Below are 57,671 nucleotides of genomic sequence, written 5' to 3' on the forward strand. Positions count from 1 at the left end.
GAGGTCTCCACGTTCTGATTGGTGGTGAGCGTAAGATGTGGATAGGAGAGGGGACGGGGCGGGGGCGGGGGTGGGGCGTGTCGCTTCGCGAGGGCTGCATGTGTCGACCTCCTGAAGGGTTCGCCACGAAGACGCGCGGCCCTTTTCACCTGTGACAGCCGCCTCGGGCCCTCGCCGTCGGCGCACAAGTGCCTGGAATCACAGGCGACGAAAATATCCATGCGACTTTTCGAGCCCTCGGGCCCTTCTCCGCATGACCACGATTTCGCGAAGTGAGGGGAGTTCTCCGCGGGGGCTCCGGGTCCGCGTTGTCCTTCTGGCCATGAGCCTCGCGCTGCTTCCCGGCTGCCTCGGCGAGGCCTACATGGTTGCCCGAGCCATCAAGCGCAGCGGCAACGGGCCATTCTACAATCAAATCCAGGGCATGCTCGACGAGGGCGAGGGTGCCCGGAGGTACCCGGGCCGCATCCCCCGCGACCTGGCTTTGTTCACCGAGGGCGACGAGCGCTTCAAGGGTGAGGCCCGTCCGTACGCCACCGCCGGAGGGCCCCTGTTGAGGTTCGACAGCGCCCCGGAAGGCCGCATCTGCTTCCGCAAGCTCCAGTCCGAGGATGTCTTCGACTTCGGCCCCGAGGAGCTGGCCCGGGTCGACAGGCTCAACCGCGCCTACGACTTCGCGGTGGAGGCGCACGACTCGCTCGACGAGCCCGCGCTTCGCGAGCGTGAGGTCTGGCCCACCGGTTCGAGCGCCCGTCAGCTCGACTCCATCGAGGTTCTCGACGTGGAGCGGGGCACGCGCGACAACCCGGGCCGCGCGCGGACGAAGCGCTACGTGCTCACAGAGCTGCGGCTCTGCGGCCCCAGGCCTCCGGCGGTGGAGACCGGACGGATGCTCACCGTCTCCGTGCGCCCGCACGAGGGCGTGGAACTCAGCACCGACCCGTACGTGTTGTTCTGGGTGCTGACCGACGACCAGGGCCAGGGCGAGGTCCGCGGACCGAAGCAGGTCGCGAGCAACGACGGCCACTGAGTTCCGCTCGGGCCCGGGGATGCGCCAGCGCATGAGAAAGTGAGGTGGCCCCCGGGTCTCCCCTCCGACTTGCTCCGCGCGTTAGCGTGTGTCCTGTTCCCATGAACTCCACCGCCTCCGTTACCGGCTTCCTGCGCGTCTACGCGCTCCCAGCTCTCTGGCTCTTCGCCCTCCCGGTGTTCGGGCTGTGGTTCGCCGGCCACGCCATCGGCCGCTTCGACCGTGACGTGCTCGCCAGCGTCGAAGCCGGCATCGCCCGCGACAGCGAGCTCGACGCCTCGCGCCGGCAGGAGCTGCTGGAGTTCTTCCGCGCCGTCCCGGCTTCCGCGGCCTGCCTCTCCGAGGGCGAGGAGCTGGCCGGCTTCAGGGAGAATCTCGGCGAGGCCTGCTCGGACATGCGGCAGTTCGACGGGATGCGCCTCGTCGCGCTCGCGTCCATCGTGCTGGGCATCGTCTCCGCGCTGATTGCCCTCGCGTGCGCCCTGGCGGCGTTCATCTCGCGGCCCTTCCAGTACGGCAGCTTCGTGGTGGGGTGGAACGTGCTCCGCGTCACCGGCGCGCTGCAGGCGCTCGCGCAGGGCGGGCTCGCCGTGTGGCTGTCCTACTGGATGACGGCGCTGTGGTTCGAGCGCTACTACCCGAAGCTCATCGGCATCGTCGGCCTGCTGGCGGCCGTGGCCCTCTTCATCGTGGTGGCGGCCATCTTCCGCCGCGTGCCCATGGACTTCGAGGTGGAGGCGGAGGTGCTGGAGCCCGAGAAGGCGCCCGAGCTCTGGGCCCACGTGCGCGGGCTGTGTGAGCGGCTGAAGACGCCGCCGCCGGACCACATCCTCGTCGGCATCGACACCAACTTCTTCGTCACCGAGCACGACGTGCGCGTCGGGGACCGCACCCTCTCGGGCCGCACGCTCTTCGTGAGCCTGTCCCTGCTGCGTCTGCTGGAGCGCTCCGAGGCGGACGCGGTGCTGGCGCACGAGATGGGACACCTGCTCGGTGGAGACACCGGCCATGGCAAGCGGCTGGCGCCCATGCTGGCGCGCTTCGGGAATTACCTCGGGGCCCTGCACGAGGGCGGCCTCACCCGGCCCATCTTCCACTTCATGCTCGCCTACCGCGGGCTCTTCGAGCTGTCGCTCGGACGCAGCCGGCGCGCGAGCGAGCTCGCCGCGGACCGGCTCGCCGCCAGCATCACCTCGGGGCGCGACATCGCCCGCTCGCTGGTGAAGGTGGGCGCGTACGCCAGCTTCCGTGGCCGCGTGGAGGAGGCCCTCTTCTCCCAGAGCCAGCAGCACGCCTCCGTGGCCATCGCGCAGCGGGTGGCCATGGGCTTCACGGATTACGCCCGCTCCGAGACCTTGCACGGCGACCTGTACGGCACGACGACGCCGCACCCGTTCGACTCGCACCCGCCGCTCGGCGCGCGCCTGGAGAACGTGGGCGAGAAGCTCGGGCCGGATGACGTGGTGCACATGCTCCTGGAACCCACGCGGGACTCGTGGGTGAGCGCCATCCTGGAGGCGGACGCCATCGAGGCGCGGATGTGGGGCGACTACGAGTCCCGCTTCGCCCAGGCGCATGACGTGGCGCTCGCCTACCGCTACGTCCCGTCCAACGACGCCGAGCGCGAGCACGTGGAGAAGTACTTCCCGCCCCTCACCTTCGAGGGGAAGGAGGACGGGCCGGTGGTCGAGCTGACCTACGCCCAGGTGAACAGCACGGAGTGGGAGGCGCCGGTGAGCCTGGAGGACGTGAAGACCGCGTCCCGGGAGGAGCGCATGTTCAAGAAGTACCTGGACCTGAAGGTCCAGGGCGGTGGCCTCTTCAATGGCACCCGCTCCATCTGCCTGAACAAGGTCAAGGACCCGGACGCGCTGCTCGACGCCTTCGCCCGCTACCTCGGCCGGCACCGGGCAATGGAGCAGCACCGGAAGGAGACGCAGGAGGCGGCGTAGCCCTCACGGCGCGGCGCGGGCCCGCCAGATGAGCTCGCCGCCCGGGCGGACCGGGCCGCCGTCGAAGGACCCCTGGAGCGCCTCCACCTGGAAGCCGGACCGGTGCAGGAGGTGCTCGAACTCCGAGCGGAAGATGAAGCGGCTGGTGATTCGCCGGTACATCCGGCCCACCACCCGCCCGGAGGGCTCCAGCTCGTCGTACACGAGACAGCGGGTGAAGCACTGGCTCACGGGGTCTCCCGTCACGCTGGCCCACTCGACGAGTTGATTGCCCGTCACCGGATGCGAGACGACGACCCCCGTCTGCTTCAGCAGCCCCCGGGACGGGCCGTCATTGCCGACCAGCTCGGCCAGCAGCCGTGACGGCTCGAAGAAGTTGAGCACCAGCCGCCCGCCCGGCAGCAGGTGCCGGCGGATGTTGGCGAGCGCCGCGAGCTGCTCCTCCACGGTGAGCAGGTGGAGGAAGGTGCGGAAGGGCACGGTGATGAGCGCGAAGCGCGCGTCGAGCGAGAACGACACCATGTCGCCCTCGCGCAGGTCGACGCGCTCCCGCACCGGCGGAGGCAGGGCCTGGACCCGCTCCCGGGCCCGGGCAAGCATCGCCGCCGAGCGGTCCAGCCCCGTGACGCGCGCGCCGGCCTCCACCGCCGGAATCAGGAGCCGCCCGGTGCCACAGCCCAGCTCCAGGCAGGGGCCGTCCGCGCGCCGGGATTCCTCCACGTAGAAGGCGACGTCCTCCCGGTAGTTCGAGCAAACGACATCATAGAGGGCTGCATCGTCGGTGTAGTCGAAGCTCACGGGGCACCTGGCGCGCTCACGCGCCGAATGTGACAGGAATGCGGTCCGGGCACCGCTGGGTGGCCTGGGGCTTGTGGACGACGTCACCGCTCAGGCGCAGGCGCGGTGAGTTCTCCCTGAGACTGGACAGGGCCAGCCGCACCACCGCCTTGGCCAGCAGTCCGCCCACGCAGGCGTGGATGCCCCAGCCGAAGGCCAGGTGGGAGTTGGGCTGCCGGTCCAGGACGAGCGACTCCGGCTGGGAGAACGCCTCCGGGTCCCGGTTGGCCGAGCCCAGCAGCAGCACCAGCGCCTGTCCCCGCGCGATGCGGACGCCGCCAAGCTCCACGTCCTCGGTGCACACGCGGCCGGTGGCCTGCACCGGGCCGTCATACCGGAACAGCTCCTCCACCGCCGTCTCCAGGAGCGCCGGGTCTCCCAGCCGGGACAGCTCCACGCCGTGGCGCAGCAGGGAGATGATGGCGCTGCCCACCGCGCTGTATACGGAGGTGTAGCCGGCGTGGAACACGACGCGCATGCTGTTCATCAGCACGGCCCGCGGAATCCCGGCGGCGGACTCGGAGCGCGCCAGGGCCCCGAGCATCCCCACTGTCGGAGGGGGCTCGAACCAGCTCGCAATCATCGCGCTCAGGCCCGCCCTGGCGGCGGCGCCGGGGGCCGCTCGCTCCGGCGCGAGGCCCGCGTCCATGCCGCGGATGATGGCGTCCGACATCTCCCCGAAGGTGGCGGGGTCCGGCGCGGGGACACCGAGGAAATCACAGACGGCATGGAGCGCGAGCGGCGCCGCGAAGCGCGTCATCAGCTCGCCCCCGCCCTCCGCGCGAAGCCCGGCGAGCAGGTGATTGGCGTGCAGGTAGGCCCCGCGCTCCACCGCCGCCATGTCCTGCGCGCGGTAGGCGCTCACGAGCAGGCCGCGCAGCGCGCCGTGCTCGGGCGGGTCCATGGATTGGATGCTCACGCCGTGCTCGGGCACCGCCGTGCCAATCCTTCGCCAGTCGGCGGCGAAGCGGCGTGAATCCTTCAGCACCTGGAGACACTCCGCGTGCCGGGTGAGCAGCCAGGAGTTGAGCCGCTCATGCCACATCACCGGCGCCGCCGCCCGCATCCGGGCATAGACGGGGTAGGGGTCTCGCAGCGTCTCGGGGTGCAGGGGCTCGAACTCGACGACGGTGGGCACGGAGGCTCCTCGCGGGACGTCCAGGCGACATGTCAGACATTGGCTGGAGGGAACCGGGTCCGGCAAAGGCGCCGGACCCAAGTCCTTGCAACGTTGCGATATCAGTGCAGGTAGTTCATTGCCGTCTCTCCTTTCCTCGTGCTCACTCTCGGAGCGCACGGACAAGGAAACAAAAGACAAACATCCCTTCAATACGTGATACCCACATTTCTTATCAGGCCATTTCTTCCGGCCCCACTGCGCGCCAATCTCTGGCGCCGTGCCAAAATTCCATCGCCGTTGCCGCCACGGCGTCCGCACCTGTCATTGAGTGTCTGGAACCGGGCGGTCGTGGGCGTCGCGGCCCGGGGAGACACCGCGCCCTCCGGCCCCCGAGGCCGCCTCGCACGGACGGCCAACAAATACGCTTCCGCCTGGGACGCCTGTATCCTCGGTGCATTTTTCCACGGACCCCAGGGCTTCCCCGTGAAGGAGCGCTCCACTTGAACGCCGTCACCTCTTCCCAGCCGAAGGAGATCACCCTGCGCGGGGTCGTCCTCGGTGTCCTCATCACGCTGGTGTTCACCGCGGCGCAGGTCTACCTGGGCCTGAAGGTCGGCCTCACCTTCGCGACCTCCATCCCCGCGGCGGTCATCTCGATGGCGCTCCTGAGCGCCTTCAAGAACGCCACCATCCAGGAGAACAACATCGTCCAGACGCTGGCCTCGGCGGCGGGCACGCTGGCCTCCGTCATCTTCGTCCTGCCCGGCCTGTTGATGACCGGCTGGTGGAAGGACGTGCCGTTCTGGCCGACGTTCGGCGCGTGCGCCATCGGCGGCGTGCTCGGAGTGATGTACACCGTGCCGCTGCGGCGCGCGCTGGTCTCCACCTCCGACCTTCCGTATCCCGAGGGCGTGGCCGCCGCCGAGGTGCTCAAGGTCGGCACCTCCTCGCGCTCCGGCGCCACCGAGGGCAAGGCCGGCCTGATGTCCGTCGTCTGGGGCAGCATCGCCTCGGCCCTGTTCGCGGCGGCGGCCGCCGCCCGGCTGATGGCGGGGGAGGTGGCCGGGTACTTCAGGGTGGGCAGCGGCGCCACCGGCATCGGTGCCGCCAGCTCGCTGGCGCTCATCGGCGCGGGGCACCTGATGGGCGCCACGGTCGGCATCGCCATGCTGGCGGGCCTCGTGATTGCGTGGGGCATCCTGGTTCCGCTCCTCACCACCATGAACCCGATGCCGGAGGCCGACGCGTCGGGGCACGCGCTGCGCATCTGGAGCACGCAGGTGCGAATGCTCGGCGCCGGCGCCATCGGCGCGGCGGCCATCGTGACCCTGGCGGGGCTGGCCAGGCCGGTCATCGGTGGCCTGCGGTCCGCGCTGGAGGCGGCGCGGCGCGCCAAGGCCCAGGGGCAGGTGCTCGAGCGCACGGAGCAGGACCTGCCCATCACCACGGTGGGGTTGGTGACGCTCGTCTCGCTCGTCCCGGCGGGCTGGCTCCTGGCGAACTTCCTCCAGGGCACCGTGCTGGCGGACCTGAGCGCGCCGCTGGTCGCCGTGGGCATCGGCTACGTCCTGCTGGCGGGCATCTGCGCCGCCGCCGTCTGCGGCTACATGGCCGGCCTCATCGGGTCGTCGAACTCGCCCGTCTCGGGCATCGCCATCCTGACCATCCTGGGCGCCGCGCTGAGCGTCGGCGTCGTCGGCCGGCAGGTGACGGGGCCGGAGGTGGCTCCCGCGCTGGTGGCGTTCGCGCTGTTCGTCACCACGGTGGTGCTGGCCGTGGCGGTCATCGGCAACGACAACCTGCAGGACCTCAAGACGGGCCAACTGGTGGACGCGACGCCCTGGAAGCAGCAGGTGGCGCTGCTCATCGGCGTGGTCGCCGGCTCCGCGGTCGTCCCGCCCGTGCTGGCGCTGCTGAACCGGGCCTACGGCTTCGCGGGCGCGCCCAACGCCAATGCCATCTCGGCGCAGCCGCTGGCCGCGCCGCAGGCGACCCTCATCTCGACCCTGGCCAAGGGCGTGATTGGTGGAGACCTGCGGTGGGACCTCGTGCTCTGGGGCGCCGCGCTCGGCCTGGCGCTGGTCGTCATCAACTTCGTGGTGAAGAAGGTCAGCAAGGAGCGCTACAGCCTGCCGCCCCTGGGCGTGGGGCTCGCCATCTACCTGCCCAGCGCCGTCACGGCGCCGGTGGTCGTGGGCGCGCTGGCGGGCTGGGCCTTCGAGCGCGCCGTGAGCAAGCACGCCTGGGGCGAGCCCGCCAAGCGCCTCGCCGTGCTCGTCATGTCCGGCTTCATCGTGGGTGAGAGCCTGTTCAACGTCGCGCTGGCCGGGTTGATTGTCTCGACGGGGAAGGGCGAGCCGCTGGCCCTGCCCATCGAGCTGGGCGAGCTGCCCGCGATGCTCATCGCCCTGGTGCTCGGCATCCTCGCGGTGGGCGGCCTGTATCGCTGGGTGGCGCGAACGGCGCTCCGCATCTCGACCTGACCGCCGGGGTGTAACAATCCAGCCGCACCGGGCATCGCACACCGCGCCGTCCGGCGCGTGTATAAGCGCACAGGCCCTCGAAACCGGAGTCCCTGTGATGCTGTTACATCGCAATGTCTGGAGTCGCCTCCTGGTGTTGGTGGGAGGCGCGCTCCTGCTGTCCTGCGCGAAGGAGGACCCCGCCACGTCCGGTGGCGACGCCGTGGCCTCCATCCGCGCCACCCTGGCCGTGGCCCCCGGCTGGACCGGGACGGCCCCCATGGCCAGCGCGCGCGCGCGACATGCCGCCGTGCTCCTCGGCTCCGGCAAGCTGCTGGTCATCGGCGGCGTCAACAGCGCGGGCTCCATCGCCACCGCGGAACTCCATGACCCGGCCACCAATACCTGGACCTCCGCGGGAGCGAGCGGCATCCAGGGCACCGTCACGCATGCCGTGCTGCTCCCGGATGGCCGGGTGCTCGCGTTGGTGGACGGCTCCGCGACGGGGCGCGTCCATGACCCCGTTACGGGGGCCTGGACGGACACGGGCGCCATGTCGGGCCCACGCGGCATCCCCAGCGTCACCCTCCTGGAGTCCGGGCGGGTGCTGGTCGCCGGTGGCGCGAGCTCGGGGAGCTGGCTCGCCACCGCCGAGCTCTACGACCCCGCCACCAACACCTTCACCCCCACCGGGTCGATGACAGGGGCCCGGGGCTCGCACTCGGCCACCCGGCTCCGGGACGGACGGGTGCTCGCGGTGAGCGGATTCAGCGGCAGCGGAGAGGTGGCCGGCGCTGACCTCTATAACCCGGCGACCGGCACCTGGAGCGCCGCCGCGCCGCCCCTCGTCCCGCGGCACTACTCCACCAGCACGCTGCTCCCCGATGGCCGCGTGCTGGTGGCCGGTGGCTTCACCGACAGCGGCGTCACCGCCCATGCGGAGCTGTACGACCCGGCGGCCAACACGTGGACCGCCACGGGCGGCCTGGCCTTCGCGCGCTTTGGCCACGCGGCCACGCTGCTGCCCGACGGCCGGGTGCTGGTCACCGGTGGCTCCCTCGCGAACCAGGCGCCGCAGCAGGTCTCGGAAGTCTATGACCCCGCCACCGGGCTCTGGTCGCCCGCGGGGACGATGCTCTCCGGCCGGGACAACCACACCGCGACGCTGCTGCCCTCCGGCAAGGTGCTGGCGGTGGGCGGCGCCAACCAGGGCACGAATTCCTTCTCCGCGACGACGGAGCTGTATGACCCGGGCGTCAATGCGTGGGCCCCGGCGGGGACATTCAGTGACGCGCCGACGGAGGCCGTGGTGGCCCTGCTGCCCACGGGCCGGGTGCTCGTCGCCGGAGGCCGCAACGGCGGCGGCGTGGCGCTCGCATCCGCGCGGCTCTACGACGTGCCGGCCAACACCTGGACGCCCGCGGCATCCCTCTCCGCGCCCCGCGAGCGCGCCACCGCGACGGTGCTGCGCTCGGGCGTGGTGCTCGTCATCGGCGGCCAGAGCGGTGGTGCCTCGGTGGCCACGACCGAGCGCTACGACGCGACCACCAACACCTGGAGCCCGGCCGCGTCACTCGCCGGGGCCCGGCACCAGCACAGCGCCACGCTCCTGGCGGATGGCCGGGTCCTCGTCGTGGGCGGGCAGCGCGACGCCACGGTGCTCGGGACGGTGGAGCTCCATGACGCCGTGGCCAACACGTGGACTCCCGTGGCCGGCCTCGCCACGCCCCGGTCCGGGCATGCCGCCGTGCTGCTGCCCGACGGCCGGGTGCTCGTCGCCGGAGGCCGCGACGGCGGTGGCGCGGCACTCGCATCGGGCGAGGTGTACGACCCGGCCAGCAACACCTGGGCCCCGGCCGCCAGCCTGGCCCAGGGCCGCGAGGGCCTCACGCTGACGCTGCTGCCCTCCGGGCGCGCCCTGGCCGCCGGCGGACTCTCGGGCGCCGCGGGGCTCGCGTCCACGGAGCTCTACGACGCCAGCACCAACACGTGGACCGCCGGGCCCGCGCTCTCCCAGGCCCACGGGTACCACACCGCGACGCTCGCGCCCTCGGGCAAGGTCCTGGTCGCGGGAGGCCTGAGCGCGCCGGCCACCCCCGCCACCACGGCGGAGGTCTATGACACCAGCATCAATGACTGGACGGTGGTGAGTGCCCCGTCCGTGAGCGGGGGCATCGTCGCGGCGGCCCTGCCTTCGGGCGAGGTGCTCCTCGCGGGAGGCACCGCGGCGACGAGCGCCGAGCGGTACGAGGACACTGGCTCACAGCCCGCGTGGCGTCCGGTGGTGAGCCAGCCGGAGGTCCTCACGCAGACCTGTCCGGTGACCCTCCAGGGTCAGCGCTTCCGGGGCATCTCGGGCGGCAGCGGCGGCAACGCGGCGGACTCTCCCACGGACTTCCCCCTGGTGCGGCTGCGGAGCGCGGAGGGTGGGCGGCTCTGGACACTGCCGGCCACCGCCATGTCCGCCACGAACGCCACGGTGACCGTCCCGGCCGACGTCCCGCCCGGGCCGTATGCGCTGTCCGTCTTCGCCAACGCCATTCCCGGCGGGCGCATGGTGACGGTGGTCCCCAACACCGCGCCCACGGCGCAGGCCCAGACCCTCGTCACGACGACCGGGGCTCCCGTGGCCGTCACCCTCGCCGCGACCGACCCGGATGCGGGGCAGACGCTGACCTGGACGATTGTCACCCCGCCCCAGCACGGCACGCTGAGCGGCACGCCGCCGAACCTCACGTACACACCGAACCCGGGCTACACGGGCGCAGACAGCTTCACCTTCCAGGTCCGCGACTGCGGTCAGGACAGCAACGTCGCCACCGTGGACGTCGACGTCTCGGACGCGCCGGCGCCCGTCATCACCTGCCCCGCGAATACCGTGATTGAGGCCACGGGTCCCAACGGCGCCCCGGGCAGCTGGCCGCCCGCCACGGCCACCGGCACGCAGCCGCCCCCCACCATCACCTATTCACCGCCCGAGGGGACCACGCTCCCCCTGGGAACCACCACCATCACCGCCACCGCGACGGATGCCTCGGGTGTCTCGGTGTCGTGCACGTTCGACGTCACGGTCCGGGACACCACGGCCCCGACGGTGACGTGCCCGGCGGACATCGAGGTGGCCTCGCAGAGTGCCTCGGGGACGACCGTGACGTACGACCTCCCCCCGGCCACGGACGCGGTCTCCTCGCCGACGGTGACGGCCTCGCCCCCCTCGGGCAGCACCTTCCCTCCCGGCACCACGCGCGTCACCGTCACCGCCACGGACGCGGCGGGCAACTCCGCGCAGTGCACCTTCAACGTCTCCGCGCGGGCGAGGGTGGTGTCCATCGCCGGAGGCGGCTGCCAGAGCACGGGGGAGGGAACGGCCTCGGCGCTGGCGCTCCTGCTGGCGATGGCCTCGTGGGCCGGGGTGCGCCGCCGCTCTCGTACCCGCGTCCAGTCCGGGGCGCTGGTCGCGCTCCTGGCCGTGTTGCTCGCTCCCGCCGCCCGGGCCCAGGGCACCGGGGCCATCATCCCCATCGACCTGGAGCGCCTGCGCTTCGTTCCCGGAGCGACGGACTCGATGCTGGTGGACACCGGCCACGTGCTCAACGAGGGCGGCTACCGGCTGTCCCTGATGGCCGGCTACGAGCGCGGCATCCTGCTCCTGGAGGGCAGTGATGGCGTGGAGCGCGACATCATCGACTACCGCTTCGCGGGCTGGCTCGCCGGTGCGTGGTCTCCCGTGGACCGCCTGGAGTTGTCCGCGCGGCTGCCCGTCATCATCACCCAGGGCGGGGACGGGGCGGACCAACTGGTCGGGGTGGCGGAGCCGAAGTCCTTCGGGCTCGGCACGCCGGAAGTGGGCGTGCGCTACGCGCTGCTGCGCCGCGAGGACGGAGCGCCGGTGTTCCTCGGCCTGGGCCTGGACGTGGGACTGCCCGGCGGCACGGCGAGCGCGTTCGGCCGCATGGACAGCTGGGCGGGATTCCAGGTCGCGCCGCGGGTGGCCGTGGGCCGCGAGGTGGGCCCGGTGTTCCTGGGCGCCAACGCGGGCGTGAGGATTCGCGCGAAGGAGGTGGAGCCCGGCCGGGACTTCGGCACCGAGCTGGAGCAGGGGCTGGTGGTGGCCACGCGCGGCGAGGGGCTGCGCGGCGAAATCGCGCTGCAGGCGGCCGAGTCGCTCGTGGAGCCGGACGTGGCGCTGGAGCTGCTCGGCGGCCTGCGACTGCCGGTGGGGAAGGGCTTCGAGGCCTTCGCGCTGGCGGGACATGGCTTCACGGACATTCCGGGCACGCCCTCGCTCCGCATCAACGCGGGCATCGCCTGGGCGCACAATCCTCCCTCTCGCGAGCGCGAGGACCCGTGCGAGGCGGGCCGGAGCCACACCCCGTCCGAGTGCCCGGAGCTGGATGACGACGGGGACTCGGTGCCCAACGGAGAGGACCGCTGCCCGACCGAGGCCGGTGCGGTGGAGAACGGCGGCTGCCCGGACCGCGACTCGGACGGGGACGGCGTGGTGGACCGCCAGGACGCGTGCCCCAACGAGCGGGGCTCGGAGCGCCACAAGGGCTGCCCCGCGCCCGACAAGGACGGTGACGGCGTGCCGGACGAAGAGGACGCCTGCCCTGATGAGGCTGGCACCGCGGAGAATCGTGGCTGCCCAGTCAAGGAGGAGAAGCCCGCCGAGCCGCCTCCGGCCGAGCCGAAGCGCGAGGAGCCGCCCCCGGCGGCGGAGCCGTCCCCGGTTCCGACGGACCACCACGTCCTCTTCCCGTTGGGGCAGTACTCGCTCGAGGAGTCGGAGAAGCGGCAGCTGGACGTCATCGCGAACTACCTGAAGGCCCACCCGGAGCTCTCGGTTCGCGTCGAGGGCCACACGGACAGCACGGGGCCGGAGGAGCTCAACCGCACGCTGAGCCAGCAGCGCGCGGACATGGTGCGCCAGTACCTCATCGAGCGGGGCGTCCCGGGCTCCCGGATGGTCGCGAAGGGCTACGGGCCCGACCGGCCCGTCCGGGGGAACAGCACCCCCGAGGAGCAGCGTGAGAACCGCCGCGTCGAGTTCATCACGAAGCCCTCGAAGCGCTGAGCCCCAGGGGAGGGAGGGCGCCGCACGCCGGCTCCTCCCTCCCGTGTTGGCCTTCGCTTGACTCTCCCCCAGGGGGAGACCGCCACCCTCCGCGCATGTCACCCAGACACATGTCGCGGAGGAAGCTCATGGTGGTCGCACTTGGAGCACTCGTCCTATTGGTAGGCGCGGCGGCGGGCGCGTGGTGGTGGATGGGACGCGCGCTCTTCCAGCCGGGCACCGTGGAGCAGGTGCTGGCCGCGCGGGGCGAGACGCTGGAGGTCCCCCCGGGACAGCGGGCGGATGCCCCGTCCTGGCAGGTGGCACCGGACGTGCGGCTCCACCATGTGGCCGTGGGGGAGGGGAGGGACGTCGTCGTCGTGCACGGCGGTCCGGGCCTGCCCCCAGCGGAGCCCTGGCGCGCGGCGGTCCTCACGGGCGACACCCTGCGCTGGCACTTCTACGACCAGCGAGGCTGCGGTGCCTCCTCGCGGCCCTTCACCCACGCTCCGTCCGGTGGCACGTGGCAGGCCATGCAGGCGGTGGAGGCCCAGTTGGGACTCGCCGCGCAGCTCGCGGACCTCGAGCGCATCCGGCGCCTGCTCGGGAAGGAGCGCCTCACGCTGGTGGGACACTCCTTCGGCGCCCTGGTGGCCGCGCTGTACGCCGCGGAGTGGCCGGAGCGGGTGGAGGCCCTCGTGCTGGTGGCGCCCGCCCCACTGGTGACGATGCCCGCGGGCGACGGCGACCTCTTCACCCAGGTGCGGGCACGGCTGGACGCCGAAGGCCAGCGCGCCCTGGAGGCCTGGATGAAGCACACCTTCGACTTCCCGGCGCGCCTGAAGGACGACGAGGCCCGCCTCGCCGAGCACTTCGCGGGCTTCGGGTCGCTGTACGCCCAGGCCGCGCGGCGGGAGCGCCCCGAGGCGCGGCTGCCCGGCTCCGGTGCCGCCGGAGGCTTTCTCTCCCTGGGGCTCTACCTGAGCCTGGGACGCCATCACGACTGGAGCGACTGGCTGCGCCGGGTGCGCGCGCCCACGCTCGTCATCCACGGAGCCGAGGACCTGCAGCCGCGCTCCGCCACCGCGCGCGTGGTAGAAGCCCTGCCCCACGCGCGGCTGGTGGAACTGGAGGGCAGCGGGCACTTCCCCTTCGAGGAACAGCCCGAGGCCTTCGCGGCCGCGCTGCGCGCCTTTCTCACGGAGATGAAGCGGTGAGTGGACTGCTGTATGCCATTGGCGAGGTGTCGCGCATCACCGGCCTGAGCGTGAAGGCGCTGCGCCTCTACCAGGAGAAGGGCCTGCTGGAGCCGTCGCGCGTGGACCCGTCCACCCACTACCGGTACTACACCGAGCGCGACATCACCCTGGCCCACACCCTGCGAGCGCTGCGCGACCTGGGGCTGTCGCTGGAGGAGATTCGCGGAGTGCTCGCGGAACTGGACCAGGGCGCCTCGCTCACGGAGCAACTGGCGCGCGTGCGGGCCCGGCTCGCCGAGGAGGCCGCCAGCGCACAGCGCTCCGTGCTGGCGCTGGACACGCTGCTGCGGAACCAGGCCCAGGCGGAGGCGTACCTGCGCGCGCCACCCCCGCTCCTGGAGCGCTGGCTCCCAGCGGTCCGCGTCGCCCTGCACCGCGCCCGGGGACGGTATTCGGACGCGTCGGTGGTCTTCCCCCGGCTGCTGGCCACATGTGGCCCCCACATCGCGGGTGCTCCCTTCTGCCTCCTGCACGAGGCGGAGTACCGCGAGGACGACGCGGACCTCTCCTGGTGCGTGCCCCTGGCCCCGGGGGCCACTCCGGAGGGCGTCCATGTCGAGGAGCTGCCCGAGGTGCAGGTGGCCACGCTCGTCCACTCCGGCCCCCCGGATTCGGTGGGCCCCTCCTGGGCCCGCCTCTTCGCCCACCTCCATGCGAAGGAGCGCACCCCGTCCGTGCCCCTGCGCGAGACGTACCTGCGCGTGGGCACGACGGGCGGCGGCTCGTTGTTGACCGAGCTCGCGCTGCCCTGGGAGTAGAGTTACAGCCTCGGTGGCAATCGCAGTCGGATATCGCAACGGCTCGTGGCCTGGAGCCCGGGTGGTATCCTGCGTGCCCATGGACCCGCGAATCGCGCTCGGCCTCGTGCTGATGCTGGTGTCGCCGGCGTGGAGCCAGTCGGCCTCTGCCCAGGACTTCGAAGGCCGCCTGTCAGCCGCGACGCGTGCGTACGAAGACCTCGAATACGAGCAGGCGCTCGAACAGCTCGCGGACGCCAACGTCATGGCGCGCGACGACGGAGACCGGGCCCGGGTGGCCATCTACCGGGGCCTCGTGCTCGCGGACCTGGGGCGGCGCCAGGAGGCCTTGTCGGCCTTCCGGGCGGGCCTCACGCTGCGGCCCGACGCGAGCCTCCCGGCGAAGGTGTCCCCCAAGGTCTCGAGCGACTTCGAGGAGATGCGCCGCCAGGTGCAGCGCGAGCAGGCCCGCGGTTCCCGTCCGCCAGCGGATGCGCCGCGCTCGATGCCCGACGCGAGGCTCGCGCGGACTCCGCCTCCAGGCGCGCAAGGGGAGGTGCGCTCCACGCGCTCCACGCCGGTGCTCCCGCTCGCGTTGCTGGGCACGGGCGCGGTGCTCGGCGGCGTGGGCGGCTATTTCGGCCTGAAGTCCCGGAGCAACGTGAGCGCCGCGCGCGACGCCGCCTTCCACAGTGACCGGAAGGCACATCTGGACAGCGCGCGGGGACAGGCGCTCGCGGCCAACGTCCTGCTGGGCGCGGCCGTCACCGCCGCCGCGAGCGCGGCCATCACCTGGTTCCTGTCGGAGAAGGACGCGTCGCCGCGGGCGGAGGTGTCTCCATGAAGCGCGTCGTGGCCCTGGGACTCGGGGTGCTCTGCATCACCTGCACCGTGCCGGACATCGAGGAACTCGAAGCGGAGCGCCCGAGCGGCTGCGACGCGGCCCATCCCTGCCAGGTGCGCGTGCGGCTGGCCTACGAGGGCTTCCGTCCGGGCTGCGTCACGCTGCGGCTCGCGGACGCGGAGGCCTCGTCGAGGACGCTGGAGCTGCCGGTGGAGCCCGTGGTGCTGGACGGCCAGGGCACCCGCGAGGTGGGCTTCATCCGCGGGGCGGGGTGGAGCGACACCGTGGTGGTGACGGCCTCCGCCCGCGAGCGCTCGTGCGCCGGCCAGGAGGTGGCCACCGCGACGGCCCGCGTGGACGTCCCCGCCGAAGGGACGGCGGAGGTCTCCCTGGCCCTGCGCGCGAGCGACGAGGACGGGGATGGAACCGTGAGCACCGCCTCGGGAGGAACGGACTGTGACGACGGCTCCGCCTCCATCGCGCCTGGCCTGGAGGAGCGCTGCGACTTCCTCGACAACAACTGCGACGCCCGCGTGGACCCCGCGCCCCTCTGCGAAGGCATCGAGTGGCGGACGACGCCCCGCCTCGACGGGGTGAGCTTCCGGGACGTGGCGCCCCACGCGAGGGGCCGGGCCTGGTTCGTGAGCGACACGGGCAACGTGCTCGCTCACGTCAGCTGGCAGGCCGACGGCGGCGTCGACCTGCGTCAATTCACGGACTGCGAGGACCTCTGGTCCACGGCCTGGGCGCGGCCGAGCGACGGGCGTGTCTTCGTCGGCTCCTGGATGGGAGGGCTCGCCACGCGCTCGCTTGCCGCCGGAGAGCCCTGCACGCGGACGCCCTTCGATGGAGGAGGCGCGGCCATCCAGGACATCGTGGGGTTCGAGGGGGACGGAGGCACGACGCTCTACGCGGTGAGCGAGGCCGGCGACATCCTCCGCTGGGACTACCCGGCGGACCCGGTCCGCGTGGCCCATGTGGACGCGGACCTCCGCTCCATCCACGGCCGAGACCCGCGGACGCTCATCGCCGTGGGCGGCAGGGGAGGCGACACGCCGGTGGCCTACCGCGCCAACCCGGATGGCGGCGCGTGGCTGGAGGAGCGGCTGCCGCCCTCCCTGCCGGGACAGCTCGCCCTGCAGTCCGTGCACGTGGTGAGCCCGGGACTGGCCTACGCCTCGGGTGACCAGGGGCTGTTCCTGGAGCGCGCGGGAGGCGCCTGGACCTTGAAGCCCGCGTATCCCATCTATGTGGACGGCGGCGTCGCCCCCGACATCCTCGACGTGGTGTCCTTCGGGAGCGGCTCCGCCATCGCGCGCCTCGACACGGATGACCTCGTCCGCTTCGACGGAACGCGCTGGACGGACTTCCGCTTCGGCACGCAGGGGTACACGAGCCTCGAGGCGCTGTCGTCGGACGAGTTCTGGAGCGTGGCCCAGGACGGCACCGGCTTCTACTGGGCGCCGTAGGCGATACGAGCAGCCTCCGAGAGGAGCGGTGATGTCCCGAAGGCCCCCGAAGGACTCCGAAGCACTGGAGCGCCGCCTGGAGCGGTTGAGCGCGGCGCTCGGCCCGCCGCCTCCGCGTCCCGTGGCCCCGCCCCCACCTCCGCCAAGCGCGCCGGTCATGCCCAAGGCAGGCGTGGCGCTGGGCGTCGCCTTGGTCGCGGTGGGCATCGCCACCGGCCAACCGGTGGTGGCCGTCATCGGAGCGCTGCTCATCCTCTTCGGCGCGGCGCTGCGCATCGGTGCCGTGAGGGAAATCCTGGGCGCCAGCCTGCCCGCGGAGCTCGCGCCGAAGGACCCGACGCGTCCGCATATCGGCATGGGCGCGGAGGTGGCCGGGGACGCGGTCATCGAGCCAGGCGCGACGGTGGAGATGGGCGCCACGGTGCGCGCGGGCGCGGTGGTGAAGTCGGGCGCGGTGGTGCGCATGGGCGCCACGGTGGGGCCGCGGGTGGTGCTCGAAGCGGGCGCTGTCGTCGGCTGGGGCGCGGATGTCCACGAGGGCGCCACGGTGGGGCAGGGGGCCGTGGTGGGCGCGGGCGCCACCGTCCACTCGGGCGCCCACGTGCCGGCGGGGACGCGGATGATGCCGGGGAGCACCGGGTCCTCGGGCATGGGCGCGCGGGCGGAGGCGAAGCCCACGCAGGCGGCCCCGGTGCGGGACCCGCGCGAGGCGCGCCTGCTCGCCGCGTGCGAGCGCGTCGAGGCCGAGCTGCGCCAGGCGCCCGAGCAGGTGCGCGAGTTCCTCGGCGTCTCCTCCGAGACGGCGAGCGGGCTGCGCCAGACGTGCCTGGGGCTGCTCCAGCGGGAGCGCCTGCTGCGCCAGGAGTGCGCCCCCGAGAGCCTCGCGTTCCTCGACAAGGAGAAGGCGGAGCTGGAGCAGCGCATCGCCCGGGCCACGGACCCGTCGGTGCGCCAGTCGCTCACCCAGGCGGTGGCCGCCATCGACGACCAGCGCCGCCAGCGCGGGTTGATGCACGAGAAGGCCGAGCGCCTCGACGCGGAGCTGACCCGGCTGATGTGGACGCTCGACGGGATGGGAGCGCAGCTGGTGCGGCTGCGCACCGCCGGAGCGGAGGCCGCGACAGCGCCGGACGCGGAGGCACTCCGCTCGGTGCAGCAGCTCCACGACGAAATCGACGCCATCGCCGAGGCGCTCGAGCACGTCTCGCGCGGAGACCTGCAACCCATCAGCGATATCGATGGGACGGACGCCACGCCCTCCGAAACCCGCTCCCGCGAGCGGACCTAGTCCTGGAGTCCTGCTACAGCTTCATGCACCTGGGCCGGGCCATGAGCCGGTCGACATAGGCCTCGATGGCGGGCCGGTCGCTGCGCACGTTCAGCAGGCGCATGTAGATGAAGATGGAGCCAATCATGATGTCGGCGGCGGTGAACCAGTCGCCGAAGAGCCAGGGCCCCTGGCCCAGCTCGCGCTCGATGGCGTTCAGCGTGGCCGGAAGTTCCGTCCAGCCCCGCTGGGGCTGCGTCGGCACGTTCAGCCGCACGTCGCCCATGGAGGGCTCGAGCTGCGACGTCGAGTACACCACCAGCGACAGGTAGCGCCCGCGCTCCGGCGCGCCGATGCGCGGCGCGAGGTTGGCTTCAGGGAACTTGTCGCCGAGGTACAGGCAGATGGCCGCGTTCTCGAACACCCGGGTCTCGCCATCCACCAGCGCCGGCAGCTTGCCCGCGGGATTGATGGCGAGGAACTCCGGTGTCTTGTGCTCGCGCTTCTGCAGGTCGATGGGCACCAGCTCGTACTGCGCGCCGCACTCGTCGAGCATCCACTTCGCGATGACCGCGCGACTTCGGGGATTGAAGTAGAGCTTCATCGTCCGGGCACCTCGGGCAGGAGGAGACTGCGCACGGACCTTCTGTAGCAAAACGTCAGCGGCTCGGTCATCGAGTGGTCCTGCGCGCACGGGGAGTCCTGGCACCGCAAGGCGCGGCTGGATTCACATGGCGCCAGGGAAAGTATGATGGACGCTTCCACTGAAGGGAGCCTGTCATGAAGAAGCGTCTTGGAAGTCTCGCCGCCGCGCTGTTCCTCCTGCTGCCGATGACGGCCGCCGCCGAGACGACGTGGGTCGTCGACGCGAGCGTGCCCGTGGTGGGGGCGGGCGGTGGCTACGTCTTCCGTGAGTTCAGGGTGACCACCGGGGTGTGGCCGGTCGCGGCGGGGCACACCGCGGGCGTGGTCTACACCTGGGACAACTGGCAGACCACCCAGTGGGGCACGCTCACGTGGCAGTACAACGCGGCCAACGCGTACGGCAGCCAGGACGAGGTCTGGAAGGGCAGCTTCCTGATTCCTCCGCATGTCTCCTGGTCCTCCGTCCAGTACGCCATCTACGTGGACGACGCGGCCGGCAACCGCACGTGGAACAACAACAACGGGCAGAACTTCGTCGTCGTCCCCGGAGGCGCGTGACGCACACGGGGCCCCCGGAACACCCACATCCTGGAGCCAGGAGCCCCTGCCTCCAGGCAGGGGAGCTTCCGGAGGGCCCCTCCCGTTCGTGGAGGAGGGCCGCTAGACTGCTGTCCGACTCCCGACAGAAGGGGCCATGGCGCGCAAGCACACCGTGAAGGCCGGCGAGCACCTCATGCGCATCGCCCGGAAGTACGGCCTGCCGGACTGGAAGGCCATCTACGACGCTCCCGAGAACGCCGAGTTCCGGAAGCGGCGTCCCAACCCCTTCATCCTCCTGCCCGGGGACGAGCTGCACATCCCCGAGGTGAAGCCCAACGAGGTGAAGGTCTCCGCCGGCCGGCAGCACAGCTTCACGCTGAAGCGCGCCCAGACGGTGCTGAAGCTCCAGCTCCGCGACGAGGACCCCGACGCGAAGCCCCTCGCCAACGCGCGCTTCCTCCTGGAAATCGAGGGAGAGGAGCCGAAGGAGTCCCGCACCGACGGCGAGGGCTGGCTGCGGGTGCCCGTTCCCATCGACGCCGAGGAGGCCACGCTCACGGTGTGGCTCACCGAGCAGGAGTCGGTGGAGTGGACGCTGGAGCTCAGCCACCTGACGCCGCTGGATGACGACGCCGGCGCGCACGCCCGCCTCAGCAACCTGGGCTACGACTGCGGCGAGCCCGGCGCCGAAGCTGACTCCGCCACCGAGCACGTGCTGCGCGCCTTCCAGCACACGTGCGGCATCGAGGAGCCCGAGCCCCTGGGCCCCCAGACTCGCGACCGCCTGGAGCGCGAGCACGGCTGCTGACCCCTTCCGCCTCCCCAAGCGCCCATGACGACCGCGACTCCCCAGAAGGACTCCAAGCCGAAGTTGAAGGCCCGCGTCGCCGTCAACAGCGCCAACACGCTCATCGTCCGCGACGTGCCCAACATCATCGTGCTGGTGGGTGGCACGGTGGACCCCGGCAACACCAGCCCGACGGCGCGCTCGGCCAGCTACCACAATCCGAAGGTGCCCCTGAAGGACAGCGACTCCAACCACTACTGGGAGGAGAACACCCGCTTCCTGGAGGACATCGAGGCGCTGCGCAAGGAATACACCAACCTCCACGTCTTCACGGCGCACGGGTGGAGCGGCGACAACAACCCGACCAACCGCACCATCGCCGGCACCTACCTCGCGGACCGGCTGTGCGGTGGCGATGGCCAGACGCCCTACTACGGCGCCTTCCTGAACCGCGAGGTGTCCTTCCACCTCATTGGCCACTCGCATGGAGGCAACGTCATCAACGCCTTCACCGAGCGCGCGGCCACGTCCAAGACGTGGCCGAAGAAGTGGAAGATTCGCAGCATCACCTATCTGTCCACGCCCTTCTTCACCCGGCTGCACCAGGTGAACACCGGCGCCTTCCACGACGACTGCCGCATCATCAACGTCTTCTGCAAGTACGACCTCACCCAGCGCGTCGTCGCGGACTTCTCGCTGATGCCGCTGACGGAAGTGATTGGGATGGGGGAGGACCCGAAGAAGCCGGACCCCACGCTGGTGACCCCCAAGATGCTCATGGAGTCGGTGGCGGCCATCCGCTTCGACTTCGACAAGCTGAAGGAAGCGGTCCTGTCCGCGCGGCCCGTGGACAAGGACGATGACTGGTTCGGCGTGGACCTCCACCTGCTGATGAACAAGACGAAGGCGGAGCGCGTCTATGACGAAGCGCTGACCGCGCTCGCCCAGCTCGGCAAGGTGTTCGTCCAGGTGAAGACCCTCCTGCGCCAGCTCAACGTGAAGCGGAAGCTCCATGTGCCGGTGGAGCTCAAGGGCAAGATGACGGCGGAGCACCAGCTCCTGAGTGACGGCCTGCTGAAGCGCTTCCTCGTCGAAATCCAGCGCGTGGAGAGCGGCATCGTCCCCACCCAGAAGGCCCTGCAGGCGCGCCGCAAGGCCGGCGAATACCCCGTCACCGGCCTCTACGATGACCTGCAGATCGCCGTCTTCCTGAAGCCGCTCGTCCGCCTCGTCGGCGTGGACCGCAAGACGCTGGACGGCCCGCTGTGGTCGCTCATCGGGGCCCTGCTGGCGGAGCAGATGAACGAGTTCGACAACACGTCGAACTCACCCGCCGCGCAGCTCGCGAAGACGAAGTTCGCCTCGCGCATCGTCCACGTGGATGTCACCCGCGAGGACGAGTACCACCAGAAGCACAAGGAGAAGGAGTACGACCGCTTCCTGGCGATGCTGGAGGCCATCGAGAAGCACTTCGCCGCCACGCGCGACCCCCGCGACCTGCGGAACCTGCTCTTCACGCTGCTCGCCCAGGTCGAGCCGCTGCGCCAGATGGTGAAGAAGTGGAGCACGGCCGCGGACTGGGCCGAGGACCTGGCGCGGCTGGCCGGAAAGGTGAAGTCCCCGGGCCTCAAGCTGACCATCGACCTGGTCAAGTCCCTGGAGAGCTACTCCGTCATCTTCTCCGAGCGCGACGCCGGAGGGCTCCAGGTGGACGTGCCCAAGCGAGAGCCGCCGTACGGCAGCCTGGACTACCTGATGCGCGTGTCGCACTCGGTGAGCCGGCAGGACCTGTACGACAACCCGAAGAACGACGTGAAGACGCCGCTGAAGGCCCAGTTCGACACCCGCAAGCGCCGCGGCGGCTGAGGCCCGAGCTACTTCCGGGCGGGGCGGCACTCGCCCACGGAGCCGGTGGCGCACTGGCGCCCGTCCTCCCAGGTGGCGCCGGAGAGGTTGGCGCCCTCCAGCTTCACCCCGGCGAGGTTGGCGTTCTTCAGCTCCGCGTCGCGCAGGTCCGCGTCGCGCAGGTCCGCGCCCGCCAGGTCGCAGCGCTCCAGCACCGCTCCGCGCAGCTTCGCCCCGCGCAGGTCCACGCCGGACAGCAGCGCCCCGCCCACGGGCACGGAGTAGGCATGCGAGCGCTCGCTGCGGCGGTGGGGCCCACCCGGGCCGGAGAAGGACTCTTCCTCCAGGTTGATGCCCCGGAGGATGGCGCCCTCGAAGTGGGCGGACTCCACGGCGCGCGCGCTCCGGAGGTCCACGCCCTCCAGATTGGCGCCCTGGAGCTGGGCCTGCTCCAGGAACGTCTCGTCCAGCTTCGCGCCCCGGAGGTCCGCGCCCCGAAGGTCCGCGAGCGTGAGGTCCACGCCGGAGAGGTCGGCGCCCTTCAAGCGGGCGCGGCCGAGCTTCGCACCTTCCAGCCGGGCCCCCGCGAGCCGCGCGCCCTCCAGGTCCGCGCCCTCCAGTGAGAGGCCGCGCAGGTCGCAGCCCGCGCACTCGCGGGTCTCCTGGAGGCGCCGGGCCCGCTTCTCCTCCTCGCTCTGGCATCCGGCGAGCGCGAGGCCCACGAGGCTGGAGAGGAGCACGGCGCGAAGACGGAGGGCAGGGGAGAGGCGCATCCTCCGCGCAGTGTACCGCGGACGGCGCCGCGCGGCCTCGTCAGCCCGATTGAAGGCGGTCCCCCGGACGCTCGCCCGGGGCAGGGTGCGAGAACGCGCTGCCTGCCGCCGAAGAGCGCACGCCATGTCATGGCAGGAATTGGCTCACTCCTTCCCGCCGAACTGGTCCGTCAAAGCTTTCCATCCCGAACAGACACAGTCCGTTTCGCGGCCGTGTGCCATGTCAGGGTTGCCGGTAGAACCCTGTCGCTACGTATGCCTTGGACATCCCTGGCCGGCGGGATGGCAGCAAGAGGGGGTACCCCAGTGATACGCAGATCGATTCAGAAGACCGTGGGCAGTCTGGCGGTGTGTTGGTTCGCGGGAACCGGCTGCTCGGACGCGCCGGATGACGTGCCCGCGAGCCAGGAAGAGAGCGGCCTGTCCCGGAGCGGGCTCACCGTGGGTACGGCGGAGCTGGTGCACGACGTCCGCCCGCCTTGGGTGAATCCGCCCGATATCGGCTCGGAGCCGGGCGGCTTCTTCCAGGCCGGCAACCGTTTCTTCTTCACGGCGTCGGACCTCCTCCACGGCCGGGAGCTGTGGGTGAGCGATGGGACGCAGGCGGGCACCCGGCTGGTGCGGGACATCAACCTGGGAGCGTATGCCTCCGACCCGGCACAGTTCACCGTGATGGACGGCATCCTCTACTTCACGGCACATGACGGCAGGTCTCGACGGCTCTGGCGGAGCGACGGGACGCCCGAGGGCACCCGGCTCGTGTCGGAAGGAGGGCCGGTCACGGAACCCGAGACACCGCACGTCGTCTTCAATGGCGCGCTCTACTTCTCCGGCGGAGAGAGCCTGGAGGTGGGGCTGTGGAAGACGGACGGGACGGCCGCGGGCACCGTGCTGGTGAAGGACCTCGCTCCGAGCGGCTACTCGAACGTATGGGGGCTCCGGAACGTGAACGGCACGCTCTACTTCCTGGGCTACGAGGAAGCGCACGGCACGGAGCTGTGGAAGAGCGATGGCACGGAAGCCGGCACCGTGATGGTGGTGGACCTCACCCCCGGCGCCGAAAGCTCCTCCATTGATAGCCAGAGCGTGGTGGAGCTGGAGGGGACCCTCTTCTTCACGATGTGGACGCAGAGCACCGAAGCCCAGCTCTGGAAGACGGATGGGACGGCCGCGGGGACCGTGAAGGTGAAGAGCGGCATTCCCGGAGGCCCGAACTTCCATCCATATGGCTTCCAGCGGCTGGGAGGGACGCTCTACTTCTCAGCGGAGGACGGCGCCTCCGGACGCGAGCTGTGGAAGACGGATGGCACCGAGGCGGGCACCGTGCGGGTGAAGGACATCTCCCCCGGGAGCGCGTCCTCCTTTCCGGGCGGCTTCGTGGAGCTGGACGGGGCGCTCTACTTCATCGCGGACGACCACACGACGGGCCAGCAGCTGTGGAAGACGGACGGCACCGAGGCGGGCACCGTGCGTGTCACCGACTTCCAGGAGCCCAGGCGTCTCGTCGCCGATGCGCTCGTCCGGCTCGGGTCGCGCGTGTACTTCGCCGTGGATGGCGAGTGGTGGCTGAGCCCCCGGGAGCTGTGGTCGGTAGGGGGGACGGGTTCCGCCCCGGTGCAGAGCTTCGCCTGGCCCCATCTCAATGGGAGTCTCTCCCTCTACTCGTCCCTCGTCCTGGGTGACACCCTCTACTTCACGGCGAACGACGCCATCCACGGCCTCGAGCTGTGGAAGACGGATGGCACGCTGCCGGGCACGGCGCTCGTGGCGGACCTCAACGCGCCGGGCAGCGGGAGCGCTCCCGAGTTCATGGAGGACGTGGGCGGAACGGTCTTCTTCTCCGCCAGCACCGCCAACGGCATCGAGCTCTGGAAGACGGATGGCACCGGGGCGGGCACCGTGCGCGTGAAGGGCGGCTTCTCGTACTACCTCAACACGGCGCGGAAGGTGGGGAGCCAGCTCTTCTTCTCGCCCGGCAATGACCGGCAGCTGTGGAAGAGCGATGGGACGGAGGCCGGCACCGTGCGCGTGAAGCACATCGACTCCGGCGAGTACTACAGCCCGAACGTGTCGAACCTCACGGACGTGGATGGAACGCTGTTCTTCACCGCCACGGAGGACACGTCTGGCACCGAGCTGTGGAAGAGTGACGGGACGGAAGCCGGCACCGTGCGCGTGAAGGACATCTGGCCGGGAAGCCAGGGCAGCGAGCCCCAGCAGCTCGTCGCCGTGGGCGGGACGCTCTACTTCAGAGCGCAGGACGCGCTGCACGGCCTGGAGCTGTGGAAGAGCGACGGCACGGAAGCGGGCACGCGGCTCGTGGCGGACCTGAGGCCGGGCGGCGCTTCGTCCTGGCCGTTCAACCTGACGGTGATGAACGGGACGCTCTACTTCACGGCCGACACCGAGGAGGCGGGAATGCCCGTCCCCGCCCTGTGGAAGCTGGACGCGGCGGGTGGGCCGCCCACGCGCATCACCGTGTCCTCGCCCCTGGCGCAGTACTACGCGGCGCAGGAGCTGACGGCGGTGGGACACACGCTCTTCTTCATCTTCGATGACTGGGTGGCTCCCGAGCTCTGGAAGTACGACAGCCTCACTGGGGAGGCCTCGCGGGTGACCCTCACGTCCTTCAGCGAGCTGTTCTGGCTGACCGCCGTGGGCGACGAGGCCTGCTTCCTGGGGCGCACCGCGCAGCACGGCCGCGAGCTGTGGTGCTCGGATGGCACCGAAGCGGGAACGCGCCTCGTGAAGGACATCCTCCCGGGGAGTGGCGACGGCATGGAGTTCGCGCCTCCCCTCGGGCTGGAGGAGGGCCTGGTGTTCTTCCGGGCCTCGGATGGGGTCCACGGCTCGGAGCCGTGGGTGTCCGACGGCACCGCGGCCGGGACGCGCATGGTGGGGGACATTGCCCCGGGGCCCGGCACCTCGACGCCGGGGCTCTTCACGCGCAGCGGCAACGCCGTCTTCTTCACCGCGGATGACGGCACCCACGGCGTCGAGCCCTGGCGTCTGTCGCTGTAACTCCGCCACGAAGCCAAGGGGCCCCGGTCGTGAGACCGGGGCCCCGAGGTGACGCGCTGGCGCGGCTACGACGAAGGCGTTTTCACGGGCAGAAGCGAGGCCGCCTCGTGGGCCAGGGCACGGAAGTGGGCCGCGCTGGGGGAAGGGTGCGGGCCCGCGAAGGCGAGCACCAGCTCCGCGTGCCCGGGAGCGCCACTCAGCGCGCGGAAGACGACGCCCCGGGGCCGGAGCGCCTGGGCGGAGCTGGGAGCAAGGGTGAGCCCGAGGCCCGCTTCGACCATGCCGATGACCGCGGGCCACGAGTGGGCCTCCTGCACGACGTGGGGCGAGAAGCCCGCGGCGAGACACATGCTCGTCACGGTGTCGTGCAGCCCGGGCGCGGAGTGACGGGGGAACAGGACGAACGGCTCGTGTGCCAGGGAAGACAGGGGGATGACCTTCCGCCGGGCACGCGGGTGGCGGGTGGGGAGCGCGAGCACGAAGCGCTCGATGAGGAGGCGCTCCACCGTCACGCCCTCGTGCTGGAAGGGGCCTCGGACGATGGCCAGGTCCAGCTCGCCGGTGGCGAGCGCAACGCCGGCATGCAGCCCCTCGCGGTCGTCGATTTCGACCTTCACCTCGGGGAAGCGCTTGCGGAAGCGCAGCACGAGGTCCGTGAGGACGCCGAAGGCCGAAGACGCGGCGAAGCCGACGCGCAGCCGACCCGTCTCGCCGCGGGCCACCCGCCGCACGGTGGTGATGATGTCCGTGCGTCTCGCCAGCAGTGCCCGTGCGTCCTCCAGCAAGTGGCTGCCGGCGGGAGTGAGGGCCACGCGCCGGCTCGTCCGCGTGAGGAGCTCGACGCCCAGCTCCGCTTCCAGCCTGCGAATCTGCTGGCTGAAGGGAGGCTGCGCCATTCCCACCCGGGCGGCGGCCCGGCCGAAGTGCAGCTCCTCCGCCACGGCGACGAAGAGCTGGAGCTGACGGAATTCCATATCCAGATGATATCCGTCTTGATTCGGGCCCGAAGATATATTGGTCATGCATGATGCCGCTCCCTAGCATCGGGGGATGCGATGCCTTTCGTGGGCAGTGGGCCTCCTGATGCTGTGCCTCGCGAGTGCGCCCGGGGGAGCGCTCGCGCAGGGCGCGACGCCGGACGCGAAGCTCCAGGAGCGGCTGGACCTCGCCCACCGGTTCAACCGCCTCTGGGAGCTCATCCAGGACAGCACGGTTCCTCCGAGGTGGCTCCGCGAGGGAGACCGGCTGGTCTTCTGGTCGGTGGACACGAAGGACGGCGGCACCTGGATGCTGGCCCACGCCAGGACGGGAGTGGTGAAGCCGCTGGTGTCTGGCGCCGACCTGCGAGCCCAACTCTCGCGCCTGGTGGGCAAGCCCGTGCAGTCGCTCCGGTTCTTCGACTTCGCCATCGCACCGGACGAGCGGAGCATCGTCTTCTCCTACGAGGGGAAACCGTTCGGGCTGGGACTGGAGGACGGACAGCTCACGGGGCTGGCACCGGAGGACCGGGCCGCGCTGGCGCTGTCGCGGAGTCACTTCCTGGCTCCAGCGGGAGGCGCCATCGCGGAGCAGCGCGAGGGGGGCTTCACGGTGCGCGGCGCGGAGGGGCGCACGGTGGTGACGCGCGAGGGCGCGGAGCACCTGGGCTGGCGCATCCCGGAGAATCCCTGGTCTCCGGATGGCCGCTTCCTGGTGGTGTGGCGCGAGGACCTGCGCGGGGTGCACAAGGTGCCCGTCGTCGACTATTCCAGCGCCCTGGAGCGGGTGACATGGGTTCCGTATGCGAAGACGGGGACGCCGTTGCCCCGGACGGAATTGCACGTGGTGGAGGTGGCGACGGGGCGCGTGACGGCCATCACGCCGGTGGACGGTGAGACGTACGACTGGTTCGTCGGGTGGCGTCCGGATGGGAGTGAGGCGCTGTGCCTGCACCTGTCACGGGATGCGAAGCGGCTGGACCTGACGGCGGTGGAGGCGGTGTCTGGCAAGCGCCGGCGGGTGCTCCGCGAGGAGCGGCCGGAGACCTTCGTGGCGGGGCTGGACCTGTCGGTGAACGGCTGGGCGAAGCAGGTGCGGTTCCTGCCGGACGGGAAGGGCTTCCTCTGGATGTCCGAGCGTGACGGCTGGCGGCACGTCTATCTGTATGACCTGGCGGGGCGGCTCGTGCGTCAGGTCACCCGGGGGGCGTTTCCGGTCCACGAGGTGGTGGGAGTCGAGCCGGGAGGAGACGGAGTCTTCGTGGTGGCGTCCGCTGACAGCGGCGCGCCGTACGAGCACCTCCTGTACCGGGGGAGCTTGAAGGGCGGTGCGCTGAAGCGGCTGTCCTCCGGGGCCGGCATGCACCGGATGACGCTGGCTCCGTCGGGGAGGTACTCCGTGGACACGTGGTCCTCGCGGACGCAGCCCCGGCTGCGGGAGCTGGTCTCCACGGATGGAAGGACACGGGTCCGCCTCACCACGTCGAACGTGAGCGCGTTGGAGGCGCTGGGCCACAGGCCACCGGAGGCGCTCACGGTGACCGCGGCCGACGGTGTCACGCCGCTGCATGGGGTGCTCTACCGGCCGCGAGACTTCGACGCGGAGAAGCGCTACCCGGTGATTGCGTACATCTATGCGGGGCCGTTCACGACGGTGGTGCCCTGGAACTTTGTCGGCAATGGCATGTCGTTGCATGCCGCCGCGATGGCGGAGCTGGGGTTCGTGGTCGTGGTGCTGGACCCTCGGGGTGGGCCGGGGCGGAGCAAGGCGTTCCAGGACGCGCACTACGGCCGGGTCGGGCAGACGGAGATTCCAGACTACGTGACGGGGTTGAAGCAGGCCGCCGCGACGCGTCCGTGGATGGACCTGGAGCGGGTGGGCATCCACGGCCACTCGTGGGGTGGGTACTTCGCGCTGCGTGGGATGTTGATGGCTCCGGAGTTCTTCAAGGCGGGCTACGCGGGCGCGCCGGGAGCCCTGGAGGAGGAGGCCATCATCAACGAGCCCTACCTCGGCCTGCCGGGAGTGAACCCGGCCGGGTATCAGGCCGGGTCCAACCTCGCGTTGGCGGGGAAGCTGAAAGGGGCGCTCAAGATGATGCACGGGACGAGCGACGTGAACGCGACGCTGTCCACGACGATGCGCATGGCCGAGGCGCTCATCCGCGAGGGCAAGCACTTCGAGCTGCTCCTCATGCCGGGGCAGCCCCACGGCCCCGTGCCCCCCGCGGACCGCTACTACTTCGACGACATCGCCCTGTTCTTCCTCCGCACCCTGGGCGGCCCGAGGTGAACGGCCGGGCCGCCGCGAGGGAGCTCACGACACCGTGGGCGGCTGGGCCTGGGTGCGCCAGTCCACGTTGGCGTCGGCCTGCCGGCGCTCGCCGGGCTTCACCCGCTCGCGGTCGCGCAGGCGCACCTGTTGCCCGATGACGGTGAGCTCCTCGGCGCGCACGTGCGGCCGCGGCGGTCCGGAGACGGCCCGCTCCGCATCCCCCACGTGGGCGCCGGCCCCCACACGGACGGCCTCGTCCAGCAGGGCCAGGTGCACCCGCGCGTCCGCGCCCACCACGACATCGCCCAGCAGCACGGAGTCGCGGATGACGGCGCCCGCCTCCACGCGCACGCCGGGCCCCAGCACCGAGCGCACCACCGTGCCGCGCACCACGCAGCCCGGTGACACGAGACTGTCTTCCACGCGCGCTCCGGCCAGCACGCGCGCGGCGGGCCGCTGCACGCCATAGGTGAGCAGCGGTGCGTCGGTCCGCTCCAGCGACAGCACCGGCTCCGAGCCCAGCAGGTCCATGTGCCCCTGCCAGTAGCTGTCCAGCGTGCCCACGTCGCGCCAGTAGCCATCCATGCGCCACGCCCGCGCGCGGCCCTCGGAGACGAGGCGCGGCAGCAGGTGGTGGCCGAAGTCCTCGAGCGCCGCATGCTCGTCGCCCAGCTCGGCGCACAGCGTCTCCAGCGTGTCCAGCAGCACGCGGGCGTCGTACGCGAAGACCTCCGTGGTGACGGTGCCTCCGCGCGGGTGCTCCGGCTTGTAGTCGAAGCGGGTGATGCGCCCGCCCGCGTCCACCTGCACCACGCCGAAGCGATGTGCCCGCTCGGGCGGCACCTCCGTGGTGACGGCGGTCACCGCCGCCCCCGAGCCCAGATGCGCCTCAATCACGTCCCGGTAGTCGAACCGGTAGACGTGGTCGGCGCTGAGCACCAGCAGCACGTCCGGGTCGAAGGCGCGCAGCAGGTGGCGCTGGCGGTAGAGGGCGTCCGCGTTGCCCTGGGCGAAGCCACCTTCCTCCCGGGCCTGGAAGGGAGGCAGCACCCGCAGCCCTCCGTAGGTGCGGTCCAGGTCCCACGGCCGCCCGTTGGACAGGTGGTCATTGAGCGAGTGCGGCAGGTACTGCTCCAGCACCCAGACGTCCGCCAGCCGGCTGTGGACGCAGTTGCTCAGGGCGAAGTCGATGAGGCGGTAGCCACCTCCGAAGGGGGCGACGGGCTTGGCACGCACCGATGTCAGGACTTCCAACCGGCTGCCCTTGCCGCCAGCGAGGATGAGCGCGAGTACCTTGGGGGGAGTCATGGGCCCATTCCAGGCACGCGTGTCCTGGATGGGAATGCACATGCGCGGCGCACTGTGCGCTGATGCACTCGCGAGTTGGGCGTGCGCTGACGGTGGTTCAAAAGGCTTCAGCCCGCTCGCGAGGGGCCGCGCGCCGCGTCCGGAGCATGGAGTTCTCCTCCGCGTCCTGCGGTGCGCCCCAGAAGTCCGCCAGCGTTGGTCCGTCATCCACGCGGCGGTCTCGCAGGAAGAAGTTCTTCACCTCGAAGGGGAACACGCGGCGGCCCATCTCCGTGTACCAGCGCATGGACTGGCGCAGCCGCGAGTCGGGCTGGAGGAAGGTCCGCCACAGCGCCTTGGGCCGCAGCTGTACGGCCGCCTCGATGAACTTCACCCAGAGCAGCACCCGCCATGGCGGCATGTGGCGCGTCGCCAGCACCTGGTGCTTGTAGTCCCAGCGGCTCCGGTCCGGCTGAATCACCTTCCGGTCCTTCGCGAGCCGGAAGTACGGCGTCCAGCGGTGCGGCGTGACGTAGAGCGCTTGAATCTGGTCCGGGTCGTACGAGAGGAGCTGGCGCAGGCCGCGCCAGTAGTCGCGGTCCGTCTCCTCCTCGAAGCCGGCGACCCAGGTGGCCATGGACAGGATGCCGTGCTGCCGCAGCAGGCGGATGGCCTCGCGGTCCTCGGTGGTCGTCCCGCCCTTCTTGATGAGGCTCAACGTCGCCTCGTCCGTGTTCTCCATTCCGAGCAGGAAGCGCGTCCAGCCGGCCTTCCGGTACAGGTGCAGGATGTCCGCGTCGCGCACGATGTCGTCCGCGCGCGTGGAGCCGACCAGGATGAGGTTCACGTTCTCGGCGATGAGCGCCTCCAGGAACTCGCGCCAGACCTTTTTGGAGGAGGTGGGGTTCTCGTCGGCGAAGTTGATGACCTCGACGCCGTGCTCCCGGTGCAGCCGCGCCAGCTCCGCGGCGAACTTCCTCGGGTCGCGGTGGCGCCACTTCGTCCAGAAGCCTCGCTGGCCACAGTAGTTGCACAGGTGCGGGCAGCCCCGCGAGAACTGGACGACGACCGCGCGCTTGCCGCCCCAGTAGCTGTAGCGGCGGAAGTCGATGAGCTCCCAGCCGATGCGGTAGGCATCCAGGTCCTGGATGACGGCCGCGGGCACCGTGGCCGCCGGTACGCCGTGCTCACGGTAGGCGAGCCCGGGCACGGTCCGCAGGGGCGTCTCCGTTTCGAGCGCGGCGAGGAGCCGCACCGCCGTCTCCTCGCCCTCGCCCCGGACGATGACGTCGATATGCGACTCCTCCTGGAGGATGTCGCGCCAGTGGTAGGTCGGGAAGACACCGCCGTAGATGACCCACGCCTCCGGCAGCGCGCGAGCCGCGGCCCGGCTCAGCCTGGAGATGATGGGGTGCGCGGAGGTGGAGCCGGAGTGGCCATACAGGATGGCATCCGGCCCATACGCGACGGTCTGGGCGAGGATTTCCTCCTCGCTCATGGGGCCGAACTCCGCGTCGAGCAGCTTCACCTCGTGCCCGGCGTCCAGGAGCGGGCCTCCCACCGCGAGCAGCCCCAGGGGCGGCAGGTGGTCATCCGGAATGCGGCTGCCAATGGCGGGGTGGGGCGCGTTGACGAGGAGGACTTTCATACCGCTCAGGTTAGGGACGCGCGCCGCGCCCGCCGCGAGGTCCTGACTGGACTGTCGCGCCCTCGCGGTGGACGGTCGCGGAGCGCCGCCCGGCGGCCGGGCCTCAAACCCGCAGGAAGGGCAGCACCTCGCCCGCGGCGTTCCACACGGTGGCCGGATACACGGGCCCTGTCGGATTCTCCGGCCCCGCCCAGCCCGGAACGTCGTCGTACTTGTAGTTGGGGTACCCCGGGCACTGGGAGGTGTCCTCCCACTCCGACCGCGGAATGCCCATGGACTGAAGCACCGTCCCCAGCCACTGGTGCCACAGCAGCCCGAACCAGCGCGGCTCTCCGGCGGGGCCCTCACCTGTCCTCTTCGCCAGGTTGCGGTAATCGCAGTACTGCCCCGTGCGGAAGAAGCCCTCCGCCCCACCGAAGGCGACAATCGGCGCGCTGGTGTGGTCGTGCGTGTAGTTGCCCGATTCCTGCCCCCACGCCAGCAGGGTGTGGTCCAGCAGCCGGGTGCCATCGCCCATGTCCACCGCCTCCAGCTTGCTCGCCAGGTCCAGGAAGACGCGGCGGAAGTAGAGCTGGTGGGCCGCCAGCAGCGTGCTGTACGCCGACGCGCTGCTGGCCGCTTGATGCGCAATCTCCTGGTGCCAGTCCCCCGCGAAGGTGCTGAAGGTGTCCGTCGCCCCATCCACCACGATGCGCGACACACCGCACGACAGCGCCAGCGTGTACACGTCATTCCACAGCTCGTGCGACAGGGACTGCGCCTCCGGGTCTCGCGGGTAGGTCGGCTGGTTCGTGTACTGCCCGCTCGACGTCGTCGGACGCACGGGCGTCTGGCAGCGCGCCACCGTGTTCAGCTTGCGGTCCAGCTCGGCCAGCCGCTCCAGGTGGTCATCCAACCGGCGGCGGTCCGCGGACGACAGGCGCCGGTTGCCATTGCGCAGGCGCCGGTAGTTCTCCATCACCGCGCCGCTGATGAGCGGCTGGCCTCCGGTGGCATTGCCGAACAGGCGGTCGAAGAGGTTCTGGTTGGAGCCATCCACCGTGCTGCCCACCCGCTCCACCGGCCCCTGCCGCAGGCGCGGGTCCGAGTGCGCGAAGGACAGCGACCCGCGGATGATGGCGCGCTCTCGCACGCCCACCGCGCCGCCATAGAAGGACGGAGACCAGGCCATGATCTGGTCGATGGTCTGCCGGATGCCGTTCTGCTTCACCTCGTCCGGCGCCTGGTCGCTCGCGGAGAAGTTGCCCAGCGTCCCGCCCCGGTGGTGGCCGATGTAGAAGGGGATGTCCAGGCCGTTGAGCACCCACATCTTGCCCACCATCGAAGCGGTGAGCTCGCTCGACGGGGCGCGCAGCACCGCCGACACGCGGGTCTCCCCATTCGCCTCGGTGGCGCGCAGCGCGCCCCGGCGCACCGTGTGGCCCGCGTAGGGCAGGGACTCCGTCAGCGACGCGTCCGGGGGGAACATGTCCCGCTGGAGGATGCCGCCGTGCTCCGTGCGCAGCATGACGAAGCACTTGTGGGAGGGCGCCGACTGGGCCCGCGCCGTCGCCGGCAGGAGGCTGGGGAGGAAGGGCAGCACCAGCCCCGTTCCGCCCAGGCGGAGAATCGTGCGGCGCGAGAAGGTGGGCGTGCTCATCGGAAGTCCCTCCGCTGGAACTCGGGGCGCAGCGCGACGGAGGCCAGCACGTCGCGCAGCGACTGGCGGCCGCTCGCCGCCGCGCTCAATGCGTCCAGCACGGGCCCGTCGGCCTCGTCGCTCTCGACGCGGGCAAAGGTGTACCGGAAGTACTGCCGGGCGAAGCAGTCCTCGTACAGGCCGCTCTCGAGGATGAGCTGGGTGACGTCCGCGGCCGAGGACACCGACCGCGTGTCGCCCGGCGTCAGGGCGGGCACCGTGTCGGTGCGCACCGTCCGCTCGCCCACCTGCTGGCCGTTGCTGTCGAAGAGCCGCTGCGCGGAGCGGAAGCGCCCGAGCGCGTCGAAGTTCTCGGTGACGAACCCCAGCGGGTTGAGGCGTGTCCGGTGGCAGGCGGGGCAGGAGCCCTGTCCCTCCGTGAGGCGCTCCACCACCTCGCGCGTGGTGAGCTCGGCCGACAGCTCCACCCGCGTCATCATGGCGTCGGCGGGCGGCGGGGGGATGCGCTCGCACAGGAGCGCGTTGCGGATGCGGTAGCCCTTGATGATGGGCCGCGTGTTGGCGGACCCGGTGGCGAGGAAGGCGATGCGCGTCAGCAGGCCGGAGCGCTGGGACTCGAGGAAGGTGGGCGGCTCCGAGTCGCCATCCCACCGTGGCACGCCGTAGAGCGACGCCAGGTCGGCGGTGCGTGCGAACGCATGCCGGTCCGTGAGCACGTCCTGCAGCGTGCCGTCGTGCGCCGCCAGCCAGGTGACCAGGTCGGCCACCTCGGCGTTGATGTGCTCGCGGGTGTCGCCCGTTGGCGTGAAGCCACCGCGAAACGCGTCGAAGATGGGGTCTCCCACGCGCGTGTTGAACTCCTCCAGGGCGTCCAGGCGGAACCACTGACTGAAGAACTCGCCCATGGCCTGGTGCGCGCGCGCGTCACCGACCAGGCGCTCCACCTGCTCGCGGTAGCCATCCTCGGTCAGCAGCTCGCCCGAGTCCGCCGCCGCGGCGAGCGCCTCGTCCGGCATCGTCTGCCAGAAGTGGTACGACAGCCGCACGGCCAGCTCGTGCGCCGTCAGCCGCGACACGGTGCCATCCGCCTCGGGCTGTCCGTGCTCGACGAAGTAGAGGAACTCCGGCGCCGTCAGCATCAGCGCCACCACCTTCTGCACGGCGAGCGCGGAGGCAGGCGGCTCGCTCACCGCCGCGCGGTAGAAGGCCACGTCGTCCGCGTCCACGGGTCTGCGCAGGGCGAGTCGTCCAAAGCGGGAGATGAAGCCGCCCAGGCAGGCCTCGTCATTGGCCGTGCTGGCGTCCGTGGCGCAGGTGCCCAGCAGCAGCCCCCGCCGCGAGGCGCTCGTCCCCAGCACCTCGCCCACGCGCAGCCCGAGCGAATACGAGATGTCGATGTGCCGCTGCTGCACGCCCTGGTCCATGCGGAGGAAGCCGCCATGGGACTCGCCGGGAACGGGCACCAGCAGGTCCTGCGGGTAGCTCTGGAGCAGCTCCGCCACCGGACCGTCGCGCAGCACCGCGCTGGCCTCCGTGGCGCCGAGCGCCCGGGTGAGCACGTCGCGCAGCGTGTTCCGGTACTGGACCGCCGACAGCCGCCGCAACGGCAGCTCCTCGGGCGCTACCGGCGGCGGGTTCTCGATGGGTGGCGGCCGCTCCCCGGGAGGCGCCCCGATGTCCACGTCGCCCTTGCAGGCGGCCACCAGGGCCGCCGCGACAACGACGAGGGTGCGCGTGAGTCGACGCTGTTGCACCTGGCACCTCCACCTGGAAACACCGTGGAGCCGCCGATGATGTCATGGACTGTTACGTGAAATCCACGACAGGCAGGACGTCCATGAAACCGCCTCCCGAGGCGCGGTCACCGCCGCTCAGTCATCGTGCGGGTCGCGAGGGTCGTACTCGTCCGTGTCCACCGTGAACCCGGGAGGCACCGCCTCCGCGATGTCGTCCCAGCGCACGAGCTTGAACTGCGTCGAGCCGTCGTACTCGTAGCCATTGACCGGCTCGGTGCTCGGCGGGGGCGGGGCCTTGCCCGTCTGGAGGACCATGAGCCCCCGGGGGAAGCCGGGGCCCATGGGCACATTCACGAGGTCATGCCCATCCGTCTCGCCCACGCCTTCCACCTGGAAGCTCCCGAGATGGCGGTTGCCGCGCTCGCGCGTCCAGCCTCCCTCGCGGTCATAGAGGTGCAGCGTGTCGTCGCCCTGGCTGGAGACGACGAGATACCCCTCCTCGTCCTCCGCGTAGTACAGCGCGAGCCCCTCGACATCCGCCTCCAGGTACCTGCCTCCGACAGCGGGGTTGCCCGGCACCGCGATGGTGCCCTCGGGCAGCGGGGCCGGGGCCTCCGACTCACACGCGAACTCGTCCTCGTCCGGGACGGCCCAGTACGGCGCTCCGAAGGACTTCACCGGGTCGATGAGGCGGCTTTGCGGCACGTCCACCACGCGCGGCAGGGACACGTGCAGCGGCAGCTTCCACAGGCCCACCACCTCCTGCGCCGCATAGAGGATGCCCTGCTGCTGGTCCACCACGAGCCCCTCGAACTGCGGGTCGTCCTCCGGCGCCTCACGGCAGGGCGCCCACGTCAGGCTTCCGCCACCGCCCGGCCGGGGAATGGAGAAGCGCGAGTCGAAACGGAACTCGCGCACCTTGCGGTAGCCCACCTGGTTCGTGCCCGCCTCGTACAGCTCCAGCCAGGCCACCACGGCGCGGCTGCGCTGCGTCACGAAGGCATGAAAGCGATGGGACGGGTCGCGGTACAACCCGAGCCCGTAGGCCGTGCTCTGGTCATCCACCGGATTCGGCCGCACGCCCTCCGATTCACCCGTGGGCTGGAAGGGAGAGGGCTGCACCCACCGCTCCGGGAAGACGCGCTGTGCCGCGCGCGCGGTGACGTCGAACAGCGGCCCACCGGCACGCCCGGGGTCGATGGCGTAGATGCGAAGCCGGTCACAGCCGCGGTCCGTCACCACGGCCAGGTCCACCTTGCGGACCCGTCCATCCGCGCCACGCAGCGGGAAGCCGTACTGGATGTCCACGTTGTTGAAGCGGCCGAACGTCTCGCCGCTCTCGCTCTCCGGGCACGCGGCGGTCGCCGCCTCCGGGCGCGGCCCCGGAGCCGCGGGGTCCTCGGCCGAGATGGCCGGGCGGTTCGGAGGCAGCACGGTCTGCACCACGCGCCCCTCCAGGTCGAACACCTGCAGGCCCGCGTCCTTCAGCACGCCGATGACGAGCCCCCGCTCCGGACGCGTCGGGTGGACCCAGATGGCCGGGTCGTCCGCGTCGGGCGTGCGTGGAGCCTCGTCGTACTGGTGCAGCACGGGGGTCTGCGCACGCGGAGGAATGACGGGCGGCTCGGCGAGGGAGGTGAGCGGAACGAGCACGAGCGCCAGCGAGGCGCTTCCCAGGACACGACGCTTTGCGGACATGGACTCCTCGGGGGGGTGGATGCACTCGCATGTTGGAGGCGCGTCCCCGGTGAGCAGCGCAACAAGTCCGTGAAGTGCGCCGACCCACCAAACCTTTTCACCACCCCAGGAATCCTGGGACCTCCCACCGTCAGGGCTGCGTACTCGAGCGATCCAACCACGCGAGCACGAGGCTGCGCGCGGTGACGTGCCCCAGGCAGACCGCGTCCAGCTGCAGGCCGTCATTGCAGGGGTACTCGAAGCCCCTGCGGTGTGGGTCATACGGCGCCACGACGGGCGTGCCCCCGCGCTCCCAGCGCACGTGCGCCCCGAGCGGTTTCATCAACGCCTCCTCGTGGGGCATGGCCTCGCGGTTCATCCCCCAGCCCAGGCTGTAGTGCCCCACCGTCAGCGACAGCTCCGCGTCCTCGTCCACCACCTCGGGGGTGAAGCCCAGCTTTCGCAGCTCGCGCAGGAGCGTGGACGTGTAGGCCCGCCGGTCCTCATGGTCGACGTTGGCCACGAAGTGGAGGCCCACCCGCAGCGGCCGCTCGAAGGCTTCTCTCGTGGCGGCATCCATCACGCGCAGCGTGGAGAACAGGCGCAGGGAGCGGGAGTCCAGCTGCGTCACCTGGTCCACGTACCACTCGGGAGGGGCGGGCCTCAGCAGGGAGCGCAGGAGGGCGGACAGGGACTCGACCGACGCGGGCGACTGGGACGCGAGCCGGGCCCGCTCCGCGTAGAAGTGGGTGACCTCCTTCACGACATGGGCGAGGACGGCCCGCGCTTCTTCCTTCTCTGGAAGGGGTGCGGCCGCGACGACCCGGGCCGCGCCCGCGTAGTCCTCCGCCTTGGAGAGCTTCACCGCCTCGCGCAGGGCCCGGGTCACCGGGCCGGGAGGAGATTCGAGCTGGAGGGGAGGGTGCACCCCGAACGTCGGGGAGCTCGCCGCCGCCGGTAGCGCCAGTGCCATCCCCAAACCCACCAGGGCCCATCGCCACGTGGTCATCGCCCGCATCGAGACATCCCTCCAGGACCTGTTGTTCCCGTGGAATGAAGCGTAGCGGAGGAGCAGGCCGAGCGCCGCCATGCCGCCGCTTGTATCGGCCGAAGCCTCTCACGCGACAACGACCTTGACGCTCACCGCGGGCAACTTGCTTTAGACTCCGGCTCGCTTTTCCCCTCCTACCTTGGAGCGAGCACCATGGGTGACTGGAACACCCTCCACGTCTTCGATGACAGGCGCTTCCATGAGGAAACGGTACCCAGGTTGCGAGGGGAGAAAGCGGGGCTCGAGGAGCACCATGCGCGGTTCCTGAAGACCTCCATGCCCAGGTGCGACATCGGGGTTGACGAGATGATTCCTGTCTTCCGTCAATTCAGCGCGGATTTCACCCGTCACCCTGGGTATGACGCATTGCTTGAGCAGGACCGGCACGCGACCTTCGAGCGCATCCACCCACGGGAATTCTACATCCGGAGATTCTTCGAGTTCGTCCTGTTCTCCGAATGCGCGAACTTCTTCCCCTACTTCAAGATGGGATACCGCCTCTTCCATGGGGCGGTGGGCGTGAAAGAGGGGGACACCGCCATGAGCGACCTCGTGCTTCATCTCTCGCATGGTGGTGACAACAACCCGTGGCGCTGGGATGGAGATGGCATTCGAAGCTGGTTGAGTGCCCGGGAGGTCAAGGCGCTGAACGACTCGGGCAGCATCGTGCCCCGCAAGGAAGAGGACGCGGACTACGTGCAAGACTTCCTGCGGTTTCTGGACGTCGTCACGAAGAACAATCTGGGACTGCTCTCCGCTGCCAATATCAACTCGGACCCATTCAAGAACCGCGCGCCCCCCGTCCGGGATGAGGACCTCTGGAAGGGAGTGGAGATAGAGCGCCTGATACGGGAGGAGTGATGGGAAGGGCTCCCCCCGCGCCCCGGGGCACGGAGCGCGGGGTGTCACGCTTTCAATGACAGAGCCCGTTCCAACGGACGTAGCCGTAGGGGCTCAGACCCCGGTTCCACGCCCACCCGGTGCCACGAATCCAGTAATCGCCGTTCGAGGAGAACACGTTGCTGTCCGAATAAAACTGGTCTCCCTGGTCGTGGTAGAGCGTGCCCATCAGCGGGTAGCCCGTTCCAGGGCCGGCATAGACGCCGAGCGCGGGCCAGCAGATGCTGTAGACGACGCCAGCTTCGGAACGCTGCTCGACCTCGCCCAGGGGGGACGGCTCCGGGTTCATTTCCTCGGGGGCGCCGCCACAGCCCGTCCCGAACAGCGCGACACTGCCAGCAAGGCACACGAAGGTGCGCAGGCTCTTCATCTGGATTCTCTCCTCTGGTGGGTTTCCGGTGGCGCCCTGTGGGGTGTGCGTCACGCCAGCCGGTATCCTGTATTGCGCCCGCGGAAATTGTTGGATCTCGGACCAGGCATGGCGCGACGCGTCTACGGGTGCTGGGGTACTTGGAGGAGAGATGTCTTCGCTACACGTAGCGCACCAGGTGACGGAGGCGCTGGACCTCTTCGCGGAGCTGGTCGCGGACATCCGCCACCGTGCCCGAGTACTCGAAGGTCGGGTCCTTGCGGTCGATGGTGGTCGCCGAGAATCCGCCACCGAACGAGGTCAGTCCCCGGCCGAAACCCTTGGAGTACTCGGTGACGTCGGTGTCGTACGGCGTGAGCGTCGCCTTGAGCTGCGTGACTCCGGCGAACTGGTTGAAGGCCGTTCCGAACCGACCACGGAGGAGGGACTGGAGACCGCCCGAGCCGAAGACCTCGTCCACGCCACCGGTGAACTCGAGCTTCGCCTCGGCCTCGCCGCCGAGCGTGCCCGCGAAGGGCAGCTTGCCCTCCGCCTTCACGTCCGCCGTGAGGGACACCGAGACCTCACCGGTGCGCACGGCCGTCTTCGCGAGCTCCTTCACGACCCCGTCCGGGTCGCTCAGCACGTCGCTGACGCTGATGCCCTCGGGGAGCTCGAAGCTCTCCTCCACCTGCAGCTTGACGTCTCCGCGGAGCTCACCCTTGACGCCTGGAATCGAGCCGGCCGTCTCGGCGGAGATGCTCGTGTACTGGTTGAGCACCAGCTTCGGAGCCCCGTCGCCGAACTCGAGGCGCACGTTCGCGCCGAGCTCCTGGGAATTGCCCACCCCGAGCGAGGCGAACCTGCCGCCGCTCAACTCGCCGACGAGCGTGGAGGACGTGTTCGGGTTGAGCTCGAGCGCGGAGACGTTGTCGAGCAGGGCGGGGTAGTCCGGCGTCGCGCCCTCGAGCGCCCCCTGGATTCCGCCATCGATGAGTCCCGAGACTCCGCCGGCGACGGGGCCCAGGAACGTCCGGGCCGCCTCCGCCGCCTCCTTGGCGCTGTCGAAGGTGAACTCGACGGTGGCGCTGGTGTTCGAGAACCTGTCGGCGGAGAGCTCCGCGCCCTTCCTCTCGAGGCTCGCCATCACGCCCGCGCCGGCTTCCCCCTCGACCGCGAGCGTGTACGTGCCGTCCTCGTTCTTCGTGATGGTCTGCGAGCCTTCCAGCCGGCCGCCGATGCCGTACACCGAGCCATCGATGCTCGCGCTGAGCTGGTAGCTGTCGTTCGGGCCGAGCTCCTCGAGCCGATCTTCGATGGCGAGGAAGTCGACCTTGTCCTTCAGGGAGTCGATGACATTGCGTCCGACGCCAGCGACGAAATCGATACCGCGTTCCGCGGTCTCGGCGAGCCCCCGCGCGTGGTCGAGGGGATTGAGGGAGAAGGGGAGCGACGGCGGGGAGTCGATGAAGCTGCTGACGCCATTGTAGACGTCGGTGGCCTGCTCCGTCGCCGTGTCGAGCACCTCTTCGCCTGTGTCGACGACGGAATCGACCGTCTCGGTCACGGCCTCTTTCGTGGCGTTGTAGGCGCTGGTCAACGGATTGTTCTTCACGAGCCCCGTGATTCCCATGTGCGTCCCCCGTGGTGGGTTTTCAGGGAGTACGCACATGGGAATATCCGGGTTACATCGGGGTCAGCGGTAGGTACGGCCGCGGGAGGGCTCAGCTCTCCGCGGAAGCGGGCTCGCTGCAGACCTCCTCCTCGTCGGCCCGCGGCTCGGCCTGCCGCGGCTCCTGGGCCTCCGGGTTGCTGGAGGCCGGAGTGACGCTGCTCCGGCAGAGGTCCGTGCAGAGCTCCGAACCACAGGTGGTGCGCTCCGAACCGAAGTAACAGATTTGTGTGCAACTGCTGTAACACGTGCACATGTCCATGCACTGCGGCGGCGGAAGCGCGAGAGACGTCGAAGGACCGCCAACGGCAAACACGAGACTGAAAGCCATTCCGACCTGCTTCATCCAGTTCCGCATGCACGCTCCAATCGAGGGGGGCTGCATGGTCAAGCGTAACATGCATGGCCTCTCGGGGCGGTGCGCTGTCCGCAATGCCTCGCACCCTGGAGCCCGATTCACGGCCGCTCGCGTCCGTGGCGCCCTCCAGCGTCTCGCCCTCGACCTCCAGCGTGTAGGGAAGCCCCGCCGCCGGCCGCTCTCCATCCAGGAACCGCAGCCGCAGCACGGTCGCGGTGCCACGGACCCGGAACACCGAGCTGCGCGGCCCCACGGGGCTTCAGCACAGGAAGCGCTGCGGCGGGCAGTTCACGCACGGGTTGCGGACGATGACGCCGCCCCCGCCGCCGTCTCCCCGGAGCGGCCCCGCGTACCCGCCACCGGACTCCCACCCGAGCGCGACATGCCCGTGGGGGTGCGCGTTGTCCGGCTGGGTGCTCTGGTGCGCCAGCTGCGGCGTGTTCAACCGCCCCGTCCAGCCGTGTGCCTCATAGTGGGCCACCGCGACCGGGTGGGGGTGCCCCAGGTCTCCCGGCGACGCGCGGTAGTAGTGCTCATGCGGGGGCGCGTGGCCCACGCCGTAGGAGTAGGCGATGCGGTTGCCGAGGGGAAGCTGCGTGAGCGGCGGCATGGGGGGCGCCGGGGCCAAGGCGAGGGCGAGGGCCGTCGACACGGGCACGGCGTCCACTCCGAGTTGCGTCGCTGCCCCATGCGTCGCGCCCATGGTCGCGGCCCACATCGCCGCCGTCCAGGGGCCCCCCGCATTCGTCAACGTCGTCAGCCCCACGTGGTTGGCGGGGACGGGATTCCCCGGGGCCCAGCTGCAGGCGAGGATGAGCTCCCGGATGCCGTCGCAGCGCACCTGGGCCAGGTTGGTGGGGTTGCGCAGCCACTGCGCCGCCTCCACGGCCGCGGTCCCCGCGCCCGAGGTGCAATAGACGGTGAATCCGCAGAGCAGCCCCCGGAGGGGTCCCGCCCCGGCCGCCGCGGCGAGCTCCGCGGGAAAGGAGGGCAGCAGGGTGTCGAGCTTGCGGTCCGCCAGGACATTGCGCGCGGCCACCAGCCCGGCATTGAAGTGCGCGACGTGCGCCGCCGCGCAGGCGGGTCCCGCCAGGGTGCCGGGCGCGACGGCCGAAGGATTGGTGGCGGCCGTCGCCGCGGCGGCGGCCACGGCGACGAGCCTCGCGTTGGCGTGTGGCGGCTGGGGCGCGGGAGGCGCTCCCACCAGGGGCCAGACCCATCCCATGGGGGGCGCGGCGAAGAACTGCGCCGTCGCGACCCCCGCGACCGCCGCTCCACCCATGCCCTCCGCGAAGTCCGAGCGCAGGTTCGCCGTGGTGAAGGGGTTGTTCGCGACGTGCGCGCCATACTGGGCCGCGGCGCGCTCCACGGCGGCGACGGTGCGCCGCGCGAACTCCAGCGCCCCGTGGGCGGCATCCCTCGCGGCCGTGGCGATGGCCAGCGCGCTCGCATGACCGGCCAGGGGGACGGCCCCCGCCAGTGCGCCGGGAATGGCGGCGAGCCCTCCCACGGGAGGCGCGCTGACCGCGGTGATGGCCGCGGCGGCGACCGTCGCCGTGTCCGCCGCGCTCAGAACGTGGCCCTGCGCGCGCAGCCACAGGGCGAGCGCCGCGGCCACGGGGACCGTGATGGTGGCGCTCCCCGCCCCGTGCGCCGCCATCGCGGCCGTCAGGCTGTGCGCGGCCTCCGACCCGGGAGCCCAGGGAATGAAGGCCGGGGCCAGCTCGGTGATGGCGCCATGGTGCACCGCCGTCATGCCGACGACGACGGGGGGCGCGACGGCGGGGAGGCCGTTGCCATGCCACACGGGGGCCTGGGAGTAGATGTTGTTGAAGGAGGCGTCGCCCGTCAGCAGGACGTAGCGCTCGTTCGGGTGATAGGGCACCTGGTTCGGCGCTCCCTGGGCCTGGACCACCGGCGGCAGCGCGGCCCTGGCGCCGCCGGCCGGCGCCGTGCGCACGGCGGAGGCAATCATCTTCTCCTGGTTGGCCTTGAAGCCCAGGGCGTCCATCACGATGTCGACGTACAGGGAAGCGCTGGCCGCCGCCACCGCCACCGCGTTGCCCCCTCGCGCCGCCGTGACGGTGGCGCCGGTGATGGCACCCGCCAGGAACTGGTTCGCCTTCGTCGCGGCCGTGCCTCCCTGATGCCGGGTGTTGTTGAAGAAGTTCGTCAGGTCCAGGGTGCGGCTCGCGGCGATGGCACCGTCCACCGCGAGGGCCACCGAGTCCGCGGTGGCCCCCGCCAGCGCCGCGGCCTGGGCCGCGGCGACCCCCGCCGTCGCGATGACGTTCGCGCACGCGGCCGTCGTTCCATTCCCTTGCAGATGGGCGGAGATGGCCGCCACGCCATTGGCGGCGTTCAGGACGGAATACTGTGCGTCCGCCTGCACGGCGTTGGCCGCCCAGGCCGCATCGAAGGAGGCTCCGGCCGCGGCCGTCGCGAGGTCCGCGGGCTGCACGCTTCCGGCGGCGACGACGGCATTCACCGCGGCGGCGATGGCCGCTGAGACCCGCGCGAAGTAGGAGACCTCGGTCCCGCCACGCGCGCAGGCGACCACGAGCTCGATTTCCTCCAGCCGGGTCATGGCCACGTAGGCGTTGCCCCCCGCATGCCCGGCGCCCAGGCCCACGCTGTCGCGGGCGACCTCCGCGACGGTGGGGTGCACCGCGTTCGCGAGCGCGTGAGCGGCATCGGCGAGCGGCTGCGCGGCGGCGCCCGCGGGTGTGACGTTCGCCTGCGCGGCGATGTTCACGGCGGACATCCCGGTGAGCGCATGGGCATAGGCGGCATGGGCCGCCGGGCCGACCTGAACCGGATTGGCCGCGGGCACGCCCAGCATCGCCGCGGCGGCGATGGCCGCCGAACGCAGGGCCTCCCAGACAGTCGAATTCGCGGTGAAGCCCGTGTCCGCGGCGAGCTTCGCGGCCTGGGCGGCGGCCACGACCGACCCGATGAAGGCGGCCGAGCCCGCCATCGACGTGCCGCGTGCCACGTTCGCGCCATTGTCGTTCGACGTCTCCTTCACCACCTTGGCCGCCGCCGCGGCCGCCAAGGCCTCCACGGGGCTGCCCGCCGCCGCCGCCGCGGCCGCCGCCGCGCGAGCGGCACTCGACATCTGCGCCGCCACCTGGGCGACCGCGATGGGCATCGTCCTCACGATGGTGCCCTCGCCATCGTCCGGCAGCACGCCGCGCAGGGCATCCACGCCGTGCGCGAGGGTGAGTTGCCCACGCCCGCCAGCCCAGGCCCCTCCCAGGTTGGCCCGGTTGGCGGCCCGGGGCGGCGCCACGGCCGGCAGCACCGCCGCGGCGGGCGGTCCCATCACGGGGGGCATGCCCCCTCCAGGTACGGGAGGCGAGTCCTGGACACAGACGTACATCACCAGCCCCGAGTTGTTCTTCTCATCGCTTTTGAAAGGGTGGGGCCCCGCGGCGCGCTCGACGAAGCCCCATGGGAAACGCATCTGACTGCCGGGGCCCGCGACCCACAGGTGCATCTCACCGCCGTACTCGAGCACCCGCGCGACGACCTCCTTCGTCTCCGGGGTGCCCATGTGCTGCTGGGGCACGAGCCAGCGCAGCAGGTACATGCGGTGGTCGTACCGCGGCATCATCGAGTGGTCGATGTCCCAGTGGGATAGGATGACGAGCGGGTCGTTGCAGAAGCAGGGCGCGGGAAAGGGCACCGGCAGGCTGCCGAGGAAGTTCTCCGGGTAGCCGGCATCGAAGTAGACGATGGCGTGCCCGTTGTTGTCGTAGAGCACGTTGCAGCCCCCCTGCCCGATGTCGAGCACCCCGACGAAGGGCTGCACCCCACCCCCGCCGGGAGTCATCGGGTTGGGCACCTGCCCCGGCCCGACTGCCGCCGCGGGGCTGCCGATGTAGAGGTGCGGACGGTGGGAGGCGCCGGGCTCCCGAGCGCCGTGGGCACGCAGGCGGAGCGGACCGAGCGCATGGGGTGACAGGCCCGGCGCTCCCGCCAGGGCGAGCCCGCCGCCCCAGGGTGGTTCGTCGAAGAGGGCCCGGAGCCGCTCCCCCAGTCGTGACAGGGCGTGCCCGACGCGCGCCAGGGCCCGCGGCACCCAGGTCCGGCCGTCTCCCCGGAAGTGCTCCTCGGAGAAGGGCTCCTCGCGCTCCCGAGGCGGCGCGTCCTGCGTGCCCGTACCCGACACGTCGGGGCACACCTGGGGGAAGTGCAGCGCCTTGAGCGCGGCCTGGGTGATGGCTCCGTCTTTCGAGCTGTCCGCCACGCGCACCAGGTTGCGGACCCACACCTTCGGGAAGCGCTGGTCCTCGCGCGGGCTGGCGCCCAGGAGGGTGAGCCCGCCGGGGTACGGCGTGTCCTTCCCCTCGCGGCCGAAGGCGGCGAGCGTGTACCACGAGCACGGCCGGAGCCCTCCTTCGAAGGCCGTCTCCGGGGCGCGCAGCCGCAGGAGCCCCACGGGTGCGGGGTCGCCGTCCTGGACCACGCGCGCGAGGAACCAGGTGTAGATGCCGTGGAGCAGGAGCGCCTCTTCGGGGCTCATCTTCTGGAAGGCATCGTCGAAGTCGGCGCCCCTCAGGGCGGCGAGCAGGCGCGGCGCGAGCCCGTGCGCGTCCAGCTCCGCCCACACGTCGTCCATCCAGCCGCGGTCCACGAGGTGCAGCGAGACGTAGCGCTGCCCCTCCTGCGCCGGGTCCGTCGTGTCGAGGAAGGCGTAGAAGTCCCTGGGCTTGCGCGTGTCGAGCGCGTTGCCGACCGGGCCTCGGGCGATGTCCGCGGGACGGCTCTTGCGGACCGACTTCGGCTTGCGCCGCGCGACCGAGTCGAGGTCAGGCGCCGAGCCGGCCTCCGACGCGGCCGGAAGCTCCAATGTCTTCGCGGGGCCGGCGGGCTTGCCAGCGGTGCCGGGCTTCAGCGGGATGAGGGGAAACGGCGCGGGGTCGGTCTTCGTCGCCATGGTGGAGTCCGGGTCGCAAGGCGTGCCGCGGTCAGCGCAAGCCAGGTCAGGAGCCGTGAATCTCGCGCACGCGGGCGCGGGTGGTGTCGTCGGCCTCGCCGGTGGAGGGGAGCCCGTGCTGGCGCTGGAAGTCGGCGATGGCGGCGTGGAGCGCGTCGGCATCGTCTCCATGGAGGTGGCCGAGGTTGCCGAGCCGCGCCTTCAGGCCCTCGTCGTCCTCCACCGGGAGCAGGCGCGCGAGGCGCAGGGGGTAGACCTCGTCCTCGCCGAGGCGCAGCTCGCCCTCCTGGGCATTCGGGGGAATCCACTGCTCGACCCAGCCGTCGGCGTCCGTCTCGCCATGGAGCTCGCGGCAGCCGTCCACGACGAGCACGTAGGGGACGTGGCGTCGGGGCTCGCCCTCCGAGAGCAGGCGCAGGCGCAGCTTCTCGGGGACGCCGCGCAGCTTGAAGCGGTGGGTGGCCCCCGTGCGGCAGCTCACCTGCCGAGGACGCAGGTCGGGGATGGTGACCTGGTCTCCCGGCCGGAGCACGTAGGGGTCCCTGCGCTCCTGCCGCAGCCGCGCGTTGCTGGGATGCTGCCAGAGGGTGTCGAGGAAGAAGCCGTACGCCTGCGCGATGCTCGCGAGACACTCACCCTGACGAACCGTGTGCAGCTTCGGCATGGAGCAACTCCTGGCGGCTTACCGGGGCCGTGCCAGAGCAATCGGGGTGCCAGCGCAACCGCGTGGACGTTCGCGGGAAGTGCCGCGCAGGGACACGTCGGCGCGTACCGGGGGAACGCGGCGGCGTCCCGGCCGCACGCGCGGGGTCCTGTCGGGGCTCGTCGCGGGCGTGAGCACCTCGGCCCCGAGTCCCCGTCCTTGCACCACACCTGGATAGTGTATATATAACACGAAGTCTTTCGCGGAGGTCGTCATGAGTCAGCCGTTCATCCAGACCCTCCCCTCGGTGCTCTCCGACGTGGAGTGCGCGGAGATGATTCAACGCATCGAGTCCCTGGGACCGGCGGCGGCGCCCATCACCACACCTCGCGGCTTCGTGATGCGCCCGGACATCCGCAACAACGAGCGGGTGATGTTCGACGACCCGGCCCTGGCGGCGGACCTCTTCACGCGAGTGCGCCACTGCGTCCCACCGACACTGGGCTCCTGGAGGGCGGTGGGAACCAACGAGCGTTTTCGCTGCTACCGCTATCAACCCGGGCAGTTCTTCGCGCGGCACCGCGATGGGGCCTTCATCCGCTCGCCCCAGGAGCAGAGCCTGCTCACCCTGCTCGTCTACCTCAATGGTGACTGCGAGGGCGGAGAGACGCGCTTCCTCTTCCCGCCGCGGCAGGTCACCCCGGCTCCGGGCATGGGACTGCTGTTCGAGCATTCGCTGCTGCACGAAGGCGCCGAAGTGCGCGCGGGAACCAAGTACGTGCTGCGCACGGACGTCATGTACCGCCTCGAGGACTGAGCAGCTCCCTTCCAGGGTGCCAGAAGCCTCCGGCGGCGGCTTCGCTTCCCGCCGCCTGCGACCACTCACCGTGTGTCCGCGACCGTTCGCCCGTCTGTCGCGGTGTCACCCCGTGCACTGGCCCAAGCTCACCTCATGCGACGGACCCTCCTCTGCCTGCTGGTGGCCACGGCGGTGTGGCTCCCCCTGCTCCAGCTCGTCTTCCGGCCTGGGACGCCGCGCGAGCTCGCGCCCGCCCTCGCTACCCGGGTGCGCCTGCTCGCGTTCCGGGACGACAGCCCCGAGCGGGAGTTGCTCCGCCGCAACAACCCCGAGTGGGACCTGATGGCCCGCACCTTCACGGTGCTCTCCTTCGCGAACCTCGCCCTGGCGGAGCCTGGGAGGCGGGCGGACCACCTCGCCGTCATCGATGCCGTGCTGGCGCGAACGCTCCGCGACGAGCAGCAGGGCCAGGAAATGTTCCTCCTGCCCTATGTCCACGGAACTCCTTTCCGTGACACCTACGGGCGCAGCCTCTTCGTGGACGGGGAGGTCGCCCTCATGCTCGCGGCGCGGCAGCTCGTGGAGCCGCGCGACGACCTGACTCCAGTGCTGCGCGCGCGCATCGACACCCTCGCGGCGCAGCTCGAGCGGGCCCCGCTGCTGTTCGCGGAGAGCTACCCCGACGAGGGGTGGACGTTCTGCAATACCCTGGCGCTCGCGGCGCTGCGGCTGTCCGACGCCGTGGATGGAAGGAATCACGCACCGCTGCTCGATCGATGGGTGGCGTCGGCGCGCAAGCACCTGGTGGACGCGCGCACCGGGCTGCTCGTTTCGAGCTTCACGTACGCGGGCGTCCCACGGGACGGGCCGGAGGGCTCCTCCCTCTGGCTGGCGGCGCACCTGCTCCAGGTCGTGGACGCGGACTTCGCGAGGGAGCAGTACCAACGAGCGCGCCGGGAGCTCATCGGAGAGGCGCTCGGCTTCGCGTGGGCGGCGGAGTGGCCCACGGCGGCGGCGCGCTCCGTCGACATCGATTCGGGGCCGACGATTCCCCTGGTGAACGCGAACGCGGGCTCCAGCGGGCTCGCACTGGTGGGCGCGGCGGCGTTCGATGACGAGCCGCTGCTGGAAGCGCTGGTCACCAGTCTCCGCTTCGCCGCCTTTCCCGTGACGGATGACACGGGACTGCGCTTCGCCGCCGGCAATCCGCTCGCGGACACCGTGCTGCTGTACTCGCTCGTCGAAGGACCTCTGTGGCGACGCGCCATGGAGCCGCGCACACGGGAGGCACGGCGATGAAAGCCACGAAGCGGATGGTGACAGCGGCGCTGGTGATGGCCACGGCCTACCTGGTGCTGCACCTGCTCGGAGGGCGCGGGTATGTGGGAATGCTCTCCGGGACGCTGGCGGGCGGCCCCGCCGGCATGGCCTTCGGCGTGCTGTACGCGCTGAGCTGGTTCTCCACCGTGCTGCTCGTCCCCATCCTGCTCCTGGCGGGGCTGGCCCATGCGGCCCTCGTGCTCAACCGCAACCGGCTCGCGAGGTGGCGTTGAAGCGTCAGCGCGTCCGGTTCCAGTAGTGCTTCCTCAGGTACTCCAGGGCCTCGGGAGGCGTGCTGAGAAACCCTTCCTTCATGCGCCACTCCGGAAAATCACCCCGAGAGCCGCCCAGATGGATGCAGAAGTGCGCCTCCGTGGCGATGCCCCAGGAGAGCTGGTGGTGCACGAACTGCTCGTCGAACCACTGCCCGAACCGCCGGAAGTATTCGGTCAGGATGCTCTCGGCCCGGGCGGCATCGTGCTGGAAATAGTCCTGGAGGAAGCGCTCGGCGATCTCGATGACGAGCAGCGTGTCCGGCTCATAGTGGCTGAGTTCTTGCCGCCAGCTCATCGAGAGTCCCTTCTGGAAGAGTTCGAACCGTGAAGGGCGGGGGCCACGCCGGCCCCCGCCCTCCACGGAGTGAAGCACTGCTACGGGGTCAGCGCGATGGCGAAGTCCGCCCGGGTGTTGTTGTCCTCACGCAGCTCCGGCTCGGTCTTGTACGCGTCCACGATGACGCCCACGAAGTGGGTGCCGGGGCTGTTGCTCAGATGCGGTCGCATGCCCACTCCCTGCACGTTGAGCGTCTCGCACTGTCCCGGCGCCAGGGGGCTCACCTGGGCGGTGCCCACCTGGAACTGGTCCGCCATGAACCCCCCGCTCCCGGGGAAGGTGAGCGTGGTGTCCGTGGAGATGTACAGCTCGAGGGTGGGCAGGCCCTGGGGGGAGCCCACGGGCGCCGTCCCCTGGTTGCACACCTCCACGACGGCGGTGAAGGGGTGGCCCAGCCGCACCGAGGTGGGGGCACTCAGCTGCTTCACCACCAGGTCCGACCGGAGGCCCACGCCCATCTGGCTTCCCACGGTGATGTTGTTGTCCTCGCGCAGCTCCGGTTCCACCTGGTACGCGTCGACGATGGCAGCCAGGTAGACGGAGCCATCCAACGGCGCGTCCGGGGGCGGATTCGCGCTGGCCGGCATCGGGAACGTCGTGCACTGCCCCGGAGCGAGCGGCGGCATGTACGTGGAGCCCACCTGAACCTGGTCACCCCACGGGAACGACGAGGGCATCGCCAGCGACGTGTCGGTGGAGAGGTACAGGTGCACGGCGTAAAGGCTCTGGGTAGGCTCCGTGCCCTGGTTGCACACCGTCACGGACGCGGTGAAGGGCTGGCCGCGCTCCATGCTGACCGGCCCCGTCACCTCCGTCACCACCAGGTCGGACCGGAGGCCCACGCCCATCTGGCTTCCCACGGTGATGTTGTTGTCCTCGCGCAGCTCCGGCTCGGACCGGGCCCCGTCCACGATGGCGCCGAGGTAGACGGCTCCGTGCAGCTGCGCCGCGGGAGGCGGGAACGCGGTGACGTTCGCGCTCTGCGTCACGCACTGCCCCGCGCCCAGCGGCGGCAGGCTCACCATGCCAATCGGCTGCTGGTTCGGAGGCATCGGCGCACCCGGCCAGTTCGGCGGGGGAGGCGTGAGCGTGGTGTCCGTGGACAGGTACAGCTCCACGGAGGGCGTGCTGGAGGTGGGCGCCGTGCCCTGGTTGCACACCGTCACGGTGGCCGCGAACGGGTCACCCGGCCGCGCGCTGGCGGGCCCCGTCACCTCCGTCACCACCAGGTCGGACCCGAGGCCCATGCCCATCAAGCTGCCCACGGTGATGTTGTTGTCCTCACGCAGCTCCGGCACGACCTGGTTCACGTCAACGATGGCGCCCAGGTAGAGGGCTCCGTTGCCCTGCCACGCGGGAGGCGGTTGCGCGGTGACGCTCTTGCTCTGCGTCACGCACTGCCCCTGGCCCAGCGCGGGAGCGACCACGTAGCCGAGGAACTGCTGGTCCGCGAGCGGCGGAGGGCTCGAACCCGGCGAGGGGGGAGGCGTGAGCGTGGTGTCCATGGACAGGTACAGCTCCACGGCAGGCCAGTCGGAGGCGGGCGCCGTGCCCTGGTTGCACACCGTCACGGTGGCGGTGAAGGCATCACCGGGCCGCACGCTGGCCGGCCCCTTCACCTCCGTCACCACCACGTCCGCGGCGTGACCCACGCCCATCGAGTTCCCCACGGCGGCGTTGTTGTCCTCGCGCAGCTCCGGCACGACCTGGTTCACGTCAACGATGGCGCCCAGGTAGAGGACGCCTTCACCCTGCCATGCGAGAGGAGGTTGCACCGTGAAGCGATGGCCGCTCGTCACGCACTCACCCGCGGCCAGGAACGGCAGGGGCAGGGTGCCAAGGGACTGCTGCTCCATGGGCATCGGCCCGCCCGGCTGGGGAAGCGTGAGCGTGGTGTCCATGGACAGGTACAGCTCCACGGAGGGGCCGTTGGAGGTGGGCTCCGTCCCCTGGTTGCACACCGTCACGGTGGCCGTGTGCATGTCACCGGGCCGCATGCTGGCCGGCCCCTTCACCTCCGTCACCACCAGGTCGGACCGGAAGCCCACGCCCATCAGGCTTCCCACGGTGGCGTTGTTGTCCTTGCGCAGCTCGTCCGTGGGCGAGGAGTTCCAGTCCACGACGGCGCCCAGGTAGAGGGCTCCTTCACCCGACCAGGCGGGAGGCAGGGAGAACACGGTGGCGTACTCGCCGACCGTCGCGCATTGCCCCACGTCCAGGTGGGGCACGGTCACGAAGCCAATCCACTGCTGGTCCAAGGGAGGCGGCATCGCATTGTGAGACGTGAGCGCGGTGTCCATGGACAGGTACAGGTCCACGAAAGGAGCGCTGGAGGTGGGCGCCGTGCCCTGATTGCACACCGTCACGGTGGCCATGAAGGAGTCACCCGGCCGCACGCTGGCCGGCCCCTTCACTGACGTCACCACCAGGTCGGGCCGGAAGCCCACGCCCATCAGGCCTCCCACGGTGATGTTGTTGTCCTCGCGCAGCTCCGGCTCGGATTGGGAGGGGTCCGCGATGGCGCCCAGGTAGAGGGCGCCGTCGCCCTGCCACGCGGGAGGAGGAGACGCGGTGACGTTCGCGCTTCGCGTCACGCACTGCCCCACCTCCAGCGAAGGCACGGGCACCATGCCAAGGGGCTGCTGGCCCGTGGGGGCCGGCAGACCCGGGCCGGAAAGCGCGAGCGTGGCGTCCATGGACAGGTACAGCTCCACGGAGGGCGCGTAGGCGAGGACCGTGCCCTGGTTGCACACCGTCACGGTGGCCGTGAAGGCGTCACCCGGCCGCACGCTGGCGGGCCCCTTCACCTCCGTCACCACCAGGTCCGAAGCGTGGCCCACCCCCACCAGGCTGCCCGCGGTGGCGTTGTTGTCCTCGCGCAGCTCCGGCTCGGACTGGGAAGGGTCCACGATGGCACCCAGGTAGAACGCTCCATTTCCCTGCGACTCGGGCGGCGGGTACGCGGCGACGTTCGCGCTCTGCGTCACGCACTGTCCCGCGCTCAGCGGCGGCAGGCCCACCATGCCAATCGGCTGCTGGTCCGAGGACGACGGCACGCCCGGGCCAGAAAGCGTGAGCGAGGTGTCCATGGACAGGTACAGCTCCACGGAGGAAGCGCTGGTGGTGGGCGCCGTGCCCTGGTTGCACACCGTCACGGACGCGGTGAAGGCGTCACCGGGCCGCACGCTGGCGGGCCCGTTCACCTTCGTCACCACCAGGTCCGCGGCGTTGCCCACGCCCATCAGGCCGCCCACGGTGGCGTTGTTGTCCTCGCGCAGCTCCTGCTCGGACCGGGACGCGTCCGCGATGGCGCCCAGGTAGAGGGCGCCGTCGCCCTGCCACGCGGGAGGAGGGGACACGTTGACGTTCGCGCTCCGCGTCACGCACTGCCCCACCCCCAGCGAAGGCACGGGCACCATGCCAATGGACTGCTGGTCCGTGGGCATCGGCGAGCCCGGGCCGGAGAGCATGAGCGTGGTGTCCATGGACAGGTACAGCTCCACGGAGGAAGCGCTGGAAGTGGGCGCCGTGCCCTGGTTGCACACCGTCACGGTGGCCGTGACGGGGTCACCCGGCCGCGCACTGGCCGGCCCCTTCACCTCCGTCACCACCAGGTCCGCGGCGTTGCCCGCCCCCATCGGGCCGAAGACCCGGGTGTTGTTGTCCTCGCGCAGCTCCTGCTCGGACTGGGAGGGGTCCACGATGGCGCCCAGGTAGAGGACGCCATGGCCCTGCCATGCGGGAGGCGGGGTCGCATAGACGTGCAGCTTCAGCGGCATGCACTGCCCCGCGCCCAACGAAGGCAGCAGCCCCCAGCCAATCGACGGCTGCTGAGGACCGGTGAACGTGGCATCCGTGGACAGGTACAGCTCCAGGGAGACATCGCCGACGGTGGGCGTCGTGCCCTGGTTGCACACCGTCGTGGTGACCGCGAAGAAGTCACCGGGCCGCACACTGGCCGGCCCCTTCACCTCCGTCACCACCAGGTCCGAGCGGAAGCCCACGCCCATCAGGCTGCCCACGGTGATGTTGTTGTCCTCACGCAGCTCCGGCTCCGTCAGATAGGGGTCCACGATGGCGCCCAGGTAGAGGGCTCCATCGCCCTGCATGTCGGGAGGCGGGTACGCGTAGGCGTTCTGCTTCAGCGTCACGCACTGCCCGGCCTGGAGCGAAGGCAACTGCACGGAGCCAATCCCCTGCTGGTCGGAGGGCATCGGCACCCCCGGGATGGAAAGGTACGGAGGCGTGAGCGTGGTGCCCATGGACAGGTACAGGCCCAGGCTGTTCCAGCTGTCAGAGGCCCTCGTGCCCTGGTTGCACACCGTCACGGCGGCGGTGAAGGACTCACCGGGCCGCACGCTGGCCGGCCCCTTCACCTCCGTCACCACCAGGTCCGCGGAGTAACCCACGCCCATCAAGCCGCTCACGGTGGCGTTGTTGTCCTCGCGCAGCTCCTGCTCGACCTGGAAGGGGTCCACGATGGCGCCCAGGTAGGCCGCCCCATCGACCTGCGACTCCAGCGGCAGCCACGCGCTCACCTCCACGCCGCGCGTCTGGCACTGGCCCGGGCTCAGCGCGGACAGCTGCACCATGCCAATCGCCCGCTGGTCCGTGGGCGGCGGCGCACCGGGCGTCGTGGGCGGCAACGAGAGGGTGGTGTCCTTGGACAGGTACAGCTCCACCAGGGGCGGGTGGGCGGTGTATCCCATCCCCTGGTTGCACACGGTGACCGTCGCCGTGAAGGGGGCTCCGTGCTGCGCGCTCGCGGGCCCGCGCACCTCCGTCACCACCAGGTCCGGGCGGTCGCCCACGCCCATCAAGCCGCTCACGGTGATGTTGTTGTCCTCGCGCAGCTCCGGCTCGGGCCCAAGGGGGGCCACGATGGCGCCCAGGTAGTACGCCCCGTCACCCTGCGCGTCGGGAGGCAGGTGCGCGCTGACGTTCGCCCTGTGTGTCACGCACTGCCCCGCCAGGAGCGGGACGGTCTGCACGACGCCAATCATCCGCTGGTCCGTGGGCGGCGGCGTGCCCGGGTCCGTGGGCGGCAACGTGAGGGTGGCGTCCGTGGACAGGTACAGCTCCACGCTGGACGTGTTGTACACGGCCTCGGTGCCCTCGTTGCACACCGTCACGGCGGCGGTGAAGGCCTCGCCGTTCCGCACGCTGGCCGGGCCCGTCACCTTCGTGACCACCAGGTCCGGGCCGTTGCCGACGCCCATCAAGCCGGACACGAAGGCGTTGTTCGTCTCGTCCGCCTCGTCCAGCACCAGGAGGGTATCGACGATGGCGCCCAGGTAATACGCCCCAGCCCCCTGGGCCTCCGCCGGCAGGTTCGCCTGGGCCTGGATTCTCCGCGCCACGCACTGTCCCGAGGCCAGCGGGGGCACATCCACGCCGCCAATCATCCGCTGGTCCGGCGGAAGCGGCGCGCCCCCCGGAATCGACAGGTAGGCATCCGTGGACAGGTACAGCTCCAGCCGGGGCGGCTCGAAGTAGGTGGTCGCCGGGTCCGCACCCTGGTTGCAAACCTTCACGGTGGCCGTGAAGGGTTCATCGATTCGCAGGCTTTTGGGAGCTGAAATTTCCGTCACCACCAGGTCCGGCCCGGGTTGCAGCGCGCTCGGGCGCGTCTGCATTTGGAATCGAGTGGCTTCCGGGGGAGGGATGGATGCTTCTCCTCCACATCCTGCCGCCGCGAAAAATCCCATCACCAGCCAGGAAGGCATGGCTTTCGCTACAGGCTGCTGCCTTTTCATGAAGTCTCCGGTTGCGACGTCGGTGTCGGCCACGCCGACGACGGCAGGTTCGACAACCTGACGTTCGCGTGAGTTCCTAGCAGGCAGGCAGCACGGCGGAACAGCACACAACGGTCATGACGTGTCCGGCGCGCTCACGCGGCATGGACTCCGGGTGAGGCCCGGGATATGACGGCCCGGGTGTGACAGGCTTTCGCGGCGGAATCCGTCGCCCGGCACCCATCCGTGACAATTCCTATCAGCGGGCCCCTGGGACACGCGCCAGGCGGCCCACCGGCCTTCCGTCAAGCCCGGGGCCTACCACCGAGGGGTGAGGGACAGGCTTTCAGCTCACGCCTATTGAATGACCGAACAACGGCACGGCCCCCGCGGGGTCGTCCGACCAGAGAGGACGGATGCTCACCGCGATGAACTTCAGCTCGCGTGAATGGATGCTCAGGGACCAGGTCATCGCGGCCCTCAACAGCGAACTGTCCCTTCCCAAGGCTCTCGAATCCGCTCGGGCGCCGCTCCTCGAGCTGCTGCCCGCGGACTACATGGGGCTGTGCCTCATCACCCTCGGACCGCTCGTGGAGTTCAACTGGCTGGTGCCGGGCCCCCGCCTCCCCCTGCTGGATGAGTCTTCCCGGTGGGTCGACTCCGATTTCGTCCGGGCTCCCATCTTCGCCCAGCCCGGCGTGGCCGTCCGGGACTCGGAGATGCGCTCCCGGGAGGAGCTGGAGCGCAGCCCGCTGTACCAGCGCAGCCGCGAGCTGGGGCTGGGCCTGGAGCACGTCATGGCCGCCCTCCTGCCCGTGCCACCGGGAATGTGCGGTGCCTTCACGCTGTACCGCGACCGCCGGATTCCCTTCTCCGAGCAGCACGCCGCCCTCCTGACCAGCCTCACGCCCCACCTGGTGAACGCGGTGCGCAACTGCCGCGACATGCAGACCGTCACCAGTGGCGTGCGCCTCCTGGAAGAGCTCTACCGCCGCGACGACGCCGCCTATCTCGTGGTGACGCCTCCCTCGCACGAGGAGCTGCGCTCGCCACGGGCCGCCGAGTTGCTGCGGAAGTGGTTCGCCCCCTCCGACCTCCATGCGTCGGGCATCCCTCGCGTGCTGCAGGAGCGGCTGGAAGCGCTGACCGGCATGGAAGACACGGACGCGCGCCTCGAGGCCAGCCTCTGGATTTCACTCCAGGGTGACGCGTACCGGGTCGTGCGGTTCGTCGAGCTGCCCGAGGCCGAGGGGCCCCGCCAGTGGGCGCTGGTCCTGAACGAGATTCCCCTGTCCATTCCCCTCCCCGAGGCGATGCGGCGGGCGCTCACCCCGCGGCAGGTCGACATCGCCAGGGGCCTGCTCAGGAACTGGTCCAACGAGACCATCGCCAGCGAGCTCGGCCTCTCCGAGGACACGGTGAAGACGCACGTGAGGGACATCTTCCGCCGGCTGCAGGTCGACAGCCGGGCCGACTTCCTCTACCAGGCGGCCCACCTCAACAAGCCCATCTGAGGAGACACGAGCGGGCCCGCCCCCCTCCGGCGTCGAGCCCGCTCGCGTCCCCTCGGCACCGCCCCTCTTCAGAATCGCGGCAGCTCGAGCAGGTTGTCCGTGGAGATGCCGTTCGCCTTCGTCCGCAGGTACGGCGGCGTGGCGTCGACGACCGCGACCTTCACGTCCAGGGCGCGGGCCTCCACCCGCGCATCCCCTCCATTCAGGACCCACTGGACCAGCTCCGCGCGACTGGCCTCGCCTGTCGCGGCGCCTTCCTTCCAGCGAAGGCGGGTGATGTGCTCGTGGAGCACCCCGCCCTCGAGATGGATGTGGGTGATGTAGCGCATGAAGACGGCTCCCGGTTCGACGGCCCCTGCTCGCACGGGAGAATCGTCTTCACGGCCGGGCCTGTCTCTACCCCTGGCGGGGTAGGTCGGCGCACCACTCCGCCCAGAGGTTCTCCACGGGCCTGCCGAGCTCGCGGGCATGGGCGACGGCCCGTGCCGTGCCGCCGTCCTCGCCGGACCACAGCGCCACCACGTGGTCCCCGCGCTCCAGCACCCAGCGGTCGCGGAGCGTCCACATGTCCGGTGTGCGCTTCGGGAACGCGACGTGGACCGTTGCCGCGCGTTCGAGGAGGGCGCGAAGGTGCCGCCGGGCGTCCTCGGGCCAGTTGTGTCCCTGGTCGGGCCACGCCAGCGCCGCCACCAGGGGCACGCGTTCGTCGAGTGCGGCCTCGGCCATGGCCAGGTCCCACCCGGGCGCCATGCCGCAGATGACCTCGCCCGGCTGGGAGCGCTGAATCCAGCGGCGGGCGAGGGCGCGCAGCCGGTGCGCCACGTCTTCTCCAAAGCCGCCCAGCAGGTGGGGCTGATGACCGGTCACCGCGGCGCGCATGGTGGACTCCTGGCTCA

The 57,671-nt window shown here is 70.8% G+C and carries 38 protein-coding genes; 19 read left to right on the forward strand and 19 right to left on the reverse strand.

Annotated elements, in window-relative coordinates; all coding sequences use genetic code 11:
* The first annotated feature begins 322 nt into the window (after window positions 1–322).
* Both HG543_RS09570 and HG543_RS09575 read left to right on the forward strand, forming a co-directional pair.
* On the forward strand, window positions 323–1,030 hold the full coding sequence (locus HG543_RS09570) for a hypothetical protein (protein ID WP_169344397.1): 708 nt from the start codon (window positions 323–325) through the stop codon (window positions 1,028–1,030).
* Between the two features lie 101 nt (window positions 1,031–1,131).
* The gene (locus HG543_RS09575) at window positions 1,132–2,982 is read left to right on the forward strand and encodes a M48 family metallopeptidase (RefSeq protein ID WP_171818171.1); all 1,851 of its coding nucleotides are present in this window, start codon (window positions 1,132–1,134) and stop codon (window positions 2,980–2,982) included.
* 3 nt (window positions 2,983–2,985) lie between these two features.
* On the opposite strand, the gene HG543_RS09580 is transcribed toward HG543_RS09575, so the two are convergent.
* Both HG543_RS09580 and HG543_RS56755 read right to left on the reverse strand, forming a co-directional pair.
* Entirely contained in the window at window positions 2,986–3,780 is a 795-nt protein-coding gene (locus tag HG543_RS09580; protein ID WP_169344399.1) for a class I SAM-dependent methyltransferase, read from the reverse strand.
* A 16-nt stretch (window positions 3,781–3,796) separates the two neighbouring features.
* Window positions 3,797–4,957 carry a cytochrome P450 gene (locus tag HG543_RS56755; RefSeq protein WP_169344400.1) on the reverse strand — a complete coding sequence of 387 codons (1,161 nt, stop codon included), beginning with the start codon at window positions 4,955–4,957 and terminating at the stop codon, window positions 3,797–3,799.
* A 482-nt stretch (window positions 4,958–5,439) separates the two neighbouring features.
* Here HG543_RS56755 and HG543_RS09590 point away from each other — a divergent pair, with 482 nt between their 5' ends.
* The 7 genes from HG543_RS09590 (at window position 5,440) to HG543_RS09620 (ending at window position 18,051) form a co-directional block, all read left to right on the forward strand.
* The gene (locus tag HG543_RS09590) at window positions 5,440–7,422 is read left to right on the forward strand and encodes an OPT family oligopeptide transporter (RefSeq protein ID WP_211193830.1); all 1,983 of its coding nucleotides are present in this window, start codon (window positions 5,440–5,442) and stop codon (window positions 7,420–7,422) included.
* A gap of 97 nt (window positions 7,423–7,519) precedes the next feature.
* Window positions 7,520–12,475 carry a Kelch repeat-containing protein gene (locus HG543_RS09595; RefSeq protein ID WP_169344402.1) on the forward strand — a complete coding sequence of 1,652 codons (4,956 nt, stop codon included), beginning with the start codon at window positions 7,520–7,522 and terminating at the stop codon, window positions 12,473–12,475.
* 128 nt (window positions 12,476–12,603) lie between these two features.
* Window positions 12,604–13,671, forward strand: a complete 1,068-nt coding sequence (locus tag HG543_RS09600; RefSeq protein WP_169344403.1) for an alpha/beta fold hydrolase — start codon at window positions 12,604–12,606, stop codon at window positions 13,669–13,671.
* Entirely contained in the window at window positions 13,668–14,471 is an 804-nt protein-coding gene (locus HG543_RS09605; RefSeq protein WP_169344404.1) for a MerR family transcriptional regulator, read from the forward strand. The genes HG543_RS09600 and HG543_RS09605 overlap by 4 nt, the downstream gene beginning before the upstream one ends.
* Window positions 14,472–14,550: 79 nt before the next feature.
* Window positions 14,551–15,294, forward strand: coding sequence for a tetratricopeptide repeat protein (locus HG543_RS09610; protein ID WP_169344405.1), 744 nt, complete (start codon window positions 14,551–14,553; stop codon window positions 15,292–15,294).
* On the forward strand, window positions 15,291–16,763 hold the full coding sequence (locus HG543_RS09615; protein ID WP_169344406.1) for a putative metal-binding motif-containing protein: 1,473 nt from the start codon (window positions 15,291–15,293) through the stop codon (window positions 16,761–16,763). The genes HG543_RS09610 and HG543_RS09615 overlap by 4 nt, the downstream gene beginning before the upstream one ends.
* Window positions 16,764–16,794: 31 nt before the next feature.
* Window positions 16,795–18,051: an LbetaH domain-containing protein gene (locus HG543_RS09620; RefSeq protein WP_169344407.1), complete on the forward strand. Its 1,257-nt coding sequence runs from the start codon at window positions 16,795–16,797 to the stop codon at window positions 18,049–18,051.
* Window positions 18,052–18,064: 13 nt separating this feature from the next.
* Here HG543_RS09620 and HG543_RS09625 read toward each other — a convergent pair whose 3' ends face one another.
* Window positions 18,065–18,634 (reverse strand): glutathione S-transferase family protein, encoded by a 570-nt coding sequence (locus HG543_RS09625; protein ID WP_169344408.1) that lies wholly within the window; start codon window positions 18,632–18,634, stop codon window positions 18,065–18,067.
* A 176-nt stretch (window positions 18,635–18,810) separates the two neighbouring features.
* Here HG543_RS09625 and HG543_RS09630 point away from each other — a divergent pair, with 176 nt between their 5' ends.
* From HG543_RS09630 to HG543_RS09640, 3 genes are all read left to right on the forward strand, one after another.
* Window positions 18,811–19,233, forward strand: coding sequence for a hypothetical protein (locus HG543_RS09630; protein WP_169344409.1), 423 nt, complete (start codon window positions 18,811–18,813; stop codon window positions 19,231–19,233).
* 136 nt (window positions 19,234–19,369) lie between these two features.
* Window positions 19,370–20,023, forward strand: a complete 654-nt coding sequence (locus HG543_RS09635; protein ID WP_169344410.1) for a PGRP and LysM peptidoglycan-binding domain-containing protein — start codon at window positions 19,370–19,372, stop codon at window positions 20,021–20,023.
* 24 nt (window positions 20,024–20,047) lie between these two features.
* On the forward strand, window positions 20,048–21,868 hold the full coding sequence (locus tag HG543_RS09640; protein ID WP_169344411.1) for a hypothetical protein: 1,821 nt from the start codon (window positions 20,048–20,050) through the stop codon (window positions 21,866–21,868).
* Between the two features lie 8 nt (window positions 21,869–21,876).
* Here HG543_RS09640 and HG543_RS09645 read toward each other — a convergent pair whose 3' ends face one another.
* Entirely contained in the window at window positions 21,877–22,620 is a 744-nt protein-coding gene (locus HG543_RS09645) for a pentapeptide repeat-containing protein (RefSeq protein ID WP_169344412.1), read from the reverse strand.
* Between the two features lie 333 nt (window positions 22,621–22,953).
* Between HG543_RS09645 and HG543_RS09650 the strand changes: the two genes are divergently transcribed.
* The gene (locus HG543_RS09650) at window positions 22,954–25,641 is read left to right on the forward strand and encodes an ELWxxDGT repeat protein (RefSeq protein WP_169344413.1); all 2,688 of its coding nucleotides are present in this window, start codon (window positions 22,954–22,956) and stop codon (window positions 25,639–25,641) included.
* A 65-nt stretch (window positions 25,642–25,706) separates the two neighbouring features.
* Here HG543_RS09650 and HG543_RS09655 read toward each other — a convergent pair whose 3' ends face one another.
* Complete coding sequence (locus HG543_RS09655; RefSeq protein WP_169344414.1) at window positions 25,707–26,615, reverse strand: LysR family transcriptional regulator; 909 nt, start codon at window positions 26,613–26,615, stop codon at window positions 25,707–25,709.
* 76 nt (window positions 26,616–26,691) lie between these two features.
* On the opposite strand from HG543_RS09655, the gene HG543_RS09660 reads away from it, so the two are divergent.
* Window positions 26,692–28,911 carry a S9 family peptidase gene (locus HG543_RS09660; RefSeq protein ID WP_169344415.1) on the forward strand — a complete coding sequence of 740 codons (2,220 nt, stop codon included), beginning with the start codon at window positions 26,692–26,694 and terminating at the stop codon, window positions 28,909–28,911.
* A 24-nt stretch (window positions 28,912–28,935) separates the two neighbouring features.
* Here HG543_RS09660 and HG543_RS09665 read toward each other — a convergent pair whose 3' ends face one another.
* The 6 genes from HG543_RS09665 to HG543_RS09690 all read right to left on the reverse strand — a co-directional run bounded on the left by HG543_RS09665 (window position 28,936) and on the right by HG543_RS09690 (window position 37,889).
* The gene (locus tag HG543_RS09665) at window positions 28,936–30,201 is read right to left on the reverse strand and encodes a glucose-1-phosphate adenylyltransferase family protein (protein WP_169344416.1); all 1,266 of its coding nucleotides are present in this window, start codon (window positions 30,199–30,201) and stop codon (window positions 28,936–28,938) included.
* Window positions 30,202–30,298: 97 nt separating this feature from the next.
* Entirely contained in the window at window positions 30,299–31,828 is a 1,530-nt protein-coding gene (gene bchE / locus HG543_RS09670; RefSeq protein WP_169344417.1) for a magnesium-protoporphyrin IX monomethyl ester anaerobic oxidative cyclase, read from the reverse strand.
* A 103-nt stretch (window positions 31,829–31,931) separates the two neighbouring features.
* The gene (locus tag HG543_RS09675) at window positions 31,932–33,467 is read right to left on the reverse strand and encodes a DUF1552 domain-containing protein (RefSeq protein ID WP_169344418.1); all 1,536 of its coding nucleotides are present in this window, start codon (window positions 33,465–33,467) and stop codon (window positions 31,932–31,934) included.
* Window positions 33,464–35,221 carry a DUF1592 domain-containing protein gene (locus HG543_RS09680; RefSeq protein WP_169344419.1) on the reverse strand — a complete coding sequence of 586 codons (1,758 nt, stop codon included), beginning with the start codon at window positions 35,219–35,221 and terminating at the stop codon, window positions 33,464–33,466. Before HG543_RS09680 ends, HG543_RS09675 begins: the two co-directional genes overlap by 4 nt.
* A gap of 117 nt (window positions 35,222–35,338) precedes the next feature.
* Window positions 35,339–36,901, reverse strand: a complete 1,563-nt coding sequence (locus HG543_RS09685) for a phytase (protein WP_169344420.1) — start codon at window positions 36,899–36,901, stop codon at window positions 35,339–35,341.
* Window positions 36,902–37,031: 130 nt separating this feature from the next.
* Complete coding sequence (locus HG543_RS09690) at window positions 37,032–37,889, reverse strand: hypothetical protein (RefSeq protein ID WP_169344421.1); 858 nt, start codon at window positions 37,887–37,889, stop codon at window positions 37,032–37,034.
* A gap of 195 nt (window positions 37,890–38,084) precedes the next feature.
* Here HG543_RS09690 and HG543_RS09695 point away from each other — a divergent pair, with 195 nt between their 5' ends.
* Entirely contained in the window at window positions 38,085–38,792 is a 708-nt protein-coding gene (locus tag HG543_RS09695) for a hypothetical protein (protein ID WP_169344422.1), read from the forward strand.
* 52 nt (window positions 38,793–38,844) lie between these two features.
* On the opposite strand, the gene HG543_RS09700 is transcribed toward HG543_RS09695, so the two are convergent.
* From HG543_RS09700 to HG543_RS09715, 4 genes are all read right to left on the reverse strand, one after another.
* Window positions 38,845–39,201, reverse strand: coding sequence for an SH3 domain-containing protein (locus HG543_RS09700; protein WP_169344423.1), 357 nt, complete (start codon window positions 39,199–39,201; stop codon window positions 38,845–38,847).
* Between the two features lie 160 nt (window positions 39,202–39,361).
* Complete coding sequence (locus HG543_RS09705) at window positions 39,362–40,813, reverse strand: hypothetical protein (protein ID WP_169344424.1); 1,452 nt, start codon at window positions 40,811–40,813, stop codon at window positions 39,362–39,364.
* 656 nt (window positions 40,814–41,469) lie between these two features.
* Complete coding sequence (locus tag HG543_RS09710; RefSeq protein ID WP_169344425.1) at window positions 41,470–46,152, reverse strand: MBL fold metallo-hydrolase; 4,683 nt, start codon at window positions 46,150–46,152, stop codon at window positions 41,470–41,472.
* 46 nt (window positions 46,153–46,198) lie between these two features.
* Window positions 46,199–46,816, reverse strand: coding sequence for a peptidoglycan-binding protein (locus HG543_RS09715; protein ID WP_169344426.1), 618 nt, complete (start codon window positions 46,814–46,816; stop codon window positions 46,199–46,201).
* A 253-nt stretch (window positions 46,817–47,069) separates the two neighbouring features.
* Between HG543_RS09715 and HG543_RS09720 the strand changes: the two genes are divergently transcribed.
* From HG543_RS09720 to HG543_RS09730, 3 genes are all read left to right on the forward strand, one after another.
* Complete coding sequence (locus HG543_RS09720; protein WP_169344427.1) at window positions 47,070–47,612, forward strand: 2OG-Fe(II) oxygenase; 543 nt, start codon at window positions 47,070–47,072, stop codon at window positions 47,610–47,612.
* A gap of 135 nt (window positions 47,613–47,747) precedes the next feature.
* Window positions 47,748–48,893 carry a linalool dehydratase/isomerase domain-containing protein gene (locus HG543_RS09725; RefSeq protein ID WP_169344428.1) on the forward strand — a complete coding sequence of 382 codons (1,146 nt, stop codon included), beginning with the start codon at window positions 47,748–47,750 and terminating at the stop codon, window positions 48,891–48,893.
* Window positions 48,890–49,147, forward strand: a complete 258-nt coding sequence (locus HG543_RS09730) for a hypothetical protein (protein WP_169344429.1) — start codon at window positions 48,890–48,892, stop codon at window positions 49,145–49,147. Before HG543_RS09725 ends, HG543_RS09730 begins: the two co-directional genes overlap by 4 nt.
* Window positions 49,148–49,151: 4 nt before the next feature.
* Here the strand turns inward: HG543_RS09730 and HG543_RS09735 are convergent, their stop codons facing one another.
* Entirely contained in the window at window positions 49,152–49,484 is a 333-nt protein-coding gene (locus tag HG543_RS09735) for a hypothetical protein (RefSeq protein ID WP_169344430.1), read from the reverse strand.
* 80 nt (window positions 49,485–49,564) lie between these two features.
* Window positions 49,565–55,162: a CARDB domain-containing protein gene (locus HG543_RS09740; RefSeq protein WP_169344431.1), complete on the reverse strand. Its 5,598-nt coding sequence runs from the start codon at window positions 55,160–55,162 to the stop codon at window positions 49,565–49,567.
* A gap of 515 nt (window positions 55,163–55,677) precedes the next feature.
* On the opposite strand from HG543_RS09740, the gene HG543_RS09745 reads away from it, so the two are divergent.
* A complete protein-coding gene (locus HG543_RS09745) occupies window positions 55,678–56,775 on the forward strand; it encodes a helix-turn-helix transcriptional regulator (protein WP_246356876.1) in 1,098 nt (365 codons plus the stop codon).
* Window positions 56,776–56,843: 68 nt separating this feature from the next.
* On the opposite strand, the gene HG543_RS09750 is transcribed toward HG543_RS09745, so the two are convergent.
* Both HG543_RS09750 and HG543_RS09755 read right to left on the reverse strand, forming a co-directional pair.
* Complete coding sequence (locus tag HG543_RS09750; protein ID WP_169344432.1) at window positions 56,844–57,104, reverse strand: DUF3892 domain-containing protein; 261 nt, start codon at window positions 57,102–57,104, stop codon at window positions 56,844–56,846.
* Window positions 57,105–57,171: 67 nt separating this feature from the next.
* Entirely contained in the window at window positions 57,172–57,654 is a 483-nt protein-coding gene (locus HG543_RS09755) for an LOG family protein (protein WP_169344433.1), read from the reverse strand.
* Between the last annotated feature and the right edge of the window lie 17 nt (window positions 57,655–57,671).

Origin of the sequence: Pyxidicoccus fallax, from assembly GCF_012933655.1 — a bacterium.
Taxonomy (GTDB): Bacteria; Myxococcota; Myxococcia; order Myxococcales; family Myxococcaceae; genus Myxococcus; species Myxococcus fallax.

Coding starts and splice junctions, on each gene's coding strand:
- HG543_RS09740 (WP_169344431.1), bottom strand. CDS start 55,162: ATGCAGACGCGCCCGAGCGCGCTGCAACCCGGGCCGGACCTGGTGGTG.
- HG543_RS09675 (WP_169344418.1), bottom strand. CDS start 33,467: ATGAGCACGCCCACCTTCTCGCGCCGCACGATTCTCCGCCTGGGCGGA.
- HG543_RS09610 (WP_169344405.1), top strand. CDS start 14,551: ATGGACCCGCGAATCGCGCTCGGCCTCGTGCTGATGCTGGTGTCGCCG.
- HG543_RS09575 (WP_171818171.1), top strand. CDS start 1,132: ATGAACTCCACCGCCTCCGTTACCGGCTTCCTGCGCGTCTACGCGCTC.
- HG543_RS09640 (WP_169344411.1), top strand. CDS start 20,048: ATGACGACCGCGACTCCCCAGAAGGACTCCAAGCCGAAGTTGAAGGCC.
- HG543_RS09645 (WP_169344412.1), bottom strand. CDS start 22,620: ATGCGCCTCTCCCCTGCCCTCCGTCTTCGCGCCGTGCTCCTCTCCAGC.
- HG543_RS09600 (WP_169344403.1), top strand. CDS start 12,604: ATGGTGGTCGCACTTGGAGCACTCGTCCTATTGGTAGGCGCGGCGGCG.
- HG543_RS09690 (WP_169344421.1), bottom strand. CDS start 37,889: ATGACCACGTGGCGATGGGCCCTGGTGGGTTTGGGGATGGCACTGGCG.
- HG543_RS09755 (WP_169344433.1), bottom strand. CDS start 57,654: ATGCGCGCCGCGGTGACCGGTCATCAGCCCCACCTGCTGGGCGGCTTT.
- bchE (WP_169344417.1), bottom strand. CDS start 31,828: ATGAAAGTCCTCCTCGTCAACGCGCCCCACCCCGCCATTGGCAGCCGC.
- HG543_RS09665 (WP_169344416.1), bottom strand. CDS start 30,201: ATGACTCCCCCCAAGGTACTCGCGCTCATCCTCGCTGGCGGCAAGGGC.
- HG543_RS09620 (WP_169344407.1), top strand. CDS start 16,795: ATGTCCCGAAGGCCCCCGAAGGACTCCGAAGCACTGGAGCGCCGCCTG.
- HG543_RS09700 (WP_169344423.1), bottom strand. CDS start 39,201: ATGAAGAGCCTGCGCACCTTCGTGTGCCTTGCTGGCAGTGTCGCGCTG.
- HG543_RS09745 (WP_246356876.1), top strand. CDS start 55,678: ATGCTCACCGCGATGAACTTCAGCTCGCGTGAATGGATGCTCAGGGAC.
- HG543_RS09750 (WP_169344432.1), bottom strand. CDS start 57,104: ATGCGCTACATCACCCACATCCATCTCGAGGGCGGGGTGCTCCACGAG.
- HG543_RS09630 (WP_169344409.1), top strand. CDS start 18,811: ATGAAGAAGCGTCTTGGAAGTCTCGCCGCCGCGCTGTTCCTCCTGCTG.
- HG543_RS09695 (WP_169344422.1), top strand. CDS start 38,085: ATGGGTGACTGGAACACCCTCCACGTCTTCGATGACAGGCGCTTCCAT.
- HG543_RS09720 (WP_169344427.1), top strand. CDS start 47,070: ATGAGTCAGCCGTTCATCCAGACCCTCCCCTCGGTGCTCTCCGACGTG.
- HG543_RS09595 (WP_169344402.1), top strand. CDS start 7,520: ATGCTGTTACATCGCAATGTCTGGAGTCGCCTCCTGGTGTTGGTGGGA.
- HG543_RS09615 (WP_169344406.1), top strand. CDS start 15,291: ATGAAGCGCGTCGTGGCCCTGGGACTCGGGGTGCTCTGCATCACCTGC.
- HG543_RS09705 (WP_169344424.1), bottom strand. CDS start 40,813: ATGGGAATCACGGGGCTCGTGAAGAACAATCCGTTGACCAGCGCCTAC.
- HG543_RS09725 (WP_169344428.1), top strand. CDS start 47,748: ATGCGACGGACCCTCCTCTGCCTGCTGGTGGCCACGGCGGTGTGGCTC.
- HG543_RS09685 (WP_169344420.1), bottom strand. CDS start 36,901: ATGTCCGCAAAGCGTCGTGTCCTGGGAAGCGCCTCGCTGGCGCTCGTG.
- HG543_RS09710 (WP_169344425.1), bottom strand. CDS start 46,152: ATGGCGACGAAGACCGACCCCGCGCCGTTTCCCCTCATCCCGCTGAAG.
- HG543_RS09730 (WP_169344429.1), top strand. CDS start 48,890: ATGAAAGCCACGAAGCGGATGGTGACAGCGGCGCTGGTGATGGCCACG.
- HG543_RS09735 (WP_169344430.1), bottom strand. CDS start 49,484: ATGAGCTGGCGGCAAGAACTCAGCCACTATGAGCCGGACACGCTGCTC.
- HG543_RS09715 (WP_169344426.1), bottom strand. CDS start 46,816: ATGCCGAAGCTGCACACGGTTCGTCAGGGTGAGTGTCTCGCGAGCATC.
- HG543_RS09660 (WP_169344415.1), top strand. CDS start 26,692: ATGCGATGCCTTTCGTGGGCAGTGGGCCTCCTGATGCTGTGCCTCGCG.
- HG543_RS09625 (WP_169344408.1), bottom strand. CDS start 18,634: ATGAAGCTCTACTTCAATCCCCGAAGTCGCGCGGTCATCGCGAAGTGG.
- HG543_RS09570 (WP_169344397.1), top strand. CDS start 323: ATGAGCCTCGCGCTGCTTCCCGGCTGCCTCGGCGAGGCCTACATGGTT.
- HG543_RS09635 (WP_169344410.1), top strand. CDS start 19,370: ATGGCGCGCAAGCACACCGTGAAGGCCGGCGAGCACCTCATGCGCATC.
- HG543_RS09655 (WP_169344414.1), bottom strand. CDS start 26,615: ATGGAATTCCGTCAGCTCCAGCTCTTCGTCGCCGTGGCGGAGGAGCTG.